This is a genomic window from Stenotrophomonas maltophilia R551-3, assembly GCF_000020665.1.
In the GTDB taxonomy this organism is placed as follows: Bacteria; Pseudomonadota; Gammaproteobacteria; order Xanthomonadales; family Xanthomonadaceae; genus Stenotrophomonas; species Stenotrophomonas maltophilia_L.
Window position 1 is genome coordinate 2,964,626 of the sequence record NC_011071.1, and the last position, 56,291, is coordinate 3,020,916.

54 protein-coding genes (2 of these 54 running past the window's edge) are annotated in these 56,291 nt (G+C 66.3%); 28 read left to right on the top strand and 26 right to left on the bottom strand.

Annotated elements, in window-relative coordinates:
* Positions 1-356: the beginning of a fumarate hydratase gene (locus SMAL_RS13495; RefSeq protein WP_006377486.1), read on the bottom strand. The gene continues 1,162 nt to the left of window position 1, outside the view; 356 of the gene's 1,518 nt are visible here — the first part of the coding sequence; it begins with the start codon at positions 354-356; the stop codon falls past the left edge of the window.
* A gap of 179 nt (positions 357-535) precedes the next feature.
* Here SMAL_RS13495 and SMAL_RS13500 point away from each other — a divergent pair, with 179 nt between their 5' ends.
* The 4 genes from SMAL_RS13500 (at position 536) to SMAL_RS13515 (ending at position 4,891) form a co-directional block, all read left to right on the top strand.
* Positions 536-1,432 carry an RNA polymerase sigma-70 factor gene (locus tag SMAL_RS13500; RefSeq protein WP_012511594.1) on the top strand — a complete coding sequence of 299 codons (897 nt, stop codon included), beginning with the start codon at positions 536-538 and terminating at the stop codon, positions 1,430-1,432.
* 36 nt (positions 1,433-1,468) lie between these two features.
* Entirely contained in the window at positions 1,469-1,918 is a 450-nt protein-coding gene (locus tag SMAL_RS13505; RefSeq protein WP_012511595.1) for a carboxymuconolactone decarboxylase family protein, read from the top strand.
* Positions 1,919-2,160: 242 nt separating this feature from the next.
* Positions 2,161-4,032 carry an ABC transporter ATP-binding protein gene (locus tag SMAL_RS13510; RefSeq protein ID WP_006377523.1) on the top strand — a complete coding sequence of 624 codons (1,872 nt, stop codon included), beginning with the start codon at positions 2,161-2,163 and terminating at the stop codon, positions 4,030-4,032.
* A 79-nt stretch (positions 4,033-4,111) separates the two neighbouring features.
* Positions 4,112-4,891 carry a ferredoxin--NADP reductase gene (locus SMAL_RS13515; RefSeq protein ID WP_012511596.1) on the top strand — a complete coding sequence of 260 codons (780 nt, stop codon included), beginning with the start codon at positions 4,112-4,114 and terminating at the stop codon, positions 4,889-4,891.
* Positions 4,892-4,969: 78 nt separating this feature from the next.
* On the opposite strand, the gene SMAL_RS13520 is transcribed toward SMAL_RS13515, so the two are convergent.
* The gene (locus SMAL_RS13520; RefSeq protein WP_012511597.1) at positions 4,970-5,449 is read right to left on the bottom strand and encodes a glutathione peroxidase; all 480 of its coding nucleotides are present in this window, start codon (positions 5,447-5,449) and stop codon (positions 4,970-4,972) included.
* A 130-nt stretch (positions 5,450-5,579) separates the two neighbouring features.
* Here SMAL_RS13520 and SMAL_RS13525 point away from each other — a divergent pair, with 130 nt between their 5' ends.
* Positions 5,580-7,748, top strand: coding sequence for a M3 family metallopeptidase (locus SMAL_RS13525; RefSeq protein ID WP_041864560.1), 2,169 nt, complete (start codon positions 5,580-5,582; stop codon positions 7,746-7,748).
* A 91-nt stretch (positions 7,749-7,839) separates the two neighbouring features.
* Here SMAL_RS13525 and cfa read toward each other — a convergent pair whose 3' ends face one another.
* The 3 genes from cfa to SMAL_RS13540 are packed head-to-tail and all read right to left on the bottom strand — an operon-like array spanning position 7,840 to position 10,196.
* Positions 7,840-8,955, bottom strand: a complete 1,116-nt coding sequence (gene cfa / locus SMAL_RS13530) for a cyclopropane fatty acyl phospholipid synthase (protein WP_012511599.1) — start codon at positions 8,953-8,955, stop codon at positions 7,840-7,842.
* A gap of 19 nt (positions 8,956-8,974) precedes the next feature.
* On the bottom strand, positions 8,975-9,856 hold the full coding sequence (locus SMAL_RS13535; RefSeq protein WP_012511600.1) for a DUF3298 and DUF4163 domain-containing protein: 882 nt from the start codon (positions 9,854-9,856) through the stop codon (positions 8,975-8,977).
* Positions 9,857-9,893: 37 nt separating this feature from the next.
* Entirely contained in the window at positions 9,894-10,196 is a 303-nt protein-coding gene (locus tag SMAL_RS13540) for a GNAT family N-acetyltransferase (protein ID WP_006377679.1), read from the bottom strand.
* A gap of 209 nt (positions 10,197-10,405) precedes the next feature.
* Here SMAL_RS13540 and SMAL_RS21125 point away from each other — a divergent pair, with 209 nt between their 5' ends.
* Entirely contained in the window at positions 10,406-10,567 is a 162-nt protein-coding gene (locus SMAL_RS21125) for a hypothetical protein (RefSeq protein ID WP_012511601.1), read from the top strand.
* Between the two features lie 55 nt (positions 10,568-10,622).
* On the opposite strand, the gene SMAL_RS13550 is transcribed toward SMAL_RS21125, so the two are convergent.
* Positions 10,623-11,249 carry a rhomboid family intramembrane serine protease gene (locus tag SMAL_RS13550; RefSeq protein WP_012511602.1) on the bottom strand — a complete coding sequence of 209 codons (627 nt, stop codon included), beginning with the start codon at positions 11,247-11,249 and terminating at the stop codon, positions 10,623-10,625.
* A gap of 7 nt (positions 11,250-11,256) precedes the next feature.
* Positions 11,257-12,822 (bottom strand): POT-type proton-dependent oligopeptide transporter, encoded by a 1,566-nt coding sequence (locus SMAL_RS13555; protein WP_012511603.1) that lies wholly within the window; start codon positions 12,820-12,822, stop codon positions 11,257-11,259.
* 162 nt (positions 12,823-12,984) lie between these two features.
* Here SMAL_RS13555 and SMAL_RS13560 point away from each other — a divergent pair, with 162 nt between their 5' ends.
* On the top strand, positions 12,985-13,821 hold the full coding sequence (locus tag SMAL_RS13560; RefSeq protein WP_012511604.1) for an endonuclease/exonuclease/phosphatase family protein: 837 nt from the start codon (positions 12,985-12,987) through the stop codon (positions 13,819-13,821).
* A gap of 164 nt (positions 13,822-13,985) precedes the next feature.
* On the opposite strand, the gene SMAL_RS13565 is transcribed toward SMAL_RS13560, so the two are convergent.
* Positions 13,986-14,597, bottom strand: coding sequence for a superoxide dismutase (locus SMAL_RS13565; RefSeq protein WP_012511605.1), 612 nt, complete (start codon positions 14,595-14,597; stop codon positions 13,986-13,988).
* 219 nt (positions 14,598-14,816) lie between these two features.
* On the opposite strand from SMAL_RS13565, the gene SMAL_RS13570 reads away from it, so the two are divergent.
* The gene (locus SMAL_RS13570; protein ID WP_006377728.1) at positions 14,817-15,266 is read left to right on the top strand and encodes a guanyl-specific ribonuclease; all 450 of its coding nucleotides are present in this window, start codon (positions 14,817-14,819) and stop codon (positions 15,264-15,266) included.
* Positions 15,266-15,679 carry a barstar family protein gene (locus SMAL_RS13575; protein WP_012511606.1) on the top strand — a complete coding sequence of 138 codons (414 nt, stop codon included), beginning with the start codon at positions 15,266-15,268 and terminating at the stop codon, positions 15,677-15,679. Before SMAL_RS13570 ends, SMAL_RS13575 begins: the two co-directional genes overlap by 1 nt.
* A gap of 143 nt (positions 15,680-15,822) precedes the next feature.
* Here SMAL_RS13575 and SMAL_RS13580 read toward each other — a convergent pair whose 3' ends face one another.
* Together SMAL_RS13580 and SMAL_RS13585 are read right to left on the bottom strand one after the other, a co-directional pair.
* Positions 15,823-17,589, bottom strand: coding sequence for a hypothetical protein (locus SMAL_RS13580; protein WP_012511607.1), 1,767 nt, complete (start codon positions 17,587-17,589; stop codon positions 15,823-15,825).
* Between the two features lie 10 nt (positions 17,590-17,599).
* The gene (locus SMAL_RS13585; RefSeq protein WP_006377738.1) at positions 17,600-18,199 is read right to left on the bottom strand and encodes an NfuA family Fe-S biogenesis protein; all 600 of its coding nucleotides are present in this window, start codon (positions 18,197-18,199) and stop codon (positions 17,600-17,602) included.
* Between the two features lie 90 nt (positions 18,200-18,289).
* Between SMAL_RS13585 and SMAL_RS13590 the strand changes: the two genes are divergently transcribed.
* The 3 genes from SMAL_RS13590 to zupT all read left to right on the top strand — a co-directional run bounded on the left by SMAL_RS13590 (position 18,290) and on the right by zupT (position 19,960).
* Complete coding sequence (locus SMAL_RS13590; RefSeq protein WP_006377739.1) at positions 18,290-18,640, top strand: 4a-hydroxytetrahydrobiopterin dehydratase; 351 nt, start codon at positions 18,290-18,292, stop codon at positions 18,638-18,640.
* A complete protein-coding gene (locus SMAL_RS13595; protein ID WP_012511608.1) occupies positions 18,637-19,053 on the top strand; it encodes an energy transducer TonB in 417 nt (138 codons plus the stop codon). Before SMAL_RS13590 ends, SMAL_RS13595 begins: the two co-directional genes overlap by 4 nt.
* 97 nt (positions 19,054-19,150) lie before the next feature.
* The gene (gene zupT / locus SMAL_RS13600) at positions 19,151-19,960 is read left to right on the top strand and encodes a zinc transporter ZupT (protein ID WP_006377819.1); all 810 of its coding nucleotides are present in this window, start codon (positions 19,151-19,153) and stop codon (positions 19,958-19,960) included.
* A gap of 91 nt (positions 19,961-20,051) precedes the next feature.
* Here zupT and SMAL_RS13605 read toward each other — a convergent pair whose 3' ends face one another.
* Positions 20,052-21,026 carry an RluA family pseudouridine synthase gene (locus SMAL_RS13605; protein WP_012511609.1) on the bottom strand — a complete coding sequence of 325 codons (975 nt, stop codon included), beginning with the start codon at positions 21,024-21,026 and terminating at the stop codon, positions 20,052-20,054.
* Between the two features lie 407 nt (positions 21,027-21,433).
* Here SMAL_RS13605 and rne point away from each other — a divergent pair, with 407 nt between their 5' ends.
* Entirely contained in the window at positions 21,434-24,709 is a 3,276-nt protein-coding gene (rne, locus tag SMAL_RS13610; protein ID WP_012511610.1) for a ribonuclease E, read from the top strand.
* Positions 24,710-24,851: 142 nt separating this feature from the next.
* On the opposite strand, the gene SMAL_RS13615 is transcribed toward rne, so the two are convergent.
* The 10 genes from SMAL_RS13615 to SMAL_RS13660 form a co-directional block, all read right to left on the bottom strand.
* Entirely contained in the window at positions 24,852-25,745 is an 894-nt protein-coding gene (locus SMAL_RS13615) for an endonuclease/exonuclease/phosphatase family protein (protein WP_006378058.1), read from the bottom strand.
* A 2-nt stretch (positions 25,746-25,747) separates the two neighbouring features.
* A complete protein-coding gene (locus SMAL_RS13620; protein WP_012511611.1) occupies positions 25,748-28,915 on the bottom strand; it encodes a discoidin domain-containing protein in 3,168 nt (1,055 codons plus the stop codon).
* Positions 28,912-29,748 carry a carbohydrate ABC transporter permease gene (locus SMAL_RS13625; protein ID WP_006378064.1) on the bottom strand — a complete coding sequence of 279 codons (837 nt, stop codon included), beginning with the start codon at positions 29,746-29,748 and terminating at the stop codon, positions 28,912-28,914. Before SMAL_RS13625 ends, SMAL_RS13620 begins: the two co-directional genes overlap by 4 nt.
* Positions 29,745-30,626, bottom strand: a complete 882-nt coding sequence (locus SMAL_RS13630) for a carbohydrate ABC transporter permease (protein WP_012511612.1) — start codon at positions 30,624-30,626, stop codon at positions 29,745-29,747. The genes SMAL_RS13625 and SMAL_RS13630 overlap by 4 nt, the downstream gene beginning before the upstream one ends.
* The gene (locus tag SMAL_RS13635) at positions 30,623-31,963 is read right to left on the bottom strand and encodes a sugar ABC transporter substrate-binding protein (protein ID WP_012511613.1); all 1,341 of its coding nucleotides are present in this window, start codon (positions 31,961-31,963) and stop codon (positions 30,623-30,625) included. Before SMAL_RS13635 ends, SMAL_RS13630 begins: the two co-directional genes overlap by 4 nt.
* A 4-nt stretch (positions 31,964-31,967) precedes the next feature.
* A complete protein-coding gene (locus SMAL_RS13640) occupies positions 31,968-33,572 on the bottom strand; it encodes a glucoamylase family protein (RefSeq protein WP_010486724.1) in 1,605 nt (534 codons plus the stop codon).
* A 252-nt stretch (positions 33,573-33,824) separates the two neighbouring features.
* Complete coding sequence (locus tag SMAL_RS13645; protein ID WP_012511614.1) at positions 33,825-36,905, bottom strand: TonB-dependent receptor; 3,081 nt, start codon at positions 36,903-36,905, stop codon at positions 33,825-33,827.
* 77 nt (positions 36,906-36,982) lie between these two features.
* Positions 36,983-38,020, bottom strand: coding sequence for a LacI family DNA-binding transcriptional regulator (locus SMAL_RS13650; RefSeq protein ID WP_006378125.1), 1,038 nt, complete (start codon positions 38,018-38,020; stop codon positions 36,983-36,985).
* A gap of 148 nt (positions 38,021-38,168) precedes the next feature.
* Entirely contained in the window at positions 38,169-38,444 is a 276-nt protein-coding gene (locus SMAL_RS13655) for a BolA family protein (RefSeq protein ID WP_006378127.1), read from the bottom strand.
* Positions 38,441-38,740 (bottom strand): YciI family protein, encoded by a 300-nt coding sequence (locus tag SMAL_RS13660; RefSeq protein WP_012511616.1) that lies wholly within the window; start codon positions 38,738-38,740, stop codon positions 38,441-38,443. The genes SMAL_RS13655 and SMAL_RS13660 overlap by 4 nt, the downstream gene beginning before the upstream one ends.
* A 361-nt stretch (positions 38,741-39,101) precedes the next feature.
* Here SMAL_RS13660 and SMAL_RS13670 point away from each other — a divergent pair, with 361 nt between their 5' ends.
* From SMAL_RS13670 to SMAL_RS13680, 3 genes are read left to right on the top strand one after another with little or no spacing between them, the layout of a single operon-like run.
* Entirely contained in the window at positions 39,102-40,007 is a 906-nt protein-coding gene (locus tag SMAL_RS13670; protein ID WP_006378131.1) for a segregation and condensation protein A, read from the top strand.
* Positions 40,008-40,020: 13 nt separating this feature from the next.
* Positions 40,021-40,896: an SMC-Scp complex subunit ScpB gene (gene scpB, locus SMAL_RS13675; RefSeq protein WP_012511617.1), complete on the top strand. Its 876-nt coding sequence runs from the start codon at positions 40,021-40,023 to the stop codon at positions 40,894-40,896.
* Positions 40,889-42,538, top strand: a complete 1,650-nt coding sequence (locus SMAL_RS13680; RefSeq protein ID WP_012511618.1) for a pseudouridine synthase — start codon at positions 40,889-40,891, stop codon at positions 42,536-42,538. The genes scpB and SMAL_RS13680 overlap by 8 nt, the downstream gene beginning before the upstream one ends.
* 116 nt (positions 42,539-42,654) lie before the next feature.
* On the opposite strand, the gene SMAL_RS13685 is transcribed toward SMAL_RS13680, so the two are convergent.
* Positions 42,655-43,443, bottom strand: a complete 789-nt coding sequence (locus SMAL_RS13685) for an AraC family transcriptional regulator (RefSeq protein ID WP_041864562.1) — start codon at positions 43,441-43,443, stop codon at positions 42,655-42,657.
* Positions 43,444-43,533: 90 nt separating this feature from the next.
* Between SMAL_RS13685 and SMAL_RS13690 the strand changes: the two genes are divergently transcribed.
* Positions 43,534-44,688 (top strand): MFS transporter, encoded by a 1,155-nt coding sequence (locus tag SMAL_RS13690; RefSeq protein WP_012511620.1) that lies wholly within the window; start codon positions 43,534-43,536, stop codon positions 44,686-44,688.
* Between the two features lie 78 nt (positions 44,689-44,766).
* On the opposite strand, the gene SMAL_RS13695 is transcribed toward SMAL_RS13690, so the two are convergent.
* Positions 44,767-45,174 (bottom strand): hypothetical protein, encoded by a 408-nt coding sequence (locus SMAL_RS13695; protein ID WP_012511621.1) that lies wholly within the window; start codon positions 45,172-45,174, stop codon positions 44,767-44,769.
* A 353-nt stretch (positions 45,175-45,527) separates the two neighbouring features.
* On the opposite strand from SMAL_RS13695, the gene SMAL_RS13700 reads away from it, so the two are divergent.
* Complete coding sequence (locus SMAL_RS13700) at positions 45,528-45,821, top strand: hypothetical protein (RefSeq protein ID WP_012511622.1); 294 nt, start codon at positions 45,528-45,530, stop codon at positions 45,819-45,821.
* Here SMAL_RS13700 and SMAL_RS13705 read toward each other — a convergent pair.
* The 3 genes from SMAL_RS13705 to SMAL_RS13715 form a co-directional block, all read right to left on the bottom strand.
* Positions 45,808-46,242, bottom strand: coding sequence for a hypothetical protein (locus SMAL_RS13705; protein ID WP_012511623.1), 435 nt, complete (start codon positions 46,240-46,242; stop codon positions 45,808-45,810). The two genes, SMAL_RS13700 and SMAL_RS13705, sit on opposite strands and share 14 nt — an antisense overlap.
* A 101-nt stretch (positions 46,243-46,343) precedes the next feature.
* The gene (locus SMAL_RS13710) at positions 46,344-47,150 is read right to left on the bottom strand and encodes an amidohydrolase (RefSeq protein ID WP_012511624.1); all 807 of its coding nucleotides are present in this window, start codon (positions 47,148-47,150) and stop codon (positions 46,344-46,346) included.
* 13 nt (positions 47,151-47,163) lie between these two features.
* Positions 47,164-48,312 (bottom strand): pyridoxal phosphate-dependent aminotransferase, encoded by a 1,149-nt coding sequence (locus SMAL_RS13715; protein WP_005410338.1) that lies wholly within the window; start codon positions 48,310-48,312, stop codon positions 47,164-47,166.
* 186 nt (positions 48,313-48,498) lie between these two features.
* Here SMAL_RS13715 and ccmA point away from each other — a divergent pair, with 186 nt between their 5' ends.
* From ccmA to metX, 10 genes are all read left to right on the top strand, one after another.
* Positions 48,499-49,128 (top strand): heme ABC exporter ATP-binding protein CcmA, encoded by a 630-nt coding sequence (gene ccmA / locus SMAL_RS13720; protein WP_006378249.1) that lies wholly within the window; start codon positions 48,499-48,501, stop codon positions 49,126-49,128.
* Complete coding sequence (gene ccmB / locus SMAL_RS13725) at positions 49,125-49,820, top strand: heme exporter protein CcmB (RefSeq protein ID WP_006378252.1); 696 nt, start codon at positions 49,125-49,127, stop codon at positions 49,818-49,820. The genes ccmA and ccmB overlap by 4 nt, the downstream gene beginning before the upstream one ends.
* Before the next feature lie 43 nt (positions 49,821-49,863).
* Entirely contained in the window at positions 49,864-50,634 is a 771-nt protein-coding gene (gene ccmC / locus SMAL_RS13730) for a heme ABC transporter permease CcmC (protein WP_006378253.1), read from the top strand.
* Positions 50,631-50,819, top strand: coding sequence for a heme exporter protein CcmD (locus SMAL_RS13735; protein ID WP_006378255.1), 189 nt, complete (start codon positions 50,631-50,633; stop codon positions 50,817-50,819). The genes ccmC and SMAL_RS13735 overlap by 4 nt, the downstream gene beginning before the upstream one ends.
* On the top strand, positions 50,816-51,277 hold the full coding sequence (gene ccmE, locus SMAL_RS13740; protein ID WP_006378257.1) for a cytochrome c maturation protein CcmE: 462 nt from the start codon (positions 50,816-50,818) through the stop codon (positions 51,275-51,277). The genes SMAL_RS13735 and ccmE overlap by 4 nt, the downstream gene beginning before the upstream one ends.
* A complete protein-coding gene (locus SMAL_RS13745) occupies positions 51,278-53,197 on the top strand; it encodes a heme lyase CcmF/NrfE family subunit (RefSeq protein WP_012511625.1) in 1,920 nt (639 codons plus the stop codon).
* Positions 53,198-53,205: 8 nt separating this feature from the next.
* On the top strand, positions 53,206-53,823 hold the full coding sequence (locus tag SMAL_RS13750; RefSeq protein WP_006378261.1) for a DsbE family thiol:disulfide interchange protein: 618 nt from the start codon (positions 53,206-53,208) through the stop codon (positions 53,821-53,823).
* 4 nt (positions 53,824-53,827) lie between these two features.
* Positions 53,828-54,277, top strand: a complete 450-nt coding sequence (locus SMAL_RS13755) for a cytochrome c-type biogenesis protein (protein WP_012511626.1) — start codon at positions 53,828-53,830, stop codon at positions 54,275-54,277.
* The gene (locus SMAL_RS13760) at positions 54,271-55,260 is read left to right on the top strand and encodes a tetratricopeptide repeat protein (RefSeq protein ID WP_041864563.1); all 990 of its coding nucleotides are present in this window, start codon (positions 54,271-54,273) and stop codon (positions 55,258-55,260) included. Before SMAL_RS13755 ends, SMAL_RS13760 begins: the two co-directional genes overlap by 7 nt.
* Positions 55,261-55,422: 162 nt before the next feature.
* Positions 55,423-56,291, top strand: partial view of a homoserine O-acetyltransferase MetX gene (metX, locus tag SMAL_RS13765; RefSeq protein WP_012511628.1) — the 5' portion only. Its footprint extends 244 nt past the window's final position; 869 of the gene's 1,113 nt are visible here — the first part of the coding sequence; its start codon is at positions 55,423-55,425; its stop codon lies beyond the right edge, outside the window.

Here is a 56,291-nt window from a genome sequence, read left to right on the forward strand (position 1 = left end):
GCCGGATCAGCCAGCACCGAGGCGCGCAGCTTGTTGTCCGGGTGCATGTAGGCGCGGCGCACGCCTTCATTGGCCATGTCTTCCACGCCCATGGTGGCGTCATCCCAACGCACGTCCATGCCGATTTCCAGGAACACGGTGACGATGCCGGTGTCCTGGCAGATCGGACGGTGGCCTTCGGCGCACATGCGCGAATTGATCAGGATCTGCGCCATCGCTTCCTTCGCTGCCGGCGACTCCTCGCGCTCGTAGGCGGCGGCAAGGTTCTTGATGTAGTCGACCGGGTGGTAGTACGAGATGTACTGCAGCGCGTCGGCGATGGACTGGATGAGGTCTTCCTGCTTGATCGATGTCACGACTTGCTCGCTTGCTGGAGGCTGGCGGGGTAATCCCCCATTTTACCCCCTCCCCGGCCGCGGGTAGAGTCGGTGGGGTCAGATCCCTTTCCCCTGGAAAGGGATCTGACCCCAATCCCGCTGAGATCCGGCCTGTAACCCTCTGTCACGCCGCGCCCCGCTGGCGCGTCCTTGCCCACATGAACGCCGAAACCGCTTTCCAGACCCACCGCCCGCGCCTGATGGCGCTGGCCTACCGCCTGCTCGGCAGCCGCGCCGACGCCGAAGACGTGGTCCAGGATGCCTGGCTGCGCTGGTCCAGGGCGGACCCGACCAGCGTCCGCGATCCCGAGGCGTGGCTGGTCACCACCACCACCCGGCTCGGCCTGGACCGGCTGCGCGCGGCCAAGCGCGAGCGCGTGCACTACGTCGGCCCATGGCTGGCCGAGCCGCTGGCGGTCAGCCTGGAGCCGGATCCGGCGCCCGGCCCGGCGCAGCTGCATGCGCTGGCCGACGACATCTCGGTCGCCTTCCTGACCCTGCTCGAACAGCTCGGCCCCGAGGAGCGCGCCGCCTTCCTGCTGAAGGAAGCCTTCGACCACGACTACCGCGAAATCGCCGAGCTGATCGGCCACAGCGAAGCCAACTGCCGCCAGCTGGTGCACCGTGCCCGGCAGCGCCTGCAGTCTGGGCGGCCACGCTTCAATGCCGATGCCAGCCAGCACCGGCAGCTGCTGGCACGCTTCATGGACGCCTCCCAACGCGGAGACAGCGAGGGGATCCAGGCCCTGCTGCACGCCAATGCGCAGCTGGTTTCCGATGGCGGCGGCGTGGTTACCGCCGCGGTCCGCCCGCTGCTCGGCGCCGAACGCATCGGCCGCCTGTTCTGGGCCATCGCGCGCCGCGGTGCGGTGCATCCGGCGCAGCTGGGCTACGTCAACGGCGAGCCGGCGATCCTGCGCTTCATCGGTGATCGCCTGCACTCGGTCACCACCATCGAGGTGGTCGCTGGCCGCATCGCCAACGTGTACAGCGTGCTGAATCCGGAAAAGTTGCCGGGGGTTGTCACGCGCGGCGACACTGCGGCGTCCTGGTAGTGAAAGGCGGCCATCGTGGCCGCCGTGGAGCCGAAAATGTCCGACCACGCCTCTCCCCGCGTCCCTTACACCCGCTTGGCAGCCGAGGCCTTCAAGGGCCTGCTGGCCACCAGCCAGGCCGTACATGACAGCTCGATCGATCCGACCCTGATGGAACTGGTGTTCCTGCGCGTGTCGCAGCTCAACGGCTGCGGCTACTGCATGGACATGCATGCCACCACGCTGCGCAAGGGCGGCATCGAGCCGCGCAAGCTCGATACCCTGCCGGCCTGGCACGAAAGCCGCTTCTTCGATGCGCGCGAGCGTGCGGCACTGGGCTGGGCCGAGGCACTGACCCGCTTGACCGACGGTGCGCCGTCGCAGGCGGCGTTCGATGCGCTGGCGCCGCACTTCGATGAGAAGGGCATCAGCGACTTGAGCATGGGCATTGCGGTGATCAACGCCTGGAACCGGCTGGGCGCCGGGCTGCTGCCGCCGCTGCCGTAAAGGGAGGCAAGCCGGGCCAGGCAGGTTCTGCAGCTGTTGGTAGGTGTCGACCTTGGTCGACACGGTAGATCCACGCCATGCGTGGATGTGGTGGGTCGGATCCCTTCGCATTACGAAGGGCTCTGACCCGATCCGGGCAGATGAGGTCAGAGCCCTTTGCTCCGCAAAGGGATCTGACCCCGGTGTCGGCCACACGGCTGCACTGACCCCATCTGCACGCGTCGGGCGCGCACAATACGCGCATGCCTGCTACCCCCACCGCCGGCGCTGCCGCCGCGAAGAAGCCCAGCCTGCGACAACGCTTCAAGGCGATGCGCAACCTGCCACCGTTCCTGCGCATGGTCTGGAAGACCAGCCCCACGCTCACCCTGGCCAGCCTTGGCCTGCGCCTGATCCGTGCGCTGCTGCCGGTGGCGATGCTCTACGTCGGCAAGCTGATCATCGACAGCGCCCTGCACCTGAGCCAGCACGACGCTGGCTTCCCGCCGCTGGGCGAGGCACTGTCCAGCGGCATACTGAATCCGCTGCTGGGCCTGCTGGCGCTGGAATTCGGCCTGGCCATCGCCTCGGATCTGCTCGGCCGGCTGGTCAGCTACGCCGATGCCCTGCTCTCGGAGCTGTTCGCCAACGTCACCAGCATCCGGCTGATGGAGCACGCTGCGACGCTGGATCTGGAGGATTTCGAAGACCCGGACCTGCAGGACAAGCTGGACCGAGCACGGCGCCAGACCATGGGCCGGATGAACCTGATGAGCCAGTTGTTCGGCCAGGTACAGGACGCGATCACCGTGGCCAGCCTCGCCATCGGCCTGCTGGTCTATGCGCCGTGGCTGATCCTGCTGCTGGTGCTGGCGCTGGTGCCGGCCTTCATCGGTGAATCGCACTTCAATGCGGCCGGCTACAGCCTCAACTTCCAGTGGACGCCGGAGCGCCGCCAGCTCGACTACCTGCGCCAGCTGGGTGCCAGCGTGGAAACGGCCAAGGAAGTGAAGATCTACAACCTGCATCGCTTCCTGGTGGAACGCTATCGCAGGTTGTCTGTAGCACTCTTCCAGGCCAACCGTGCACTGGCACGGCGGCGTGCGTTCTGGGGCACGCTGCTGGCTGCGCTGGGCACGCTGGGCTACTACACCGCGTACGCCTACATCGCGTGGCGCACGGTGCGCGGCGACTTCTCGATCGGTGACCTGACCTTCCTCGCCGGCAGCTTCCTGCGCCTGCGCCAGCTGCTGGAAGGCCTGCTGATCGGTTTCTCGCAGGTGGCCAGCCAGGCGCTGTACCTGGATGACCTGTTCTCGTTCTTCCAGATCCAGCCGGAAATCCATTCGCGCGAGGGCGCGGTACGCGTGCCGCAGCCGATCCGCCAGGGCTTCGTGTTCGAGAACGTCGGCTTCCGCTACCCCGACGCCGAACAGTGGGCGGTACGCCACCTCGATTTCCAGCTGCAGGCCGGCGAAGTGCTGGCCCTGGTCGGCGAGAACGGCGCCGGCAAGACCACCCTGGTCAAGCTGCTGGCGCGGCTGTACGAACCGGACGAGGGCCGCATCCTGCTCGATGGCCGCGATCTGCGCGACTACGACCTGGACGACCTGCGCGCCAACCTCGGGGTGATCTTCCAGGACTTCGTGCGCTACAACCTCAGCGCCGGCGAGAACATCGGCGTCGGCCAGGTCGAGGCGATGGACGATCAGGCACGCATCGCCGACGCCGCGCGGCGCGGCATGGCCGAGGAAGTGATCGACGACCTGCCCGGCGGCTACAACCAGCTGATTGGTCGCCGCTTCAAGCAGGGCGTGGACCTGTCCGGTGGCCAATGGCAGAAGATCGCCATCGCCCGTGCATGGATGCGCAATGCGCAGGTGATGATCCTGGATGAGCCAACGGCGGCGCTGGATGCGCGAAGTGAGTTCGAGGTGTTCCAGCGGTTCAGGGAACTGGCGGATAATCGCACCGCAGTGCTGATTTCCCACCGCTTTTCCTCGGTACGCATGGCTGATCGCATCCTGGTGCTGGCCGATGGCCGGATCGAGGCCAGCGGCACCCACGAGCAGCTGATGGCCGAGGGCGGTCGTTATGCCGAGCTGTTCGAGCTGCAGGCGGCCGGTTACCGCTGAGAACGCCTCTCGTTCCGCCTAATGAGAACCTGTCTCATTTGAGATAGAATCACCCCGACGACTTCCGATAGATACGCCCATGTCCTCCGCTTTTGGCGCCGAAACGGTGCTTGAGGTCCGTCATTGGACCGATGCCTACTTCAGCTTCACCCTCACCCGCGACAGCGGTTTCCGCTTCGAGAACGGCCAGTTCGTGATGATCGGCCTGGAAACCGAGGCGCGGCCGCTGCTGCGTGCGTATTCCATCGCCAGCGCCAACTGGGAAGAGCATCTGGAGTTCTTCAGCATCAAGGTGCAGGACGGCCCGTTGACCTCGCGCCTGCAGCACATCAAGCCGGGTGACAAGGTGCTGGTCGGCAAGAAGCCCACCGGCACCCTGCTGATCAGCGATCTGCACCCCGGCAAGAACCTGTATCTGCTGGGCACCGGCACCGGCATGGCGCCGTGGCTGTCGGTCATCAAGGACCCGGAAACCTACGAGCGCTTCGAGAAGGTGATCCTCTGCCACGGCGTGCGCTACGAGAAGGATCTGGCCTACCGCGACTATTTCGAGAAGGAACTGCGCGAGCATGAGTTCCTGGGCGAGATGATCGGCGACAAGCTGCTGTACTACCCGGCCGTCACCCGCGAGCCGTTCGCCAACCAGGGCCGCCTGACCCAGCTGATGGCAAGCGGCGAGATGCAGCGCACCCTCGGCCTGCCGGAGCTGAGCCCGGAGAACGACCGCGCGATGATCTGCGGCAGCCCGCAGATGCTGGCCGACCTGCGCAGCGTGCTCGATGCCCGTGGCTTCCAGGTCTCGCCGCGTATCGGCCAGCCGGGCCACTACGTGTTCGAGCGCGCGTTCGTCGAGAAGTAAGCAAAAAAGGGGACGGAGGGGATTAAGTCGTTTGTGCACAAACGACTTAATCCCCTCCGTCCCCTTTTTGGGTTCATCTCACAGCAGCGCTTCGATCTCGCCGCGCAGCTGCTCCGGCCTGGTGGTGGGCGCATGCCGCGACACCACCTGCCCCTGGCGGTCGACCAGGAACTTGCTGAAATTCCACTTGATGCGGGCACTGCCCAGCAGGCCGCGCTTCTCGCGTGACAGCCACGCCCACAACGGGTCAGCCCCCTCGCCGTTGACCTCGATCTTCTCCGACAGCGGGAAGCTGACCGGGTAGTCCAGCGAACAGAACTGTCGGATCTGTGCCGCGTCGCCCGGTTCCTGTGCACCGAACTGGTTGCACGGGAAGCCGATCACCACCAGGCCGCGCTCGCGATACTCCTGCCACAACTGTTCCAGCCCGGTGTACTGCGGGGTGAAGCCACAACGGCTGGCGACATTGACCAGCAGCAATGGGTGCCCCTGGTACCGGGCCAGGGCCTGGGGCTGGCCGTCGAGGTCGCGGAAGCTGAAATCGTAGGCGGTGGTCATGGCAGCGGGCCGTGGGCGGTGAATGCATGGTACCCGCGCCCGGCCCAGGCAACATGCCTTTTGACACAAGTGCCGGCGCGCCGGGCCGGGTTACCCTCGGGCCCTTGTTTGCCTTACCGGAGTTCCTACCTTGACCACTCGCCTTGCCCTTGCCGTGGCCATGTCCCTCGGCCTTGCCCTGCCCGCCTTCTCGGCCGGCGCCGCCACCCCGGCTGCCATCATCCATGCCCAGCAGGCCAATCCGTTCTTCGCCGAAAGCCCGCTGCCGCTGCATTTCCCGCAGTTCGACAAGATCAAGGACAGCGACTTCGCCCCGGCCTTCGACGCCGGCATGGCGCAGCAGCTGAAGGAAGTGGAGGCGATCGCCAACAACAAGGCCAAGCCGACCTTCGACAACACCATCATCGCCCTGGAAAAGAGCGGTGACATCCTCGACCGTGCGACCACCGTGTTCTTCAGCCTGGTCGGCGCCGACACCAACGACACCCGGAAGAAGCTGCAGGCCGACTACTCGGCGAAGTTCGCCGCGCACAGCGATGCGATAGCGCTGAACGGCAAGCTGTTCGCCCGCATCCAGGCGCTGTATGACAGCCGCACCACCCTGGGCCTGGACGCCGAAGGCGTGCGCCTGGTCGAGAAGTACTACGACAACTACGTGCGCGCCGGCGCCAAGCTGTCCGAGGCTGACAAGACCAAGCTGAAGGAAATGAACGCCGAACTGGCCAACCTGGGCACCAAGTTCAGCCAGAACGTGCAGTCGGAAGTGAACGCTTCGGCGATCACCGTTGACGACGTCAAGGAGCTGGACGGCCTGTCCAAGGAGCAGATCGCTGCCGCCGCCGAAGCCGCCAAGGCTCGTGGCCTGGAAGGCAAGTACGTGATCACCCTGCTCAACACCACCGGCCAGCCGCCGCTGACCAACCTGGCCAACCGCGCCCTGCGCCAGAAGATCTACGAAGCCTCGACCACCCGCGGCAGCCGCGGCGGTGAGTTCGACAACACCGCGCTGGTCTCGCGCATCATGCAGCTGCGCGCCGACAAGGCCAAGCTGATGGGCTTCCCGAACTTTGCCGCCTACAACCTGACCAACCAGACCGCCAAGACCCCCGAAGCGGTCAATGCGATGCTGGGCAAGCTGGCCCCGGCCGCCGTGGCCAATGCCAAGCGCGAAGCCGCCGACCTGCAGGCGATGATCGACAAGGAACAGAAGGCCGCGCGCAAGCCGACCTTCCAGCTGGAACCGTGGGACTGGGCCTTCTACAGCGAGAAGGTGCGCCAGGCCAAGTACAACTTCGACGAGTCGCAGCTGAAGCCGTACTTCGAGATGAAGAACGTGCTGGAGAACGGCGTGTTCTACGCCGCCGGCCAGGAATTCGGCCTGACCTTCAAGCAGCGCACCGACCTGCCGGTCTACCACGATGACGTCACCGTCTACGACGTGTTCGACGCTGACGGCAGCCAGCTGGCGATCTTCATCTTCGACCCGTATGCACGCGCCTCCAAGCGCGGCGGTGCGTGGATGAACTCCTACGTCTCGCAGTCCAAGCTGACCGGCTTCAAGCCGGTGGTCGCCAACCACCTGAACATCCCGAAGCCGCCGGCCGGCCAGCCGACCCTGCTGACCTGGGATGAGGTGAACACCACCTTCCACGAGTTCGGCCACGCCCTGCACGGCATGTTCTCCAACGTGAAGTACCCGTACTTCTCGGGCACTTCGGTGCCGCGTGACTTCGTCGAGTTCCCCTCGCAGGTCAACGAAATGTGGTCGGATAATCCGGTCATCCTGAAGAACTACGCCAAGCACTACCAGAATGGTTCGGCGATGCCGCAGGCACTGCTGGACAAGGTGCTGGCCGCTGCCAAGTTCAACCAGGGCTTTGCCACCACCGAGTACCTGGGTGCGGCCATGCTTGATCAGCGCTGGCACCAGATCGGCGCCGACCAGGTGCCGGCCGCCAAGGACGTGATGGCCTTCGAGCGCGCCGCGCTGGAGAAGGACGGCATCTACTACGCGCCGGTCCCGCCCCGCTACAAGACCCCGTACTTCAGCCACATCATGGGCGGCTACTCGGCCGGCTACTACGCCTACATCTGGTCGGAAGTGCTCGACGCCAACACCCAGAAGTGGTTCAAGGACAACGGCGGCCTGAGCCGCAAGAACGGCGACCACTTCCGCGCCACCCTGCTGTCCAAGGGCGGCAGCGTGGATGCCATGCAGCTGTTCCGCGATTTCGCCGGCCACGAGCCGCAGATCGAACCGCTGCTGGAAAAGCGTGGCCTGACCGGCGCCGGCAACTGATCGCCCGCGCGGTAGCCTGAAACGAAAACCGCCCGGGAGACCGGGCGGTTTTTTGTTGGGGCATCCACGCATGGCGTGGATCTACTGGCTGTCAACGCGGCGCCACGTACCCACCCGGCACGCCCTCCGGCGACAGCACCAGCTGCCACAGCTGCGCGTGCCGGCAACGGAAGGTGGCCATCGACCCGGCCAGGTAGAAGCGCCACATGCGGCGGAAATGCTCGTCGTAACGTTCGTCCAGCCGCGGCCACGCTGCTTCCACGTTCCGCCGCCAGGCCTGCAGGGTCAGGTCGTAGTCGGTGCCGAAGTTGTGCCAGTCCTCCAGCACGAAACGGCCTTCGAACGCCTTTGTGATCTGCACCGCCGATGGCAGCATCGAGTTGGGGAAGATGTATCGCGCGATCCAAGGATCGGTGCGATGCCGCGAAATGTTGGTGCCGATGCTGTGCAACAGCAGCAGGCCGCGTGACGACAGGCAGCGCCTGGCCACCTCGAAGAAGCTGGCGTAGTTCTTGTCGCCGACGTGTTCGAACATGCCGATCGAGAAAATCGCATCGAACGGCTCGTCCAGTTCACGGTAGTCCTGCAGGCGGATCTCGATCGGCAGGCCGGCGCATAGTTCGCGCGCGAACTCGGCCTGTTCCTGCGAAATGGTCACGCCGACACCGCTGACGCCGTAGCGCTCGGCGGCAAACTTCAGCGCTTCGCCCCAGCCGCAACCGATATCCAGCACACGCTGGCCCGGGCGCAGGCCCAGCTTGCGGCAGACCAGGTCGAGCTTGGCTTCCTGCGCAGCGTCGAGATCGCCGGCATTGCGCCAGTAGCCACAGCTATAGACCAGGCGCTGGCCCAGCATGGCCTGGTAGAGATCATTGCCGAGGTCGTAGTGGCGGCGGCCCACCTCGTAGCTGCCCTGTCCCACCTGCAGGTTGAACAGGCGCGCTTTCAGTGCATCGGCCACTTCGCGCCAACCGTGCACCCGTTCGTCCAGGTGCGCCTGCATCAGGTGGACAAGGAAGTCGTCCAGGACGTTGGCATCCCACCAACCGTCCATGTAGCTCTCGCCGAGGCCAAGCGAGCCGTGCGCCATGACCCGCGCGAAGAAGCGCGGGTCATGCACCTGGATATCCTGTGGCTGGGTACCGCCGATGCGGACCCCGGCTTCCTGCAGCAGGCCGGCAACCCGCTCCTGCAACCCTGTATCCACGCCACCTCCTCGACTGCGGTCAACCGCGTGCGAACAGCTCCACGTAGTCCTTGGCCACGTGCGGCAACAGCACCGCCGCCGGTACATCGGCGGTCTGGGTGCCGTCCGAGTATGGACCCACCTGGTACGGCGGGAAAACAAAGCGCAGCGCGGTGATCTGCCCCTTGTCGTCGGTGAGCGGCTGGAACTGGCTGAAATTGTCGGCCTGCGGGCCGGTGCCGTCGGCAATCATGCGCGATGCGTTGCGCAGCGATTCCTGCAGCTGGGCCGGGTCCATGTCCTCACCACTGAGGCGGGTCGCCACGCGTTCGCGCAGCTGGTCGGCGACGAAGTCACTGATCGCCTTCCAGCCCTTGGCATCGGCCACCAGCTTTTCGGCGCTGAGCATCTGCTGGTGCTGCGGCAGCCACACGAAGCGCGCCACCAGCGGCTCACCGTGGGCGCCACCGGTATAACGGCTGCCATCGGCACTGACCACCACCAGCTGCGGGGTTTCCAGCAGCTTCTCGAAGCTCAGCGACAGCTCGTAGGGCATGGTCGGCTTGTCGTTGCCCAGCCCGTCCAGCGCCTGCTGCAGATCGCTGCGTGCATTGGTGGCGTAGCCTTGCAGCGCGCGCGCCAGGCCCGGGTAACGGTCGATGCCGGCCGGATAGCTGATGCCCACCACTTCGCGCTCGTTGTTCTCGATCACATCGCGCAGGTCCAGCGGCGCTTCCGCAGCCGGCGTTTCACCTGCCGCAGTGGCCTCGGCGGCAGGCGCCGCGTCGGTCGCCGCTGCCGGCTCGCTTTCACGCTGGCAACCGGCCAGCAACAGCACGCCCACCACGCCGGCCAGCACGCTGCCGTGCAGTGGCCGGTTGTTTCCAATCTTCATCGGGATCCCCTGTTCATGTTTGTACATCATCGCCTGCCATGGCTGAAGCGTGACCCGCTGGCGTTCAGCCAACGAGCAGGTCGTGATACTCCTCGTGCCGCTGCAGGAAGGCCTCGGCGTACGAACACGCCGGCACTACCTTGTACTTCTGTTCGCGGGCGAAACGCAGCGCGACGCGGGTCAACTCACCGGCAATGCCACGGCCGGCGATCGGCTCGGGGACTTCGGTGTGGGTGATGACCATGCGCCTGCGCTTGATCTGGTAGTCGAGCACCGCCAGCTGTCCTCGCACGCGGGCGGTGAAGCGGTGGCTGGCCAGATCATGTTCGACCTCGTAGGCCAGACCGGGGGGCGTGACCGAAGCCATGGAGCTGTCTCCTGCGACGACTGCGTGGATGGTGCGCAGCCGGGCGCCATGATCGCGTGAAGCCTGAACAGGGGCAAGTCCGATCCATTCACGTCAGTTCCCGACCCTCAAGCTGGAGGGCGGGCGGCCGCTATCGCATGTGGAGGGGTACGGCCAGGCTGGCACGACCCTTGCGACCGTTGACCATGCGCACCACCGTGGAGGCTCCCATGCACCCCAGCGATACCCATTCCGATACCGACCGTGCCCTGCTGGAGGGCCTGCTGCAACTGGCGGTGGAAGGGCAGACCGAAGACCAGGATTTCCAGCGCATCGGCGAGGAGGTATTCGCTCGCCTGCAGGACACCTACGGCCAGCAGACCCGCGCCTGAACAGGAGCGGGGGCCAACCCGGGGCCGGATCCAGCGGACCCGACCCCAGCCACCTTCAACCGCCGCCGAGGCGGAAGGTCGGGTTGGAAAGTTCGCGCAGGAAGTGAGTGAAGATGCTCGGCTGCATGGCCAGCATGAAGATCACGCCGAATGCCGCGCCGGCCAGGTGCGCACTGTGGTTGATGCGGTCGCCGCCACGCTTGTCCATCCAGATGCTGTAGCCGACGTAGAACGCGGCATACACGATGGCCGGTGCCGGGATGAAGAACACCAGGATGATCGACCACGGCTTGATCAGGATGAAGGCGAACAACACCGCCGACACCGCACCCGACGCACCCAGGCTCAGGTAGTTCGGGTTCTTCTGGTTCTTCAGGTAGCTGGGCAGGATCGAAACCACCAGCGCACCGATGTAGAACGCCGGGTAGGTCAGGTAGCTGCCGGTCAGCTGCACCATCACGCTCTCGATGAAGCCCCCGAAGAAGAACAGGGTGATCATGTTGAAGATCAGGTGCGACCAGTCGGCATGGATGAAGCCATAGGTCACCAGGCGGTCGTACTGGCGGTGGCGGTCCACTGCCGGCGGCCACAGGATCAGGCGGTCGGCCAGCTTGCGGTTGTTGAACGCCATCCACGACAGGATGGCGGTGACGGCGATCAACAGCAGATTGACGGGGGTCATGTCAGGCTCAGGCGCTACGGTAGTTGTCGACCATACGATAGCGTTTCGCGTACCAACCGAAAGCCAACGCCGCGATGAAAGCGAAACCGGCGAAGAAGAACATCAGGAACGCCGCCTCGCTCAGCCCGGTTCCGGCAATCTGGTGGGTCACCGTGTCGTTGCGCACCGCGGCGTTGGACAGAAGTACCCACAGGTTGCCGATGGTGGTGGTCAGGTTCCAGAAGCTCATTACCACGCCCTTCATGGCCTGCGGCGCCTGGCTGTAGGCAAACTCCAGGCCGGTGGCCGAGACCAGCACCTCACCGAAGGTCAGCAGCGCATACGGCAGCATCTGCCAGAAGATCGACATCGCATTGCCGCCATCCATCACCACCTGGATGCCACCCACCACGATCCAGGCCAGGCCGCTGAAGGCGATACCGGCGGTCATGCGGCGCAGCGCGGTCGGTTCGAAACCGAAGCGGCGCAGGGCCGGGTACAGCACCAGGTTGTTGAATGGAATCAGGATCATCACCAGCAGCGGGTTCAGCGCCTGCATCTGCGAGGCGGTGAACCAGCTCGGCATCTGCATCTGCTGGCCCTGCAGGACCCAGGTCGAGGCCTTCTGGTCGAACAGCGAGAAGAACGGCGTGGTCAGCGCGAAGATCACCAGCACGCGCAGCACCGAACGCACGCCTTCCACGGCTTCGGCCGGATGCTGGCCGCGGGCGCGGTCCAGCTGCAGCCAGGTGCCGCCACCGATGCCAGCGAGGATGGCGACCAGCGCCAGGCACAGGCAGATCACGATGCCGAGCGAACCGACCAGGCCGAACGAGGCTGCCGCCAGTACCAGGCCGAGCACGGCGATCACCAGGCCCGGACGGCCCTGGCCGGCGACGCGCGCGGTCAGGGCGGTACGCACCACGTTGGCGAACGAATGCGGGTCCTTCGGCGGCAGCGGCACCAGCACGTAGCGCTTGCGGCCCAGCCAGAACACGAAGGTGGCGATGAACATCAGGATGCCCGGGATGCCGAACGCCCACTGCGGGCCCCAGTTCTTCAGCACCAGCGGGATCAGCAGCGAGGCAAACAGCGAGCCGAAGTTGATGATCCAGTAGAAGGCGTCGAAAACGATCTTGGCCAGGTGCTTGTTGCTCTGGTCGAACTGGTCGCCCATGAACGAGGCCACCAGCGGCTTGATGCCGCCGGCACCGAGCGCGATCAGGCCCAGGCCGAGGAAGAAGCCTTCGCGGCTGTTCTCGAACAACGCCAGGCACAGGTGACCGGCGCAGTAGACCAGGCTGAACCAGAGGATGGTGTGGTACTTGCCGAAGAACTTGTCAGCCAGCCAGCCACCGAGCAGCGGGAAGAAATACACGCCGATCATGAAGCTGTGCATGATGTCCTTGGCTTCACCGGCACGGCCTTCCGCAGTGATTTCCTGCAGCAGCAGCGAGGTGATCAGGAACTGCACCAGGATGTTGCGCATCCCATAGAAACTGAACCGCTCGCAGGCCTCATTGCCGATGATGTACGGGATCTGGCGCGGCATCTTTCCCTGGCCGGCGATGGGGGCAACTGCGTCGTGGCTCATCCTGTAAGGCATTCCTGCAAAGCGAAAGGCGCAAGATTACCGGAACCCGGGCTTGCGAAGCACGCTGCAGGGCTGCATGACAACGGTGCCAATCCGTGGCAGACACAACATCCCCTGCCGGAAGTCACGGAACCTGCACGACAAAAGCGTAAACTTATCGTTATGCGCCCCCCCGCCCTCGCCCGCCTCCTGCTCGCTTGCCTTGCGCTGCTGCTGGCGTGGCAGGCCCAGGCGCGACCACAGGCGCCGGGTGCCGCCACCGGCGAAAGCGGGCCACGGCAGTTGACCGTGGCCGCGCTGGAACTGCCCAGCCGCGACGATGCACAGTGGAAGCTGCGCCGTGAGCAGGTCGCCCAGCTCTTGACCGAGCTGCAGCCGGACGTGATCTCGGTGCAGCAGGTGCTGCAGCAGCAGGGCCGCAATCCGGCCTGCTGGCTGGCCAGCCGGCTCCGCTACAGCTGCGACTTCGTCACCGCCGATCCGCCCAGCCAGCCGCTGCGGCATGGCAACGCGATGCTGACCCGGCTGCCGGTCAGCGAGGACGGCGTGACCCTGCTGCACCCGCCCGGCACGTTCAGCGCGGCTGGCATGATGCGGCTGAAGCTGGGCGCGTCGCTGCTCAACGTCTACGTGGCGCGCCTGCGCCCGGACCCGGACGAGGCCATCGCCCGCCAGCACCAGACCAGCGACCTGATGACCTGGATCAGCGCCACCGCCGAGGGCATGCCCAGCCTGATCGCTGGCGACTTCTCGGCCAACACGGTGGAACTGGTGCGCAGCACGCCCGGCTTCCAGCCGGCCCGGCGCAATCCCGGCGCACCGGCGGCCAGTGGCGGCGGCGCAAGTGGCCATGGCCTGGACGTGCTGTTCCAGGTCAAGCACTTCGGCGGCATCCGCCAGCAGCCGATCCTGTTGCCGGCCGACGGCGACCTGCCCGGCCTGCGCCTGGGCGTGATGGCGACCCTGCGCCTGCAGGGGGATACGGCCACGACGGAATGACCGTGACGCTGCGCTCGCCGGGTATGCCCTGCGCTACCCGGCAAGCGGCGCACAACGGTAGCGCCGGGCCATGCCCGGCGAGCGCAGCGGTAAACACATAAAAAGGCCGGGGTCTCCCCCGGCCTTCTGTTGAAGCCGCCGGGCATGGCCCGGCGCTACCGTTCTCAGGCAATCGCTTCCTGGTAACGGCGCTCGACTTCGTTCCAGTCGATGACGTTGAAGAACGCGCCGATGTATTCCGGACGACGGTTCTGGTACTTCAGGTAGTACGCGTGTTCCCACACGTCCAGGCCAAGGATGGGGGTGTTGCCTTCCATCAGCGGGCTGTCCTGGTTGCCGGTGCTCTCAACCACGACCTTCTTGTCCGGAGTCACGCTCAGCCAGGCCCAGCCGCTGCCGAAACGGGTCAGCGCCGCCTTGGTGAAGGCGTCCTTGAACTTGTCGAAGCCGCCCAGGTCCTTGTCGATGGCCTTGGCCACGTCGCCCACCGGGTTGCCGCCAGCATTCGGAGCCATCACGGTCCAGAACAGCGAGTGGTTGGCATGGCCGCCACCGTTGTTGCGCACCGGACCCTGCAGGTTCTCCGGCAGCGACTTCAGCTTCCTCACCAGTTCTTCGACCGGCAGGTCAGCGTACTCGGTGCCTTCCAGCGCCGCGTTGACGTTGTTGATGTAGGTCTGGTGATGCTTGGTGTGATGGATTTCCATCGTCGCCGCATCGATATGCGGTTCCAGCGCGTCGTAGGCGTAGGACAGCTTGGGCAGGGTATAGGCCATGATGCATCTCCTGATTGCGAGGGCACCCGACGGTGTCGGGCGTTGCGCGGTGAATGATGGGGACAGAGCGCCAGATTACCAAGGGGGATGTAAAGGAAATTGCGTCCTGCCGGTGAGCATGACGGCAATTGTTACGCAGCGGTGACGCATCGCCTTCCTCATGCACCGTGCAGCGCACAGGCGCTACAGTGCGTGCACCACCCTCGCCCGCCACTGCCCATGCGCAACCCCCGGCTGCTGATCACCGCCATCGCCCTGCTCGTGCTCGGCCTGGTCGTCAACCATTTCATGCAGCGGCCTCCGGCGCCGCAGTTCGCACCGGACCTGCAGAGTGCGCCTGCGGCACGTGCAACGGCTGCACGAAGCAGCAATGACAACGGCCTGCCGGCCTTCCTGCCCGCCGAGGCACGCCAGACCATCGCCCTGATCCAGCGCGGCGGCCCGTTCCCGCATCGCCAGGACGGCAGCACCTTCGGCAACCGCGAACAGCAACTGCCGCAGCGCCCGCGCGGCTACTACCGCGAATACACTGTTGACACCCCCGGTGCGCGTACCCGCGGCACGCGCCGCATCGTCACCGGTGGCGATCCGCCGGAGGCGTGGTACTACACCGACGACCACTACGCATCGTTCCGCAGCTTCACCGTACCGGCCCCGGGAGCGCAGTAATGAGCCACGACGATTTCGGCCTCGGCCTGCATGACATCAACAATGCCGGCGTCTATGCCATCGACAGCGACGACATCAGCGCACTGGCTGCAGCGATGCGCGATGCCGGCCTGAAGGTGATCCGCATCGACCTGGATGGCGTGGCCGACAAGCGCACCCTGCTGGCCCGTCTGGCTGCGCAGCTGGATTTCCCGGCGGGATTCGGCGGCAACTGGGATGCGCTGTCGGACAATCTGCGCGACCTGCAGTGGCTGCCGGCCAACGGCTATGCGCTGTTCCTGGCCGATGTCGACGCATTCCGTGCGACCACGCAGAAGGATTTCGATACCCTGCTGGACGTGATGGACGAAGCCAGCCGCGACTGGGTCGGCCGTGACGTGCCGTTCTGGGTGTTCCTGTCGCAGAGCGCGTGAGGTCAATTCCCCGGTAGATGCCGACCTTGGTCGGCATGCGCTGATGCCCTGGTAGATGCCGACCTTGGTCGGCGTTTCTGTGCCAACCAGGGTTGGCACCTACCAAAGCGCGAGCCGGCCAGCGTGTGGGGCGCGGCCCCTTCCTAGCGACTGCCGTTATCTTCCTGCAGCTCTTTCTTGAACGGGATGTCCGGCGGCGGTCGCGCCACGGCCGGCTGGTCCTGCATGTTCGGGTTGGTCAGGCCGCAGCCGCCGCCCGCCTGCAGGATCGAGATCACGCAGGAGATCTTCGAATTCGTACCCGGCAATGGAATCTCCATCGCCTTGATGCCCTTGCGCACCCATTCGGCCAGCAGCGATTCCTGCGGCACCCAGTACTTGTCGAACGAAGTGGGCGTGTAGTCATAAGGTGGACGCTTCAACCACTTCCCGGACTCGGCGATGCGCTCCTTGCTCCAGCCATCGTTGGCGCCACCGGGCGCACCGCGCTCGGCACGACCCTCGCCCTCCTGGCCCGGCACGCGGACGCTGCCATCGGCATTGAACAGGCCACTGCCCTTGCCCGCGGTGCTGGCCTGGCGGGCGCCATTGTCGGCGCCGTCATGGTTGCGGCTTGACGCGCCCCAGTCATCACCCTTGGCGGGCGTGGCCCAGTTGCCCGGATTGGGCGCCGGGCGCGCTCCAGCCTGAGCCGGGGTCGTGCTGGATGCAGCAGGCCGCGCAGTACTGCTGCTCGCCTGCGTCGCGTTGCCATTGGCTGCCGGCGCGGGCGTTGCCGCGGGTGCATTCCCACTGGAAGACGATGGGGCTGCCGCCGGTGCCGAGGCTACTTCGCGCTCGCGCACCTTTACGTCACGACCCGCCGGCGCATGCATCGCCGGTTCACGACCGGCGACGGTTGCCATCCGCACCTGCGGATCGACCACCGCCTGCACTTCACGCTCGCGCACCTGCACGTCGCGCTGCGGCACGCGCACCTGCACGTCGGCCGTGCGCAGCGGCTGCGGCGCAACCGGCGCGTCGACCGCACTGACTTCGCGCTCCTGCACCTGGATCTCGCGCAACTGCGGCGACCGCACCGCAACCTCAGGCGCCTGCACCGGCGTGGACGTCGGCGGTGCCTGCACCGGCTGCACGCTGCGCTCGCGCACCGTGGGCGTGGTATCGCGCGGCACGATGCTGACCTCGGTGCGCGGCACGCTGACCGGTGGCACCACGAAATCGGTGCTGGCCTGGGCTACTTCGGTGGCCTGCACCGGCGACGGCGGCGGCGCGGCAACCGGTGCGGGTTCGGCTTCGGCCGGCGGCGGCGGCACGCTGGCTGTCGGTGCTGGAGCCGGTGCGGGCGCAGGCGATGACGCGGCCGCAGGACGCGGCTCAGGCGCAGTCGCTGTCCCTGCTTCCTGGCCGACGGCAACCTGGCCGGCCGGTGCCGCCGCAGCAGCTTGGGCACCCGGCTGATCGCCGCCGCCTTCCTGGCTCGCGCGACCCACGAACTCCACCTGCACACGCTCGCCTTCGGCACCCTCCTGCTCCGGCTCGCTGGTGCGGATCACGGCAACCCACAGCAACAGTACGAAGAACAGCAGGTGCAGCAGCGCACTGGCCAGTGCCGAGATCCAACGCATCCAGCGCTGGTCGCGCGGCGCCGCATCCCAGTCCTGCCAGAACAAGCGGCGCAGCGCCTGCCAGGGGGACAACGCAGGCAACCGGCCAGGCGGGCCAGGCAGCGGGCGCGGCAGCAGTACCGCAATGACATCGCGGGCGTGCAATGGTCGCGGCAGCGGGCCCAGCGAGCGCAGCCACAGCGCCCAGCCATACGGCAGGCGCGTGGTTTTTTCGAGGACGGCGCTTGGCTGCTGGCGCGCCAGCAGAACATCGATGAGTTGCTCGGCCCGGGTCAGAGGCACGCGTCAGCGATCAGGCGGCGTTGCCGCGAGGAATATACGGCGCGTGGCCACTGTCGTGGTCGGTCGCGTCACGCACAGCGGTGACGCCCGGCACGCGGCCCATCAGGGTCTTCTCGATACCCTGCTTGAGGGTCACATCGGCCATGCCACAGCCCTGGCAACCACCACCGAAGCGCAGCAGCACTACGCCTTCAGCCGAGACTTCCTGCACCGCTACCTTGCCGCCATGCGACGCCAGCTGCGGGTTGATTTCGTTTTCCACCACCCAGTGCACGCGCTCCACCAGCGAGGCGGCATCACCGGGCGCTTCGCCCTTGATGCGCGGTGCCTTGATGGTCAGCTGCTGGGCGCCCGCGGTACCGGCGACGATGTCGATCTCGGCACCGTCAAGCCAACCCACGCTGGCTGCATCGACGTAGAGGGTGAAGCCATCGCAGTCCACCGCCCACTCGTCACCAAGCAGGTCGCTCGGCTCGGCGAACTCCAGCCGGGCATCGGCGCGCGGGGTACCGGGATCGACCGCGCTCAGGCGCACGCCCATGCCGGGCGCGCCCTCGCGTTCGATCAGCTTGCGGAAATGGGTCTGGGCAGTGTCGGAGATCTGGATCATCAGGCTATTCTAGCCAAGTAAGCGTCAGCCGCTCATTCGGTTTATACACCGTCCGGCGCATTGTTCAGTCAACACGAGGTGGAGATTCCCATGGCCGACCTGATTCCGCTGGCCCAGGCCCGTTGCGTGCCGCGCAAAGGCAGCGACCACAAGCTCGGCGAAGCCCGCCTGGCCGAACTGTTGCCGCAGGTTCCCGGCTGGGAGCTGAGCGAGGGAGGCCAGGCGCTGCTGCGCACCTTCCGCTTCAAGAACTACTACGCCACCATGGCCTTCGTGAACGCGCTGGCCTGGATTGCCCACCACGAGGACCATCACCCGGACCTGGGCGTGCACTACGACCGCGCGGTCGTGCGCTTTTCCACCCACGACGTGGGCGGCCTGAGCGAAAACGACTTCATCTGCGCGGCCAAGACTTCGGCCCTGACGGAGCAACTGCCATGAACGTACGCCTGCTGAGCCTGTCCCTGATCGCTGCGACCGGCCTGGCCGGTTGTGGCGCGTCCGAACCGGCGGCCCCGCCACCGCCGCCGCCGACAGAAGTGGCTGCGGTTAAGACGCCGCCGCCGCAGTACCCGCTGGAACTGGCCTGCATGGGCGTGGGGGGTACCAGCACCTTCAAGGTGACCATCGGCACCGACGGCAAGCCCAGCGAGGTCGCCCTACTGACCGGCGCCGGCAACCCGCAGCTGGACGAACTGGCCAAGACCGCGGTACAGGGCTGGCAGTTCAACGCCGCCACCCGCAATGGCCAGCCGGTGCCCGCCACCATCCAGGTGCCGGTCAGCTTCAACCCGCCGCAGCCGAAGCCGGACCAGTGCTTCGCGGTCGAAGAACGCCTGCGCCGCGGCGGCTGATCGCCCGCACCCGACGAGGCCAGCCGACGCCCGCCTCGCCCTTGCCGCCCCGGCCCTGTCCGGGGCGGTTGTCTGTTGACCAGGATCGCGTCGGTACATGCTGCACATTCCCCCCGAAAATGTCTGGATCGCGCTGGCGGTCACCCTCGCGGCCGGCCTCGCCACCGCCATCGGCAGCCTGCTGGTGCTGTTCTCGCGCCGACCCAATCCGCGCCTGCTGGCGTTCGGCCTGGCCTTCGCCGGCGGCGCGATGGTCTATGTGTCGCTGTCGGAGATCCTCAACAAGTCCATTGCGTCGTTCGCGCTGGCCTATGGCGAGCGCACCGGCTTCACCTACGGCACCCTGGCCTTCCTGCTGGGCGTGATCGTGATCGTGCTGATCGACCACTTCATCCCCAACCCGCATGACAGCCTGGACAAACAGGACCCGGCGTTCCGCGAGAACAGCCGCGAGTACCTGAAGCGTGTCGCCCTGCTGACCTCGATCGCGATCACCGCGCACAATTTCCCGGAAGGACTGGCAACGTTCTTCGCGACGCTGGAGAGCCCGTCGGTGGGCATGCCGCTGGCCTTCGCCATCGCCATCCACAACATTCCCGAGGGCATCGCCATTGCGGTGCCGGTGTACTTCGCCACCCAGAACAAGTTCTACGCGTTCAGTGCCAGCCTTCTGTCCGGCCTGGCCGAACCGGTGGGTGCGGCGCTTGGCTACTGGCTGCTGTCCGGATCACTGTCGCACGCCACCTTCGGCTGGGTGTTCGGGCTGATCGCCGGCGTGATGGTATTCCTGGCGCTGGATGAGCTGCTGCCGGCGGCCAAGCGCTATGCCAAGGGCCACGAGACGGTGTACGGGCTGGTGGCAGGCATGGGCACGCTGGCGATCAGCCTGGTGCTGTTCAAGTGGTGAGCGGCCCCGCAAGCCGCATCCACGCATGGCGTGGATCTACCGGCCCCAGGTAGCGCCAGGCCATGCCTGACGGCAGTGACCGGCACCACCTTCAGCGAAGCCGGTCCAACGCCTCGACCAGCTCATCCGCCAGCGGCGCGTTCAGCACGTAAGGGGTCTTGCCCGCGTCCAGCGCGAACTCCAGCGAGGCTGCGTGCAGGAACAGGCGTTTCAGCCCGATCTGCTCACGAAGCCGCTTGTTCACTGCCGGATCGCCGTATTTATCGTCACCGGCCACCGGATGCCCCAGATGCTGGGCGTGCACGCGGATCTGGTGGGTGCGACCGGTTTCGATGCGCACCTCGCAGTACGAATGACCACCGCGACGCTCCAGCACGCGGAAGTGGCTGATCGATTCCTTGCCGATCGCATTGACCTGCACATGGCGCTCGCCGCCCTGGCGCAGGCCCACGTGCAGCGGCGCGTCGACCGTCATCACACCGTCGGGCATGCGCCCGGCCAGCAGGGTCAGGTAGCGCTTGCGGATACCGGCACCATGGTCTTCACGCAGCAGTGCCTGCAGCTCGCTCAGTGCCGAGCGCTTCTTGGCCACAATCAGCAGGCCCGAGGTGTCGCGATCCAACCGATGGACCAGCTCCAGGGTCTGCCCCGGGCGCAGGGCGCGCAGGGTCTCAATGGCGCCGAAGCTGATGCCGCTGCCGCCGTGGCTGGCCACACCGGTCGGCTTGTTCAGGGCCAGCAGGCGGGCATCCTCGAAGACGATGGCCTGCTCCAGGCGGCGCATGAACGCCTCCGGCGGACCGGCCTTGTCTCCTTCCTCACTGAGACGGACCGGCGGCACCCGCACCTCATCGCCCGCTTCCAGCTTGCGTTCGGCCTTGGCACGGCCGCCATTCACCCGTACCTGGCCGCTGCGCACCAGCTTGTAGACCAGGCTGCGTGGGGCGCCCTTCAGTTGGCCGAGCAGGAAATTGTCCAGGCGCTGGCCGGCACGGTCGGCGGGAACGGTGATCATGCGCACGGAAGGCTTGTCGCCAGCGGGCTTGGTAGGGTCTTGGGCGGTCATCAGGCTGTTTATTCTGTTACACTCGGGGGGCGATATAAGGGATTGATTTCGTTGGAAGTTACTCAGGGCCAGAAGCCCAGCTTCCGACGAATCCGGCACAGTGCGCGACCACCGCCCGCGGGGCGGCCATGTTAGCGGCTCACCGGCCTTCCCGGCCATCGCCGGATGTCTGACACACAACCGTGCTGAACATGTCCCGCGTGGCGCTCCAGCCTGGCTGACAGCTGCCTGCGGCCTGTAACACCCCAAAACCCATAAGAGTGAAGCGCTCCCGCGGCCTGCCGTGGTGTCGTAGCGCTGGAAACCCAAGCCGCCCTCCCCGCGCTTGCGCGAATGGGCGGCGAACCGTGTCCAGAGGCGAAACCCCATGGCGTTCCGCGCGGTAGCCGCTTGCGAGGAACGCAACAATGAAGCGAATGCTGATCAACGCCACGCAGGCTGAAGAGCTGCGTGTTGCCATCGTGGATGGCCAGTCGTTGTATGACATCGACATCGAACAGCCGTCGAAGGAACAGAAGAAGTCCAACATCTACAAGGGCCGGATCTTCCGCATCGAGCCCTCGCTGGAAGCAGCCTTCGTTGAATACGGTGGTGGCCGCCACGGCTTCCTGCCGCTGAAGGAAATCTCCCGCGACTACTTCCAGGCCGGTGTCGACCACAACAAGGCCGGCATCCGCGAGCTGCTGAGGGAAGGCCAGGAAATCGTCGTCCAGGTGGACAAGGAAGAGCGTGGCAACAAGGGCGCTGCCCTGACCACGTTCATCTCCCTGGCCGGCCGCTACATGGTGCTGATGCCGAACTCGCCCAGCGCGGGCGGTGTCTCCCGTCGCATCGAAGGCGAAGACCGGGCCGCCCTGAAGGACGCCCTGGACAAGCTGAACATCCCCGACGACATGGGCGTGATCATCCGCACCGCCGGCGTCGGCCGCGATGCCGAAGAGCTGCAGTGGGATCTGGATTACCTGCTGAACGTCTGGCGCGCCATCGCCGAAGCGGCGCTGAGCAAGCCGGCCCCGTTCCTGATCTACCAGGAATCGCGCCTGATCGTGCGCGCCCTCCGTGACTACCTGCGTGCCGACATCGGCGAGATCCTGGTGGACACCGAGGAGATGTACGAGCACGCCAAGGAGTTCATGCAGCAGGTGATGCCGCAGACCCTGCGCAAGCTCAAGCATTACAAGGACGACATCCCGCTGTTCAACCGCTTCCAGATCGAATCGCAGATCGAGGGCGCCTACGAGCGCAACGTACGCCTGCCGTCGGGTGGTTCGATCGTGGTCGACCAGACCGAAGCGCTGACCGCCGTCGACGTGAACTCCTCGCGCGCCACCAAGGGCAGCGACATCGAGGACACCGCCTTCCAGACCAACCTGGAAGCGGCCGAGGAAGTGGCCCGCCAGCTGCGCCTGCGCGACCTGGGTGGCCTGGTGGTCATCGATTTCATCGACATGGCCTCCAACAAGCACCAGCGTGAGGTCGAGAACCGCCTCGCCAACGCGCTGAAGTACGACCGTGCACGCGTGCAGGTCGGCCGCATCTCGCGCTTCGGCCTGCTGGAAATGAGCCGCCAGCGCCTGCGCCCGAGCCTGGGCGAGTCGAGCCAGATCGTCTGCCCGCGTTGCGACGGCCACGGCCGCATGCGCAGCGTCGAGTCGCTGTCGCTGTCGATCATCCGCGTCGCCGAAGAGCACGCGATGAAGGAGAACACCGGGCAGGTGCTGGTGCAGGCCCCGGTGGAGATCGCCAATTACCTGTTGAACGAGAAGCGCAGCGCTCTGCGCGAGATCGAGCAGCGCCATGAGGCGCCGATCGTGATCGTCGCCGATGAGCAGCTGCACACCCCGCACTACGCCGTCACCCGCCTGCGCGACAACGAGCTGGGTGAGGAAAGTGGCAGGCCGAGTTACCAGCGCGGCACCCCGCGCAAGCTGCCGGTGCACGCGCTGACCAAGGGCCAGCTGAACATCCCGCCGCCGATGGTGACCCAGGTCAAGCACAACTCCCCCGCCCCGGTGCGTGAGGAAGTTGAGCCGGCTGCAGCCCCGGCTCCGGCACCAGTGGCCGCGGTCGCTCCGGCCGCAGCCGCCAGTGGTGGCGTCGTCGGCTGGCTGAAGCGCATCTTTGGCGGCGAGCCGGCACCGGCGCCCGCACCGGCTCCGGCCGCACGCCAGCCGCAACAGGACGGTGGCCGCCGTGACCGCAACAAGGATCGCAACAAGGACCGCAAGGACCGTCGCGATGACAGCCGCGGCAACGGCAATGCGCAGCAGCAGAAGGACGGCGGCAACCGCAAGGACCGCGGTGAGCAGCGCAAGGACGGCCGCCAGGGTGGCAACGGCGCCAATCCTGGCACTGGCAATGCCCAGCAGCCGCAGCAGCAGGGCAAGCAGAAGGATCAGCAGAAGGACGGCCAGCAGCAGCCGCAGCAGAACAAGCCGCGCAACGAACCGCAGGCCCAGAACCCGCAGCAGCAGCCGAAGCTGAAGCAACCCCGACAGCCGCGTCCGCAGCAGGACGGCGACAAGCCGGCCGAAAAGCCGCAGCGCAATGCCGCCGAAGCCTCTACCGAAGTGGTCACCGCTGCCGCTGCAGTGACCGCGACGGCGGTCGTCGCCAATACCGTGACCGCGCAGGAAGCCACTGCACCGGTTGCGCCGGTTGCCGCTGCCGCACCGGTGGACGCCGCACCGGTGGTCGAGACCGCCATGGCCGCAGGCACCGAGGCTGAAGCCGCTGTCGTGACCGGTGAAGAGGCCACTGCCGAGGCCACGGGCGACCAGACTGGCGAAGGCGCGAGCCGTCGTCGTCGTGGCCGTCGTGGTGGCCGCCGTCGCCGCCGCGGTGGCGCCGAGAACGCGACCGGCAATGACGCCCTGGGCGACGACCAGGACGACGGTGACGAAGGCGATGACGCCGACGGCACCGAACCGAACGTGGGCAACACCAGCGAAGCCGCTCCGGTCGCCGTCAGCCAGCCGGTCCGTTCGCAGCCGGAGTTCGATTTCGACGACGAGGCCGAACCGGCCGCCGTCGAAGCAGAGAAGCCGGCCCGTGCCGCCGCAGCCGTCGTGGCCGCGCCGGTCGCGGTGGTAAGCAGCGCCGTGGTCGAAGCCGCCGTTCCGGCCGTCGCCGAGACCGCAGCCCCGGTTGAGACCATTGCCAAGTCCGAAACGGCGTCCTCGCCGGTGCAGACCAGCATGCTCGACGCCATCGACGCAGCGACCCCGGTACAGCCGGTCGCCGTTGCCGCCCCGGCGGCAGAAGTGAAGCCGGTCGTGGAAGACGTCGCTCCGGTGATCGAAGCGAAGCCGGTGGTGGTTGAAGCCGCTCCAGTGGTTGAGTCGAAGCCGGTGGTGGTTGAGGCGGCTCCGGTCGTGGAATCGAAGCCGGACGTTGTTGAAGCCGCCCCGGTGGCTGAAGCGAAGCCGGTCGCGGTTGAAGCTGCCCCGGCGGTTGAAGCGCCGCAGGTCGTCGAGACCGCGCCGATCGCTGAACAGCCGGTCGCTGCGGTAGTGGTGGAAGCCGCGCCGGTGGAAGCCGCTGCACCGGTCGCCGAGGCGGTGGTGACGCCGTCGATCGACCCGGTCGCCGATGGCCACGCCGATGCGGCCGCCCAGGCTGCTGAAGCCAAGACCGACGAAGAAGACGAAGAGGCTGCCAAGCGCACGCCGCCGGCAAACTGATCGATCTTTGATCGCGTGAAAACAAAACGGCGGGGATCGATGATCCCCGCCGTTTTTGTTTGTGCGTTGGGTAGAGGCCGACCCTGGTCGGCGCTGCTGGTTCGTGCCAACCAAGGTTGGCACCTACCGAAGTGTGTCTGCGTCAGGGGCTCGGTGCGAACTGCAGGCGGGTCCACACACCGTAGTGGTCCGAGGCCCAGCGGCCGCTGTCGTCGGGCTGGTCGAACAGGATCTTCGCCTCGCGCGCCACCATTTCATCCTGCTGGAAGAAGATGTGGTCGATCCGCGATGGCGCCTGGTAATAGTGGCGGTTGAGTGTACTGACCCCGGCCAGGTCGGTGTTGACATGCACGCTGCCGTAGCTGTCGCCATAGCGGCTGCGCAGTTCGCTCAGATCGCCGGCATCCACCAGCGCGTTGAAATCGCCTGCGATCACCACCGGTGCCGCAGCGGAAGTGGCCGTGATGAAGCGCAGCAGATCCTCCACCTGGGTGCGACGGATGCGTTGCCCGCTTTCATCGCTGCGCTCATTGAGATGGGTGGCATAGACGTTCACTGGCCTGCCATCGACGTCGATGCGCAGATGGGCGACGGTGCGGTAGTCATCCAGCGGCAGCAGCAGGTGATCGTTCCGGGCCAGCACCGGGCGCCGGGTCAGCAGCGCATTACCATAGCGCTTCGGGGCCCCGACCGGATCGGTGGAAACGAACAGATACGTGTAGCCGAGCTGGCTGGCCAACCACTGCGCCTGGTTGCGCAGGGTACGGCGCTGGATCACCTCCTGCAGGGCAATCGCATCGGGCTGCAGGCGCTTGAGTTCGGCAACGATGCTGCGCCGGCGGCTCGGCCAGTCCTCGCGATCATGATGCAGATTGAAGGTGACCATGCTCATGCTCATGCCCGGCGCATGGGCGGCATCGGCCTGCAACGTGTTTGCCGACGTTGCCGCCGCCATCGCGAGGCCAGACAATGCCAACGCGACGGCCAGCCCAAGGGCACGCACGACCGTGCGCGCCCTCGTCCCCTGTTGCTTCATTGTTACTGTCCCTTGCGTTCGGCGCGGCGTACCGCGCTTGGCACTTCAATCTCGACCCGTGCCGGCAACTGGTGCACGTGCAGTTCCTTGTTGACCCACTCGACCGTTTCGCCGTTGATGGTCGCCTCGCCCGGATCACCCGCGTATGGCCACGGCAGCACCACGCCGCCGACCGGCGGCACCAGGCCCGGTTGCACCTCCAGCACCAGCTGCTTGTCGCTGCGCTGCAGGCGATAGTTCAGCTGGCCCTGCGGCGTGCGCAGGCCCTGCACGGCAATGCCCTCGCCCTGCAGCCACGCGCTCGGCACGCCCGCGGCCAGCACCAGCGCGTCGTCCATGTCGCGGTGGTAAGCAAACATGTCCAGCGCCGAGCGCACGAAGTCCGAGGCCACCCAGGCATGCGGCAGGTCGCCGACGAAGAACGGCTTGCGCGGCGTACGCGAGACCACTTCGGCCCACTGGTTCCAGGCCTGCGGTGCGCGATCCTTGAAGAAGAACTCGGTGGCCTGCCAGGCACGGTCGCGCCAGCCCAGGCGCACGAACGCGGCCACGTTGCGCCACTCGTACGGGGTGTAGTCCTTCCACTCGCGCTTGCCGTCGCGACGGGCAACGAACTCGTTCCAGTAGCGTTCGAAGGTCGCCTCCAGCGCCTGCTGCGGCAACCTGCCCTGTTCGCCGCCCGGGGCCAGTGCGATGGTGGTCGACGTCGCGTCGAAGTCACCCAGCTCGGCCGAACCCGGGAGATAGTCGATGTTGTGCTGCTGCATCGCCGACAGCAGCGACGCCTGCAGGTCATCGCGGAACTGGTCGCGCGATTCGGCAATCTGCATCGCCTCAACCTTGCCCAGCTGGGTGGCCAGCTGCGCCGCATCCTTGTAGCCGCGCAGCGCCCAGAAGTTGTCCCAGTACGAGTGCATCGGCTTGGCCGAATAACCCTCGTGGCTGATCGACGCCGGCATCATCCCGTAGAAGGCAGGATTGCGCGCGCGGCTCTCCTCGGTGCGCTCGCTGGCGCGCAGCTGCTCCATGTAGCCGTAGGCGCCCTGCACATGCGGCCACATCAGCTCGGTGAAAGTACTGTCGCCGGTGTAGCGCCCGTACTCGGCGATGCTGTAGATCAGCTCGCCATGGCTGTCGTTCTCCGGCACCGGATCGCTGCCGCGTGCATCGACGCAGCACGGCACCTTGCCGTTCTCGAACTGGTAGGGCGCGTACCAATTGATGTAGTCGCGCACCGCATCGCTGCGGCCCATGCGCAGCAGGCCTTCGGAAATCATCGCGCCGTCTCGGATCCAGCTGCGCGCATATGACCGCGTGCCCGGCTGCAGGCGCGGGCCAACACGCGAGATCAGCATGTGCGCGACTGCAGTACGCAGGGTATCGACCAACGCCTGGCCGGCGGCCGGCACCTGCAGCGACACCACACCCAGCTTCTGTCGCCACTGTTCGGCCACCTGCGCCTGTGCCTTGGCCACGTCCAGGGCCTGCGGTGCCCAACCACCGGTCTGCGGCAGCACCACCGCCACTTCGCGGCTCTGGCCGGGCTCCAGCTTGATCGTGTACAGCAACGCTCCGGAGGCCATGCCGGTGCTGTCCTTCACCGTCGTGGTGGCCGGATACTTCCCCTCCGCCAGATGCATCGCATCCAGCTTGCCGTCGAAGGTGCTGGCGAAGCGTGCGTCCGGCACCTGCAGCGGATAGATGCGCGGCTCGCCATTGATCCGCACCAGCTGCTCGCCGACATCCAGCGCATCGATACGGCTGAAGCCACCGACGGTGTTGAGGAACTGTGTCGGCGGGTTGACCTGCCAGGGACGGATCGCCAGCGCCAGGGTGTACTCGTGCGCGACCTTGTCCGGGTTGCTGAGGCGATAGCGGCCGATCAGCTGCGCGCGCTCGGGAGTGCCCTGCACGAAGCTGGTCACCGCCAGGCCGGCCTTCTCATGCACCCAATCGACGTTGGCGATCGGCAGGTAGTGGTCCTGCAGCGATTGGGTGATGGCAACCTTGGACCAGTCCAGCAGCTTGCCATCGAGGCGGATGAACGGTTCGATGCTGAAGCTGCCCTTGGCCGGCTCCAGTGCGCCGTCCTCGCTGATCAGCGCCTGCTCCTGGCCACCATCGAGGCCCAGCAGGGTCCAGTACGGCTGCTCGCCCACGTAGGCACGCGGCAGCGACCCGCGCGGCAGGTCGGCGGCCACCGAAGACAGGAATGCGTTCGGGGTCGCGGCGAAGGCCAACGGCTTGAGCGCGATATCACGGATACCGTAACGCCAGTTCGGGCCATCCTGCAGGTCGAAGCGCACGTAGCGTGCATCGGTATCCGGCAGCGCCAGCCAATCACGGCCACCGGCACCACTGGTCACCTCACGCACGGTGCGCCAGTCACGGCCATCCTCGGACGTGCGCACGGTGTAGCGGCGGGCCTCCAGGCTCGGCAACCAGTCGATCACCGCGCCACCAATCTCGCGGCTTCTGTGCAGGTCCAGGCTGATGGTCTGCTGCTTGACCCCGCCACTGATCCAGAAGGTATCGCTCTTGCCGTCGATCATGCGGTCCTGCAGCGCCATCGCGGTATCGGCGATCACCGACGGCACCAGCGCTGACTCATCCTGCGGTGGCAGGCCCTGCAGGGTCAGTTTGTCGAAGCACACCGTGCCGCGCCCACCGACCTTGCTGTAGATGGTGAACTCGACCGCGGCGCTACGCGCCATCTCCTTTTCGGGCGACGGGCCCCAGGCCTTGTCGATCTGGCGGCGGCGGTACTCCACCGGCGTCCAGGCTTTGTTGAAGCTGTACCCCGGCCGGTTGACCCACCAGACGTTGTCGCCGCTGGCGTCGATCAGCTTGAACTGCAGGTCGTTGCCCGGCGAGTCACCGCGCAGCTGGAAGCCGAAGCGATAGTTGACCGGGTATTCGATGTTCAGCGCGCGACGGATGCCGACATAGCCGGAGACATCGTGGAAGTCATAGTCCAGGCACAGTGCGCGGCCACCACCGGCGCCGCTGACCGGTCGCAGCGATCCGCTGACCTGGTCGGACAGCACCAGCTTCCAAGCTGCGATGTCGTCGAAGTCGTCCAGCACCTTCGGTGCCGGCAGCGCCGGTGGTGCGGCGATCGCCAGGGAGGTCCACAACAGGCCCAGTCCAACGGCGATCGCTCGCTTCATCCTTTGACGCTCCCCAGCAACAGACCTTGGATGTAGTACCGCTGCAGCACCAGGAACAGCGCCAGCACCGGAACCACGGTGACCACCGCGCCGGCCATCATCATTTCCACGTCCATGATGTGCTCGCGCGAGAGGGTGGCCAGCGCCACCGGCAAAGTGTAGTGCTCCTGATCGGTCAACACGATCAACGGCCACATGAAATCGTTCCATGCGCCCATGAAGGTGAAGATGGCCAGGGTCACCAGCACCGGCTTGAGCATCGGCAGCACGATCTGGAAGAAGATGCGCAGCTCCCCTGCCCCATCTATGCGCGCCGCTTCCAGCAGTTCGTCCGGGATCGAACGCGCGTACTGGCGGACCAGGAAGATGCCGAACACGCTGGCCAGCGCCGGCACGATCACGCCGCCGAAGCTGTTGACCAGGCCCAGCTGCTTCATCAGCAGGAACAGCGGCAGCATCGCCACCTGTGCCGGGATCACCAGTGCGGCCATCAACACCTGGAACAGGCGTTCGCGGCCGACGAAGTTCAGCTTGGCGAACGCATAGCCGGCCATGGTGTTGAGCAGCAGCGAGCCGAGGGTGATGCCCACCGACACCAGCAGGCTGTTGGCGAAGTTGCCGCCCATGCCGGTGCGCGCAAACAACTCATGGTAGTTGCGCGTGGTGATGCTGGACGGCAGCAGCGGCGGCGGGAAATGGGTCGCCTCGCCCTGCGGCATGAACGAAACCGAGAGCATCCACAGCAGCGGCGCCAGGCTGACCAGGGCCAGCACCAGCAACGCACCGTTGATCAACCACGGGTACCAGCGCGACTGGCCGATTTCACGACTCATACCAACTGCCTCTTGCGGCCGAAACGCAGCATCACGGTGGTCACCGCCAGGATGATCAGGAACAACAGGAACGCCACTGCAGAGGCGCGTCCCAGGTTCCACCACTTGAAGCCTTCCTCGAACATGAAATACAGCACGCTGACGGTGCTCTGCAGCGGGTCGCCACGGGTCATCACGTAGGGTTCGGCGAACAGCTGGAAGTAGCCCGACACTGTAATCACGCCAACCACCAGCAGCACCGGGCCAAGCATCGGCAGGGTGATATGCAGGAACTGCTTCCAGCGCGAAGCGCCGTCGATGCGTGCGGCCTCGTACAGGTCATGCGGGATCGCCTGCAGGCCGGCCAGGAAGATCACCATGTTGTAGCCGAAGTTCTTCCACACCGCGAACAGCATGATGGTCGGCATCGCCCAGTTGGGATCACCCAGCCAATCGATCGGACTGATGCCCAGGTGGCCCAGGCCGTAGTTCACCAGACCGTAGCTGGTATGGAACAGGTAGCGCCAGATCACTGCCACCGCCACCAGCGTGGTCACCACCGGCGCGAACAGCGCGGTGCGGAACAGCGCCTTGAAGCGCGCGGCCGGTGCATTCAGCAGCATCGCCGCGCCCAGCGACACGCCGATCGACAACGGCACACCGATCAGCACGAAGTAGGTGGTGTTCCACAGCGACTTCCAGAACATCGGCGTCTGCAGAAGATCGACATAGTTGCCCAGGCCGACGAAGCGCAGGTTGTTGCTGTCGGCCAGTGCGTACAGGTCGAAATCGGTCACGCTCAGCGCCAGTGCAGAGGCCACCGGCAGGCCGAAGAACATGCCCAGCACGATCAACGAGGGGCCGGCGAAGACCCAGCCGGCCAGCGAAGTACGTTTCATTGCGCGCTCCCGGCGGCCACGGCGCTGCTCGAACGCGGCGACGGCGCACGTTGCTGCAGGCGTTGTTGTTCATGCATCCAGCGACGCTTGGCCAGCACCTTGTCCACGCGCTGGTCCAGTTCTTCCACGGCCTTGTCCTGCGGCAGCCCGCCGCGCACCACCTTCTCGGTGACGATGCGCATTTCCTGCACGATGCGCTCCCATTCAAGCACCTTCGGCGTCGGCTTGACCCGCTCCAGCTGGTCACGGAACGCAGCGGCCAGCGGATCGTTGGCCAGCGACGGCGCGTTCCAGGTACTGCGGCGCGGCGGCAGGTCGCCGATGATCGAATGGAAGCGCGCCTGGATTTCCGGTCGCGACAGGAACTCGATCAGCTTCCAGGAGGCTTCCTTCTGCTGCGACTTGCGGAAGATCACCAGGCTGGTGCCACCGGCGATGCCCGCGCCCGGGCCGTCCGGACCCGGCAGCGCGGCGGTGCCCCACTGCCCTTCCAGCTCCTTCGGCTGCAGCTTCTTGAACTCGCGGATATTCCAGGGGCCGGAAATGTAGAACACGTTGAAGCCACGGAAGAACTCGTCCCAGACGTTGGAGATCTGCGTCTCGGACATCTTCGGCGCCCAGCCCTGCTCGAACATGTTGGCGTAGAAGCCCAGTGTGCGACGGAAGCCGGGGCTGGAGAAATTGCCACGGGTGTCGTCGTCGCGCAGCAGCGGATCCGGCTGCTGCAGCGCCAGCGACAGTTGCTGCTCGAACTCGTTGATCGGCATCAGCACCGCATAGCGGTTCGGGCCCTGCATGCGCTTGATCGCCGCCATCTGCTCGTTCCACTCCTGCCAGGTGCGCGGCGGGTGGTCATAGCCGGCCTTGGCCAGCAGGTCCTTGCGGTAGTAGATCAGGCGGGTATCGACATACCACGGCACGCCGACCAGCTCGCCGTGGATCACGTTGGTATCCCAGATGCCCTGGAAGTAGTCCTTCGGGTCGACCACGGCCGAGCGCTGCACGAATGGCTGCAGCGGCGTCAGCGCGTCGAGTTCGGCGAACTCCGGCACCCAGGTGTTGCCGAGTTGGCACACGTCCGGCAGGCCGTCGGCGGCGAACGCGGTCAGCAGCTTCTCGTGCGCGGCCGTCCACGGGATGTTCTGCACATCCACCTTGATGCCAGGATTCTCGGCTTCAAACTCGTGGATCAGCTCGCTGACCACCTCGGCTTCGCGGCCCATTGCCCAGAAGCGCACGGTAGTGGTGCCCGGCTCGGTGCGGGCGCAGCCGGCCACGGCCAATACGGCCAGGGCAGGCAGCGCCCAGCGGCGCAGGCGGTCGATCCAGTTCGGCATCGGGTTACTTGCCCTGGCCTGTGGTGCGGTTGGCATTGTTCTTCTGTTCCTGCGCGGCAGCCGCGCGTGATTCGGCGATACCCACCGCGCGTGCCGCCGCGGCCTTTTCGTCTTTCTGCAGTTCCAGCGGCTGGAAGGAGCCTTCCGGTGCCAGCCAGCCACCACTGAACCCGGCCCGCTCCAGGCCCTTGCGGATGTACGGGTTCTTCTTCATCACTTCCCAGACAAAGTCATCGCGGTAGTTGGCGATCATGGTCAGGATCGGGCCCTGGTCGATGGCGATGTAGTCGCTGGCGACCCAGCCACGATCCGGCACCAGGCGACCGGTCTTGATCGGGATGTCGTAGTTGAAGCTAGGGTTGAACGAATCCAGGAAGCCGTAGCTGGAATAGATGTAATCGCCAAAGCGCTTGTGCATCTCCAGCGTGGCCGGGATCACCTGTTCCGGGGCGAACACCACCGAGGCGATCGCGGCGGTGGGGGCAATGGTGCCGTCATCGAAATTCTCGCGCAGGCCGGCGCCGCGCGAGGAGTAATGGCGGAACTGGCGCTGCTCGCCGCGGTAGTCTTGGGTGGTGTTCTGCGGTCCGTCACTGGCAGTCAGGCCCCACACGTTCTCGCCATATTCCTTCCACTGCATCGGGTTGGCGATGGCGTACTCGCGCTGGGCCAGCGCGGCCGAACGGCTGTTGAGGAAATAGGTGCTGCCGCGCTCGCGCATGTACGCGTCCTGGATGTCGCGGAAGTCGATCCAGACGTGGCTGTACTGGTGGCCGAACAGCGGGCCGAACGACAGGTATTCCTGGCCCTGGTACACGCCCCAGTCGTTGTCGTAGGTGCGTGTCCACACGGTCCACGCATCCGGGCTGACCGGGTGCGTTGGCGAACCCAGGGCGAGGATGTAGACCATCATCGCCTCGTTGTAGCCCATCCAGTCATGGTCGATGAAGCCACTCTCCGGGAACCAGCCCATCGAGATCAGCGGCGCACGCTGCTGCAGCCACGGCCAGTCGACCTTCTTGTACAGGGTGTCGGCGATCTGCCGGATTTCCTTCTCGCGCGGATCGTCGCCGTCGTAGTACGACTGTGCGAACAGCACGCCCATCATCAGCAGCGCGGTATCCACCGAGGACAGTTCAACCCAGCTGTCGTAACGACGGCCTTCCTGCATGTCCAGGAAGTGGTAGTAGAAACCCTTGTAGCCGGCCTTGCCGGTGCGCTGCGGGCCCATCGGCACATCGCGGAAGAACTTCAGCGTAGTCAGCGTGCGGTCGATGGCCTGGTTGCGGCTGACCCAGCCGTTCTCGATGCCGATCGGATAGGCGGTCAGCGCGAAGCCGACCGAGGCGATGCTGGCGAACGGCCGCGACGGATAGCGGTCCGGGGTCAGGCCGTTGATTTCATTGGTGGTGTCCCAGAAGAACTGGAAGGTACGGCGCTCGATGTCATCGAACAGCGGCGGCAGGACCGGCTTCATCGGCCGCGGCGGCGCGTCGGCCTCGATCAGGATCACCGGCGGCCGCGGCTTGGCAGGCTCCTGCTGGGCCGGCTGGCAGGCAGCAACGGCCAGGCTCAACGCCGCGGCGGACAACAGATGGCGTGCCTGCATGGCGCGGTTCCTCCGGTGGTCTGATCGATGGGAAAGCATACCGTCCAATGATCTGAAATCGTTTACAAGATGCGTTCTTAAAAAACCACGAAAAACGTGGTTTGACACCGCGATCATTGCCCACGCCGCTGCCCCCTGTCCGGCAGCGGCGTGGGCAATGGACCGGCGCGGGGCCGGCCATTGCCGTTTTTTCATCCTGCCGATGCCGCCGGCGGACCGGCGGCGTCGGGGTATTGCTTCAGGCGGATCCGCTTAGAAGCGGAAGCCCACCTCAGCCTTGACCTGGCGCGGCGTACCGATGATGTCGCCGGTCTCGTTGTAGCTGACCAGCAGCTTGCCGTCGCTCTTCACGTAGTTCAGCTTGGAGAAGTTGTCGAAGTTGAGCACGTTGATGATGTCGATACGGGCATACAGCTCGGTATCGCCGGCCAGCTTGAAAGTCTTGGTCGCCTGCAGATCCAGCGAGCGGTAGCCGAAGATCTTGCCGCCGAGCAGGAAGTGGCCGTTGCCCGACGGTGTGCCTGCAGCCGGGGTCGGCATGCAGTTCGAATTGCCGGCCTGGGCGATGCAGGACCAGTCGTTGCCCGGGGTCGGCGTGGCCAGGGTCAGCTTGCCACCAAAGGTGATGCCCCAGAAGCCGTCATACGAGCCGGTGACCACCAGGCGGTGGCGCGGCGCGCCGTTGGACTTGATGGTCGGGTATTCACCGATGGTGCCGCGATCGAACGAATAGTGCTCGTTGATGTTGCGGTTGTGGCGGGCATTGGTCCAGGTGTAGGCGATCGAGGTGCCCCAGCCGCTTTCCTTGCTGTACGGCTTCTGCGCCGACAGCAGGATCTGGGTGGAGCGGGTCTTGATGCCCTGCTGGCCGATGATCAGGCTGCCGAAGCCCGGGATGCTGCAGCCCCACGGCTGACCGTAGGTCGGCTCGTCAGCGCCGCACAGCATCTGGTTGTCGAAGAAATTGCCGTTGTTGAAGCGGTTGCCCAGCGTGTAGGCGAAGCCGTCGTAGGTCAGCGTGCGTGAAATCGTGGCATCGGTCAGCCACTCGCCGATCTGGTTGCTCATGCCGAGGCTGAACTGGTCGGAGTACGGCACCTTCATGTTGTTGTTCAGCAGATCGACTTCCATGCCTTCATTGCTGGTGGAACCCAGCAGTGCCTGCACGTTCTCGATGCCGTTCATCAGGTTCGGGTTCCAGTCAAAGCACGGGGTCTGTCCGTACATGCAGCTGCCGGTGGCCGGGTTGCGGAAGAACACGGTCGGCTGCGGCAATGCCAGCTTGGTGGTTTCCAGTGCCAGGTTGTCGAACAGGTCGCGATCATAGGACCGGCCGGCGCCACCATGGAACACGTGCTGCTCATCGGCGTTGACGTCATACGAGAAGCCCAGGCGCGGCTGCCAGGCATTCTTGAAATTCTTGCGATTGTGACCGGTGCTGATGTAGTCGTTGACGTTCAAACCACTGAGCGCCAGCGTCTGCGCATAGGTCTGGCCCGCAGGCGCATGCCTGTCCTGCGAGAACAATGCGTTCACAACCTCCGGCGGGGTCACGAAATCGGTATAGACCGGGTTCTTTTCGTAGTCCCAGCGCAGGCCGATGTTCAGCTGCAGGTGATCATTGACCTGCCAGTCGTCCTGGATGAACAAGCCGATCTGCTTGACCTTGGCGCGCACCTCGGACTGCACGCCGGTGACACCAGTACTGGCCTTGGTGAACTGCGCCTTGTAAGGGGTGCCGGAGGAGAAGGCAGGGTTGTCGATGGTGTAGAAGAACTGCGGATTGATCTGCGCGGCATCGGACGCGTACAGATCGATCTGCTTGTACTTGGCGCCCATCTTGATGGTGTGGTCGCCGGCCCACTGGAGGCCGTCCAGGGTCAGGTTATCCTCGATCGCCCAGCCCTTCTGGCCCTTCACCTGAGAGGCGAACGCATCGGCTGCGCCGATCTGGACGAGGGTCTTTTCCTGCGGGGTGTTCCGGTTCTTGTCACCAAAGTCCGGCGCTGTGTAGACGATACCGTTGCCGTAGGTCAGCGGCAGCGGATTGTTGAACGCCTCCTCATGGGTGACCATCAGCTCGTTGTAGAACCGCTCGCCGCTGTGGTTCCAGCGCAGGGCATAGCGGCGGTCGGTGTTGTCCACCACCTTGCCGTGCACCTTGGCGGTCTGGTCACTGAACTGCTGCTGGGTTTCGTCGCGATCCTGGAAGGTCAGCTCGATACGATCGTTATCGGTCGGCTCGAAGTCGATCTTGGCGAAGATCAGGTCCTGCTGGAACGGCTGGCTGGCCGGGCCGAGACCTGCGAGACCATCGGCGGGCAGATTGGCGGCCGCCGAGCTCACCGCACCGTCCGGCGCGATGGTCACCGGCAGATCGAAGCGCTTGGCTTCATAGGTGACGAAGAAATGGGCCTTGTCCTTGATGATCGGGCCACCCAGCGCGAAGCCATATTCCTTCTCGGCCGATTCTTCCTTGCTCTTGCCCGGCTGGCGTTCGGCCGGGGTCATCGCGCGCATGCTGTCGTTGGTGTAACGGTAGAAGGTTTCACCCTTGAACTCGTTGGTACCGGACTTGGTAGCGGCGGTGATCGCTGCACTGGACACCTGGCCGTACTCGGCCTTGTAGTTGCCGGTGATGACCTTGTATTCACCGATGGCCAGCTGCGGGAACGGATTGCCTGCGCTTCCGGACTGGCCGGAGATGCCGCCGCCCTTGACGTAGCTCTTCTGGCCCACACCATCGATGTAGACGTTGGTGCCGTCGGAATTGGTGGCGCCGCCGCGCAGCGAGGTGTTGCCCTTGGCATCGCGGGTGAAGATCATGCCCGGCACCGCGTCGGCGAACTCCAGGAAGTTGCGCGACACCTGCGGGGTGGTCTGGATCTGCTGCAGGCTGACGGTCTTGCCGACTTCAGAGGTGCGCACTTCCTGCAGCAGGGTCGGCGCAACAACGTTGACGGTGTCCAGGTTGGTGGCTGCGGTCGTGCCGGGAGTACTGCTGGCGGCGTCGGCAAAGTTCAGCGTCGCGGTCGAAGCCACGGTGACGGTGACCTTCTGGGTCTGGCCATTGGCGACCACGTTGTAGGTGCCGGGATCCAGGCCCATCAGCGAGTAGCTGCCATCGGCACGCACAGTGCCGCGGCGGACGGTGCCGGTGGCCACGTTGGTGGCGGTGACTTCAGAACCGGCCTGGGCGCCGGAAACCTGGCCGCGCAGGCTGGCATTGGCCGACTGCGCCATGACGTTCGGAGCGGCGGCCAGCATCAGGCAGCTGACCAGTGCGGTGCTCAGCAGCCGGCGTGCCGGCGTGCGGAAGGTGGTGTGCATCATCAACTCAATCTCCGGGTGGCGGTGACCGCTCGCGCGGTCCCTGCGATCAATCAAAAAAAGAAGGAACGCCTCTGGCTTCAATGGCCCGATGGCGGAGTGGTGGAATCGCGAACTATCAAGCGGGGAACCAGGGTCTGCTTGTCCCCTGTCCCGTCCGTGGAGGTGCCGTCCATCAACTGCAGCAGGCGCGTCATGGCCCGGTCGCCGAGCTCGGCGATGCTGACCTGCATGGTGGTCAGCGACGGGTGCACGAAACGCGCCAGCGGAATGTCATCGAAACCCGCCAGCGCGACATCGGACGGGACCTGGACGCCGGCCTGCGTGAACGCATACAGGCAGCCCAGGGCCATCATGTCGTTGGCGGCGAACACGGCATCGGGCAGCGCTCCGGCTGCCAGCAACTCCTGACCGGCGCGATGGCCGGAAGCTTCGTCGAAATCACCGGGCAACTCGATGCCTTCGGCGCCACTGCCAAAAGCCGCCAGCGCGTCACGGAAGCCGCGCAGGCGCTCGCGCGCGTCGAAGTTGAGGTCCGGGCCAGAAATGAAAGCGATGCGACGGTGGCCGGCGTCAAGCAGATGGCGGGTCATCGCCATCGCACCGGCATGGTCGTCGATGCTCAGCACCGGGTGGTCCTGCCCGGGCAGATAGGTGTTGATCAACACCGTCGGCAACGACTGCGGCAGGTTGTCGGTCAGGAAACCGGGGCTCTCGGCATAGGGCGAGAGCACCAGCAGGCCGTCGACGCGGCCGCGCATGGCGCGCAGGGCCGCGCCCTGCTGTTCCTGGTCACCATGGTAGCTGGACACCAGCAGGTGCTGGCGGCGGTTGCGGGCCACGCCGTCGATGCCGCGCATCAGTTCGGAGAAGAATTCGCCGTACAGGTCAGGCAGCACCACGCCCACCGTATTGGTGCGGCGGCTGCTCAGGCTGCGGGCGGCGGCGTGCGGGGTGTAACGCAGCCGTGCGGCCACCTCCAGCACAAGCTGGCGGACCGGTTCGGCGACATTTTCATGCCCGTTGAGCGCGCGGGAAACCGTGGCCACGGAGACCCGGGCTTCGCGTGCGACGTCTTTGATTGTGATAGCTGCCTTGTTCACGAAGCCGCCCTCCACGGCTTGGACCTACCAGCATTGGCGCGGAATGTAAGCGTTTCCATCTGGGCTTGTAAACAGTCCGTTAGGCGAATGTCCCGAAATGGACATGGAAATCTGTCTGTGCCGGCCCCTGCGGGGACCGGCCAGGACAGCGTGGGACAAGGCCTCAGCCCTGTTCTGACGGGGTCAGCGCACGGATGGACAGCGCGTGGATATCGGTCTCCATCATCGCCCCCAGCGCGGTGTAGACCGCGCGGTGACGGGCCAGCGGGCCCAGTCCGGCGAAGCGATCGCTGACCACATGCACGTTGAAATGGCCGCGACCGTCGCGGGCACCGGCATGGCCGGCATGGCGATGGCTGTCGTCCTCGATTTCGAGCACGCTCGGGGTCAACGCCTGCTGCAGCGCATCACGAATCCGCTCGATCCGTTCCGCGTTCACGGCAGCACCTTGCGGAACGGTCGCACCTGCACATGGGTGTAGACACCTGCCGCCACGTACGGGTCGGCATCGGCCCAGGCCTGCGCCTGCGGCAACGAATCGAACTGGGCAATCACCACCGAGCCACTGAATCCGGCCGGGCCCGGGTCTTCGCTGTCCACCGCCGGGCACGGCCCGGCCAACAGCAGGCGACCCTCGTCGCGCAGCGCGTGCAGGCGCGCCAGGTGTTCCGGCCGGGCCTGCAGCCGTTGTGCCAGGACATCCTGGCCGTCATACCCTTCAATCACATACCACACCGGCATTTCCTCGCTTGCGTTGTCGGTGCGCTGATTCTAGCCAATGCGGCCCTTGGCCCGGCCGCGGCTGGACACTGGCGCGGCAAAGGCTTACCCTAGACTCCATTGCGCGTGGCTGGATGCAGCAGCCCGTCGGTTTTTGCGGCCAACGCAGCCCCCGACGACCGTCCCGCTGTTTCAAAGGGGCCACGTAGACGACCTCCCCGTAGTCCCGTCGCTGCCGATTCCTGCGGCGCGTCCTGCTGTTTGATATGTGTGGAAGCGCGCCGAACCCGGCGTGCCTGGTGCCCTGGGGCTCCGTGGCGTTGGCCCGGTGAACCCGGTGCCGCGACTGGTCCGTTGCAATCCTGATGTCCATTAGATGACTTCCGAACTCGCGCTCGACGCGAACCCGCCAACCCGGCCGCCCGCCCCCCAGCAGCAGGAAATGCCGCTGGCCGTGGTGCATGGGCAACCGGTCCTGCAGATTCCGCAGGACCTGTACATCCCGCCGGATGCGCTGGAAGTCATCCTGGATGCCTTTGAAGGCCCGCTGGACCTGCTGCTGTACCTGATCCGCCGGCAGAACCTGGACGTGCTGGACATTCCCGTCGCCGAGATCACCCGGCAGTACGTGGAATACATCACCGTGATGCGCGAGCTCCGTTTCGAGCTGGCCGCCGAGTACCTGGTGATGGCCGCGATCCTGGCCGAGGTGAAGTCGCGCATGCTGCTGCCGCGCCCGGTCAGCGAGGAAGGCGATGAGGCCGACCCGCGTGCCGAGCTGGTACGCCGGCTGCAGGAGTACGAACGTTTCAAGCGGGCTGCCGAGGACATCGACGCCCTGCCCCGCCAGGACCGCGATACCAGCCTGGCCCATGCCTTCATGCCCGAACGGGCGACGGTGAAACTGCCGCCGCCGGTCGACCTGAAGGAAATGCTGATGGCCCTGCACGACGTGCTCAAGCGCGCCGAGCTGTTCACCGGTCACGCGATCAAACGCGAGGCGCTGAGTGTCCGGCAGCGCATGGGTGAAGTACTCGGCCGGCTTGAAGACGGCAAGTTCTACCGCTTTGAAGGGTTGTTCACCGCCGAAGAAGGCAAGCTGGGCGTGCTGGTCACGTTCCTGGCGGTGCTGGAACTGGCCAAGGAGCAGCTGCTGGACATCATCCAGGAAGAACCGCTGGCGCCGATCTACGTGAAGTCATTGGCCGCCGGCAACACCAACGCCCCGCTGCAGTTCAGCAGCGAGTTCGACGACAACGACGCCGCCAATGCCAACGAGTGAGCGCTGACTGCCGATGGATCAACCGCTGATCGACCGCATTGTCGAAGGTGCGCTGCTAGCCTCCAGCCAGCCGCTTACCCTGGCCCAGCTGAAGGACCTGTTCCCGGAAGAGGAACCGGCACCGCCGGGCAGCATCGAACGTGCGCTGGAACGCCTGCGCGACGCCTGCGCAGGCCGCGGCGTGGAACTGGTCGAGGTCGCCTCAGGCTTCCGCTACCAGGTCACCGGCGAAGTGCACGGCTGGATCAGCCGGCTGTGGACCGAACGCAAGACCCGCTACACCCGCGCCACTTTGGAAACCCTGGCGCTGATTGCCTACCGGCAGCCGATCACCCGCGGCGAGATCGAACAGGTGCGCGGCGTGGCGGTCAGCAGCAACATCATCCAGGCGCTGGAAGAACGCGAGTGGATCCGCGTGGTCGGGCACCGCGACGTGCCTGGCAAGCCGGCATTGTTCGGTACCACCAAGGGCTTCCTGGACTACTTCGGCCTGAAGCGACTGGATGAACTGCCGCCGCTGTCGGAACTGAAGGACCTGGGCGAACTGGAGCCGCAGCTGTCGCTGGACCGCGATGCGCCGCCCCGGGCTGGCGCCGAAGGCCCCGATGTTTCGGCCGGTGGTCACGATGACGCCGCCAATGATGACGCCGGCCTGGCCGGCAGTAGCACCCCCGATTCCGCCGATGCAGCCCCTGCCTCGGCCTCCGATGAGCAAGCACCTTCGCCCTTCGATGATGGGCATCCCGATTCCGCGCCGGGCGAGCGCGCGGTGCCAGTGAACGAACGCGAAGACAACGCCGTCGCGATGACGACCGTGGCTGTTGACCAAGCCGATTCCAAACCAGAGGCCGACCCCGAAACCGTCGGCCGGAGCAAAACTGATGAGTGACACCCCCCGCAAGCCCTCGTTGAACAAGCTTTCGCTCAAGCGCGAAGCCACCTCCGAGCAGTTCAAGCTGGAAGAACGCCTGCACAAGGTCCTGGCCCAGGCCGGCCTCGGCTCGCGCCGTGCGCTGGAACAGCGCATCGCCGAAGGCCTGGTCAAGGTCAACGGTGAAGTCGCGCAGACCGGCATGTCGGTCAAGAGCGGCGACAAGATCGAGCTGGACGGCCGTGGCTTCGTCGCCACCGCCCTGGCCGAGCCGTCGCGCGTGCTGGTCTACAACAAGCCGGAAGGCGAAGTGACCACCCGCGAAGACCCCGAAGGCCGCCCGACCGTGTTCGAGTCGCTGCCGCCGCTGAAGGGCGCGCGCTGGATCGCGGTCGGCCGCCTGGACATCAATACCACCGGCCTGCTGCTGGCCACCACCGACGGTGAGCTGGCCAACGCCATGATGCACCCGTCGTTCGAGGTCGAGCGCGAGTACGTGGTGCGCGTGCGTGCCCCGGAAGGCGAAGAGAAGGTCTCCGACGCCATCATCGACCGCCTCGGCCGCGGCGTCGCGCTGGAAGATGGCCCGGCCAAGTTCGACGAGATCGAACGCATTGGCGGCACCGATTCGCACGACTGGTTCCGTGTTGTGGTGAAGGAAGGCCGCAACCGCGAAGTGCGCCGCTTGTGGGAATCCCAGGGTTGCCAGGTCAGCCGCCTGAAGCGCACCCGCTACGGCAAGGTCACCCTGCCGCGCGAACTGGCCCGAGGCCATTCGGTGGAGCTGGGCAGCGCCCAGGTCGAAGCCCTGCGTGCGCAGCTGAAGCTGGAAGAAGGCGCGCCGTCGGCGCTGACCCTGCAGCCGGTGATCGGCCAGCGCCGCGCCGCCAAGACCACCGTGCGCGTGCGCGAAGGTGGCCGTGGCAATGCCTACGTCAACGGCCACAACACTGCCGACGAAGGTCGCGAGCTGCGTCGTTTCGACAATGTCCGCGAAGACCGCGGCCGTGGTCGCGGCGGCAAGGGCGGCGGCTTCAAGGGCGGCCTGACGGTCAGCGGCGAAGCGGCGGCCAAGCAGTCGCAGAAGCCGTTCAAGCAGCGTGCCCAGAAGAACGATCGTTCGCTGCCGGAAGGCAACCCGGCCGCGTTCCGCACCTGGTACGTGCCGGATGGCGTGAGCACCGGCCCGAGCGGCCATCGCAATGCCGGTCCGGGCGCACGTGGCCCGGGTGCCCGTGGTCCGGGCGCAGGCGGCCAGGGCCGTCCGTACGGCAAGCCGAAGGGTCCGGGTGCTGGCGCCGGTGGCGGCCAGGGCCGTGGCGGCTTCGGCGGTGAAGGCCGTGGCGGCGCAGGCGGCCAAGGTCGTCCGGCCGGCGCGGGCAACCGCTCGCAGGGCCAGGGCAACAAGCACCCGTACGGCCATCCGGGCAATGCCCCGAGCTTCCCGTCCGACCACGCCACCCCGGGCTTCAACCCGTATGGCAGCCCGAAGCCGGCGCAGGGCGCCCGTCCGGGCGGTCGCGGTCCGGGCGGTGGCAACAACCGTGGCCCGGGCGGTAACCGTGGTCCCGGCGGCCCGGGTGGCAACCGTGGCCCGGGTGGCCCCGGCGGCAACCGTGGCCCCGGCGGCCCGCGCCGCAGTGGCCCGCGCGGCGGCTGATCGCTGACGCGAGCGACATGAAAAACCCCGGCTCCGGCCGGGGTTTTTCTTTAAAAAGGGGACGGAGGGGATTAATTCGTTTTTGCCACGGTGTGTATCGAAGGGGCGAAAGCGACTTAATCCCCTCCGTCCCCTTTTGCGTGGCGCTGGAAAGCGGCGGGCGTAGTGCCGGTCATGCTGCGGAAGAAGGCAATGAACGGGCTCTCGGCGGAGAAGCCGGTGTCCTGGGCCACATGGGCGACGCGATGGCCGAGCAGCAGCAGCTCCATGGCCCGCATCAGGCGCCATTGCTGGCGCCAGGCCTGATAGCTCATGCCGGTATCGCGTTGCATCAACCGACCGACGGTACGCGCGCTCAGGCCTGTGCGCGCGGCCAGCTCCCCCAGTTCGGGCGGCAGCTGTTCGGCCAGCGGCAGGCAACGTGCAATCCGCGGATCACGCGGTAAAGGCAGGTCCATCGGCGCCACCGGTGCAGCGGCGATTTCCAGCACGCACAACGCCAGTTGGTGGTGCGCACGCGGCGCCTGCCAGTCCTGGTCGAACGGTGCCTGTGCGATCGGCTCCAGCAAGGCCTGCAGCAGCGGGCCTACGCCGATGATCGCCGGCTGCCGGGGCAGCTGGGCCGACAGGGTGGCGTCGAAGTACAACGAACGGTAGTCGACCGCTTGGCGCATCTGCGCGCGATGGCGCAGCCCACCCGGAATCCACGCTGCGCGCGCGGGCGGCAGCAGGCTGATGCGATCACCATAGGTCAGACGCGTACAGCCCTGTCGGGTGTACAGCAGCTGCGCGCGTGCATGCTGGTGCCAACCCGAATCGTGATCCGCCAGTGAGGCCGCGATCCCCAGCACCGGAGCGCTCCAGGCATCGGCGTCGAAGTGCGCGTCCGGCTGCAACCAGGCCATGTCTGATTTCATACATTCGATGACAGGATAGACAGGGTGCGCCATTGCGGACGCGACCACAATGCGCGGCCCCGTTCCTGGAGCGCCCGCATGTCGCGTCGCCTGTTGTTGCTCGCCATTGCACTGCTGATGTTTCCGCAGCTGGCACAGACCCTGTACAGCCCGGCCCTGGCCGATCTAGCCATACGCTTCGCCTTGCCGCCGAGTGCCGCCAGCCAGGCCATGAGCCTGTACCTGTTCGGCTTCGCTGCGGGTGTGCTGCTGTGGGGGCGCCTGGCCGATCGTATCGGTCGTCGCCCCGCCCTTCTCTGTGGCCTCTGCGTTTTCGCAGTGGCTGCATTGGGCGGCCTGATGGCTGGCAGCTTCGGCCAGGTGCTGCTGGCCCAGGCATTGGCCGCAGTCGGCGCCGCCGCCGCTTCGGTGGTCACCCAGACCGTGCTGCGCGACCATCTGCAGGGGCCGGCGTTGGCGCAGGCATTCTCCTGGATCGGCATGGCGTTGGCCCTGAGTCCGGCCATCGGTCTTGCACTGGGCACGCTGCTGGTCGCCGCCAATGGCTATGTCGGCGTACAGTCCGGCCTGCTGCTGATTGCTGCCCTGCTGGCAGTCGCATGCCTGGCAGGGCTGCGCGAAAGCCGCCCTGTACAGATCCCGCACACGCCTATGCTGCCGCTGCTGCGGGAACTGCTGCGCGATCGCTGGATCTGGTCACACGCGTTGCTGGTGATGGCTTTCAACGTCGCGATGTACAGCTGGTATGTACTCGGCCCCTTCGTGTTTGCGCGCCTGCACTGGCCAGCCACCTGGTTCGGCGCCAGCGGCGCGGTGCTGGCGCTGGGTTCGGCATTGGGCGCGTGGGGCAATGGGCGCCTGCTGCGTGCAGGCGTTGCCACAACCACGCGCATCCGCATCGCCGCAGGACTGGTTCTGACGGGAGGCCTGCTGGCCGCGTTGCTGCATGATCACCCGGCCCTGGTCGCGGCGATGGTGCCGGTGGTGACGGGCTTCGGCCTTGCCATTCCCAATGTGCTCGGCCAGGCCCTGCGCGGCTATCCACATTGTCTCGGCAGCGCAGGCGCGCTGTTCGGCCTGCTCTACTACCTGTTGATCGGTGCGGCAATGGCACTGGCCGGTGCAGTGCAGCTGCTGGCACCAACCCTTATCGTGTGTGGCCTGCTGGCCTTGTGGCTGCAACGGGACCGGGCAGTTGACGGCGGAAGGCCTGGTTGTGGATCGCAACGGTGAAGGAGCCGGTCCCGCTGCCATAAGGGCAGCAGAGGCCCCGGGGGTTACGCCCCGGGGCCTGGGTCAGCGGACAATCGATTACTGCACGTTGATCACTTCGTCCATCGGCGCAAGGAAGTTGCCAGGGCTGTTGCGCGACGCCGAGATCACATAGGTCCCGGGTGTTGCGATGGTCGCGGTGCAATGGCGAATCGGCGTGGTGTTGCCACCGTCGTAATTGTCATTGGTACGGCACAGGAACTGACCATTGGCATAGACCGAGAAATTACTCGTTCCATCCACCTGGCCGCCGCCTGTGATGTAGATCTCCGATGGCGAGCCGGCCACACGCGGCAGGGTCCCGATCTCGAACCTGGCCGTCACCGGATGCGGTAACAGGCTAGGACAGGACACAACGATGCCGCTGTCGGACAGGCAGACTTCGGCGTGGGCGATCGCGGGTGTGGCGATGAGGGCCACGAGCAGCACGGACGTTCTGAACTCCATTCCAGCGTCTCCAATGATCCCAGCAGAATCGCTGGGACGTCCCTGTTAGGCATTGCGGGGTTACTGCAAGGTCAAGGAAATGTAAATGCACTGCGTGCCCACAGCATCGGATGGGTCCAGGATCCCCTCTGGGCGGTGCGTTGCACGCCTGTACTGCTGCTCGCACCCATCCCTTCCCGATGGCTTCATGTCGATGCAGGATGCTCACCGCCGCGCGGCACTTTTCCTGCGCGTCTTGACGTTCACAGCTCATGTTAGGAATTGCTGCAAACACGGGGCATTGTGCGCCACGCACGGAATTCACATCAGGGCGCTGGCTATCGTGCGTGCTCTCCCGCACAAGGCAGATGCCCATGATCACCATCACCGCTGAACAGGCCCGCGCCAACGCCGATGCCGCCAAGCGCCCGATCGAACAGTTCTACCGCGACCTCGACAACTCGATCCAGATCGGCTCGGAAAATGGCCGCCGCTATATCGTGTTCGGCTTCAGCCAGGTGATGGCCAGCGAGCAGCTCGTCGAAGATGTGGTCGCACAGCTGCTGAAGAATGGTTTCGGTGTCGAACGGTTGTTGAGCGATTCCGAACAGCACTACATCCGGATCAGCTGGGATGGCGCAGCGCAGCGCCGCCTCAGCGCCGGCTGAGGGTGAACGCGGTGCCCTCCACGCCCAGGTCCCAGCCCTTGCCGGTACCGGACAGGGCCAGCGAGATGTCGCCCTTGGTCATCACCTGCGCGTTGCTGGACTTCACCGCACCGGCGTGCGCACCCACCGAGGCGTAAGTACCCAGTAGTTCGTTGACGCTGACCGCGCCGGTGAAGCTGCCACGCCCGTTGGTGATCTTCGACTTGCCCACGGTCAGGCCGCCCCCCTTCATCTGGATGCGCACCGGCATGCTGGCGCCGTTGATGCAGGTGACAGTGCCATTGCCGGAGGCAGTCTTGTAGATCAGCGACCAGCCGGACAGGTTGTAGTGCAGCTCGCAATCGAGGTTGCCGGCAGCGTGCGCGGCCGGGGCGAGCGATGCGGCAGACAGGGCCAGCAGCAGGGCGAAGGGCTTGTTCATGGCTGGACTTCCCGTTCGGTCGGACTGGCGGCGAATCTAGCAGCGCGCGCGTGCAGGTTGAATGCAGGCGCGCGCTGGTGCGGCAGCGTTCAGGCCGTCGCTCAGGCCTGTTCGTCCAGATGGAAGGCATCGGCATCAAGCATGGCCGGGAAGCGCGCGCGGTGTGCGGCCAGCGCCTCGGCCGAAATGGTGGTGGTGACCACCTGTTCGCGCTCGCGGATCTCCACCTGAGGCTGCCCCAGGAAATCCAGCACCGCGCTGTCACCTGCGTAGTGCAGCTGGTTGCCATCGACGCCGACACGGTTGACCGCAGCAACGAAGCACAGGTTCTCGATCGCCCGCGCACGCAGCAGGGTCCTCCATGCATAGGCGCGTGCCGACGGCCAGTTGGCGACGAAGATCTGCAGGTCGAAATCCAGCTGCTGCGGACGCTCCACGTTGTAGCGGTTGCGGCAGAACACCGGGAAACGCAGGTCGTAGCAGACCTGCGGATTGATCCGCCAGCCTTTCCATTCCACGCTCAGGCGCTCACGGCCGGCCGCATAGCGCTCGTGCTCGCCGCCATAGCGGAACAGGTGGCGCTTGTCGTAGTACTGCAGCTCGCCGTCGGGCGTGGCGAACAGCAGCCGGTTGTAGACGCCTTCGCCATCACGCAGCTGCACGCTGCCGATCACCGCCGCGTCCAGCGCCTTGGCCTGTTCGCGCACCCAGGCCACGGTCGGGCCGTCCATGCCTTCGGCCTGGGCGATGGCTTCATTGGAGAAGCCACTGGTGAAGGTCTCCGGCAGGATCACCAGGTCGGTGCTGCCGGCCAGCGGCGCCAACAACGCACCGTAGTAGGCACGGTTGCCAGCCGGGTCGTGCCAGCGGGTGTCACCCTGGACGAGGGAAATGCGCAGGTCCTGCATGTTCAAGCCTCGCTCAGAGCAGGCGCAGGCGTTCGATCGCCGCGTCCATGGTCGCTTCATTCTTGGCGAAGCACAGGCGCACCAGGCGCTGGCCGGCCGGCGGATTCTCGTAGAACGGCGACAGCGGGATGGCGGTGACGCCCTTCTCGATGGTCAGCCACTTCACGAACTCATGGTCCGGCAGGTCACTGATGGCCGAGTAGTCGACCAGCTGGAAGTAACCGCCCGGCACCGGCAACGCCTTCAGCCGGGTGCCGGCCAGCTGCTCGCGGAAGCGGTCGCGCTTGGCCTGGTAGAACGCGCCCAGCTCCAGGTGGTGTTCGGGTTCGTCGCGGATCATCGCGGCGAAACCATACTGCGCCGGGCCGAAACTGGTGAAGGTGTTGTACTGGTGGACCTTGCGGAATTCGGCGGTCAGCGCCGGCGGCGCGATCGCGTAACCGATCTTCCAGCCGGTGCAGTGGTAGGTCTTGCCGAAGCTGGAGATGACGAACGCGCGCTCACGCAGTTCCGGATAGCGCAGCGCCGATTCATGGCGACGACCGTCGTAGATGATGTGCTCGTACACCTCATCGGAAATCAGGTAGATCTGCGTGCCGCGCAGCAGCTCGGCCAGCGCCTGCATGTCCTGCGCCGACAGCATCGCGCCGGATGGGTTGTGCGGGGTGTTGACGATCAGCATGCGGGTGCGCGGGGTGATCGCTGCACGCACGCGGTCCCAGTCGACCGCGAACGTCTGCGGATCCAGCGACACGTGCACGGCCTTGGCGCCAGCCAGGTCGATCGCCGGCTCATAGCAGTCATAGGCCGGGTCGAGCACGATCACTTCCTCGCCGGCACGCACCACGGCGTGGATGGCGTTGAAGATGGCCTCGGTACCGCCGCTGGTGACAGTGATCTCGCTGTCCGCATCCACCTGCGCGCCGTAGCAGTCCAGCGCTTTCTGCGCGATGGCCTGGCGCAGCGGCGCCACACCCGTCATCGGCGGGTACTGGTTCAGCCCGGCGGCCATCGCCCTGGCGGTCTCGTCGATCAGACGCTGCGGCGCCGAAAAGTCCGGGAAACCCTGGCCCAGGTTGACCGCGCCGTGTTCGGCAGCGAGCTGGGACATCACGGTGAAGATCGTGGTACCGACCTTGGGCAGCTTGGTGTTGGGTTGCATCGGCCTGGGGATATGGGGAGACAGGCCCCTGAGTTTACGCAATCCCTGCTTCGGTAGTGCCGGCCGCTGGCCGGCAATCCGGGACTATCTGCGACGCTTGGTCGCGCCTGCCGGCCAGCGGCCGGCACTACCGTATGCATTCACCGCTACAATTGCCGCCGCACTCCGGCATGAAGACCCTGCCCCTTGAACACCCCTGCATTGCTGGCCGCCAGCGGCCTGAGCTTCTCCCGCAATGACGAGCCGGTGTTCGGCCCGCTGGACTTCCATGTGGACGCCGGCGAGGCGCTGCTGGTGCAGGGCGGCAATGGTGCCGGCAAGACCACCCTGCTGCGCGTGCTGGCGGGCCTGGCCCGGCCTGGCGCCGGCCAGGTGCAGATCGATGGCAGGCCGGCCGGCAATGCCGACCGCGCGCGTTACGTCGCCTACCTCAGCCATCTGCCGGCCTTGAAACCGGACCTGGATACGCTGGAGAACCTGCATTTCCTGTGCGGCCTGCACGGTCGCCGCGCGCGGCAGATGCCGGGCAACGCGCTGGCCATCGTTGGCCTGGCCGGCTACGAGGACACCCTGGTGCGGCATCTGTCGGCCGGACAGAAGCGGCGTCTGGCACTGGCACGCATCTGGCTGTCGCCGGCGCCGTTGTGGCTGCTCGACGAACCCTATGCCAACCTCGACCTGGAGGGCATTACCCTGGTCAACCGGATGATTTCCGCGCATCTGCGTGCCGGCGGCGCTGCACTGGTCACTACCCACGGCGCCTATGCCGCACCGCCGGTGCGTACCCGCCAGCTCGACCTCGGCGGTGCCGCATGATCGCGCCGGGTACCGAACCGGGCCTGTGGCAGACCGCAGGTGCACTGCTCAAGCGCGACCTGCGCCTGCTCTGGCGCCGACGCGGCGATGCGCTGCAGCCGCTGCTGTTCGCGGTGCTGGTGGTGGTGCTGTTCGCGTTGGCCCAAGGGCGCGAGCCGCAACTGCTGTCCGCCACCGCTGGTGCGGTGCTGTGGCTGGCCGTGCTGCTGGCGGGCCAGCTGTCGCTGGATTCACTGTTCCGCTCCGATGCCGAAGACGGCTCGCTGGAACAATGGCTGCTGGCGCCAGTGCCGCTGGCCTGGCTGGTGCTGGTGCGCGTGCTGCTGCACTGGGCCACCACCGCCCTGCCGTTGATCGTGGTCAGCCCGCTGCTGGCCGAAATGCTGCATCTGCCGCATGACCAGTTGCCGATGTTGCTGGCATCGTTGCTGCTGGGAACACCGCTTCTGAGCCTGATCGGTGGCGTGGTCGCGGCACTGACCGTAGGCATCCGGCGCTCTGGTATTCTCGTGGCGTTGCTGTCGTTGCCGCTGTACGTGCCGGTGCTGGTGTTCGGTGCAGGCAGCCTGGCAGCGGCGGGACGCGGACAGGATCCGGTCGGTGCACTGCTGATGCTGGGCGCCGGCCTGCTGGTCGCGCTGGTGCTGGCGCCGTTGGCCACCGCTGCTGCAATACGTATTTCTCTGAGTTGACCGAGCTGAGAGCCAATCCACCCCTGCTGGATAGCCGCCACGCATGAATCCGATTGTCCGCTGGTTCCACCAACTCGGCTCGCCCCCCACGTTCGACCGATTCGCTGCCCGCTGGTCGCGGGTGTTCTACCTCGCTGCGGTGCCGGTGCTGCTGGTCGGCATGTGGCAGGCACTGCTGGTGGTGCCGCCGGAAGCCAAGCAGCTGGACAGCTTCCGCATCCTCTACATCCACGTGCCCAGTGCCTGGATGAGCCTGTTCGTATTCGCGCTGATGGCGCTGTATGCCGCCATCGCCCTGATCTGGCGGATCAAGGTCTGCGAGATCCTGGCCATGGCCTGCGCGCCGATGGGCGCCGGCTTCACCCTGATCACCCTGCTCACCGGCAGCATCTGGGGCAAGGGCACCTGGGGCACCTGGTGGGACTGGGACCCGCGCATGACCAGTGAACTGGTGCTGCTGTTCCTGTACCTGGGCGTGATCGGCCTCTACCACGCCATCGAGGACCGTCGCAGCGCCGCTCGCGCGGCTGGCCTGCTGGCCATCGTCGGTGTCAGCCTGCTGCCGGTGATCCGCTATTCGGTGGACTGGTGGGGCGGCCTGCACCAGCGCCAGTCGATCAACGTGTTCGGTGAATCGGCGATCAGCAGCGCGATGATCGCGCCGCTGTGGTGGATGGTGATCGGCACCAAGTTCTGGTTCGCCGGTTCGGTGCTGGCCAAGGCCCGCGCCGACAATCTCGACCGCGAGGCCGGCAAGGCCTGGGTCGGTGGCCGGGTCGATGCCGCACGCCCGGCCGGGGAGGCCCAGCCATGACCCATCTGCCTTACGTGATCGGCGCCTACGCCGCGTTCGTGCTGGTGCTCGGCGCCGATGCCATCGGTTCGTGGCTGCGCCTGCGAATGGCCCGTCGCCTGGCCCTGGCCCGGCAGCAGCGGCAGCAGACCCGCGCCGGCAAGCAGGAAGCCGCGTCGTCGTTGCCGACGGAGCTGGAACGATGACCCCGGTACAGCGTCGCCGCCTGGTCTGGGTACTGCTGGCCCTGCTCGCCTCCGGGCTGGCCACCGCGCTGGTGGCGATGGCGCTGGAACGCAACATCGCCTACCTGTACACGCCTTCGGAAGTGCTGCGCGGCGATGTCGATGCGCAGTCGCGGTTCCGCCTGGGCGGCATGGTGGTGAAGGGCTCCTTCAACCGCCCGGTCGGTTCGCTGGAAGCACGCTTCGAGGTCACCGACGGCGATGCCCAGCTGGCGGTGACTACGTCGCGGATCCTGCCGGACATGTTTGCCGAAGGCACTGCCGTGGTTGCCAGCGGCCGCCTGCAGGACGGAATCTTCGTCGCCGATGAAGTCCTGGCCAAGCACGATGAAAAGTACGTGCCGAAGGAAGTGGCCGACAAGATGGGCGATGCCCATCGCAAGCATGATGTGCCGGTGACGGCACCCGAGGTGCGCTGAGTGCTGCCCGAACTGGGTCAGATCCTGCTGTTGTGCGCGCTGCTGGCCTCGCTGCTGCAGGCCGGGCTGCCGCTGGCCGGCGCGCAGCGCAACGACACGGCATGGATGGCGGTGGCGCGACCGGCCGCGTTCGCACAGCTGCTGCTGCTTGCCGGTGCCTTCGCGGTGCTCACCGCCGCGTTCGTGCAGCAGGATTTCTCGGTGCGCTACGTGGCCGAGAACTCCAATTCGCTGCTGCCGATGATCTACCGCTATTCGGCGGTCTGGGGCGCGCACGAGGGCTCGCTGCTGATGTGGGCGCTGGTGCTGGCGCTGTGGACCGGTGCGGTGGCGCTGTTCTCGCGGCACCTGCCGGCACCGGTACAAGCGCGCGTACTGGCGGTGATGGGCGTGGTCAGCGTTGGCTTCCTCGCCTTCCTGATCTTCACCTCCAATCCGTTCCTGCGCCTGAACCCGGCGCCGCTGGAGGGTCGTGACCTCAACCCGCTGCTGCAGGACCCCGGGCTGATCATCCACCCGCCGATGCTCTACATCGGTTACGTCGGCTTCGCGGTGCCGTTCGCGTTCGCGGTGGCCGCACTGCTGGAAGGACGCGTCGACGCCCGCTGGCTGCGCTGGACGCGGCCTTGGACCAACGTCGCCTGGGGTTTCCTGACCCTGGGGATCGCGCTGGGCAGCTGGTGGGCTTACTACGAGCTCGGCTGGGGCGGCTGGTGGTTCTGGGACCCGGTGGAGAATGCGAGCTTCATGCCGTGGCTGGTCGGTGCGGCGCTGATCCACTCGCAGGCCGTCACCGAGAAGCGCGGTACCTTCGGCAGCTGGACGTTGCTGCTGGCAATCGCCGCCTTCGCGCTGTCACTGCTGGGTACGTTCCTGGTGCGCTCCGGGGTACTCACCAGCGTGCATTCGTTCGCTGCCGATCCTTCGCGCGGCCTGTTCATCCTGGTGTTCCTGTCGGTGCTGGTCGGCGGCAGCCTGCTGCTGTATGCACTGCGCGCGCCACGTCTGTCGGTGAACGCCGACGATCCGCGCCGTGGCTTCATCGCGACATCGCGCGAAACCCTGCTGCTGGCCAACAACCTGCTGCTGGCCACTGCCTGCGCCATGGTCCTGCTCGGCACACTGTACCCGCTGCTGGCCGATGCGCTGTCGCTGGGCAAGATCTCGGTCGGCCCGCCCTACTTCGGCAGCCTGTTCCTGTTGCTGATGGCGCCGATGATCCTGCTGCTGCCGTTCGGCCCGCTGGTGAAGTGGCAGCGCGACCAGCCTTCGCGTGCATTCGCGTTGCTGGCACCGTGGCTGGGGCTGGCCATGTTGCTCGGCGCGCTGGCCTGGTGGCAGGCACCGCAGAATGGCTGGAAGGCTGGCCTGGGCGTCGCTGCAGCGGCCTGGGTCGGGTTGGGCACCGCCCGCTTCGTCTGGCAGCGCCTGCGCGGCAACGGCCGCTTCACCGCCGAAATGCTTGGCATGATCGTCGCCCATGCCGGCATTGCCGTGTTCCTGGCCGGTGCGCTGCTGGTGGAAGCACTCAACGTGCAGCGCGAAGTAGCGCTGGCACCCGGGCAACAGGTGGTGGTCGGCCGCCATGAAGTGCGCTTCGAAGGCGTGGACCATCGCGAAGGTCCGAATTTCATCGCCGACCGCGGCCATCTGCGCGTGTTCCGCAACGGCCGCGAACTGGCCCTGCTGCATCCGGAGAAGCGCCAGTACGCCAGTGGCGGCCAGGTGATGACCGAGGCCGGCATCGATGCACGCTTCGACGGCGATGTCTACGTGGCATTGGGCGAGCCGCTGGGCAACAATGCATGGGCGGTACGGGTCCACATCAAGCCGTTCGTGCGCTGGATCTGGCTGGGCGCGCTGCTGATGGCCCTGGGCGGATTCATCACCGCCGCCGACCGCCGCTTCCGTCGTCCGTAGGAGTTCCCATGTCCGAGTCCCCCGCCCCGCGCCCCTCCCGCCCGCTGCCGCCGGTAGCCATCGTGATCGGCGTGCTGTTCTTCTTCGGCCTGCTCGGGCTGATGATCTACGGGGTGATGAAATCCGGCGACCCGCAGCGCGACGTGCTGCCGTCGGCCCTGATTGACAAGCCGGCGCCTGCGTTCGCGCTGCCGGTGCTGCACGACCCGGAAATGATCGTGCACAGCGACGAGCTGCGCGGCGCGCCCTACCTGCTGAACGTGTGGGGCAGCTGGTGCGCGGCCTGCCGCGAGGAACATCCGGTGTTGACCCGTTTCGCCGAGAGCAAGCGCGTACGCGTGATCGGCTACAACTGGAAGGACGAACCGACCGATGCCCTGCACTGGCTGGAGCAGCTGGGCAACCCGTTCATGGTCGTGCTCAGCGACATTGAAGGCCGCACCGCGATCGACTGGGGCGTGACCGCTGCACCGGAAACCTTCCTGGTCGATGGCAGCGGCATCGTGCGCTGGAAGTACAGCGGTGCGATGACCCAGCGCGTGGTCGACGAGAAGCTGATCCCGGCCCTGGAGAAGATCGAGAAGGCCCAGGGCAATGCCGGCAACACTCTGCATACGGCGCCCTGAACCGATGCGCTGGCTGCTGGCGCTGCTGCTCCTGATGCTGCCGTTGGCCGCGCTGGCCCAGCAGCCACTGCACGACCCGCAGCCGCTGCAGTTCCGCGATGGCGCCGAGGAACGCCGCTTCCACGACCTGGCCGCGCAGCTGCGCTGCGTGCAGTGCCAGAACCAGTCGCTGGCCGACTCGAACGCGCAGATCGCCCAGGACCTGCGCCGCGAGGTGCTTCAGTTGATGCAGCAGGGCCACGATGACGCACAGATCAAGCAGTTCCTGGTCGCCCGCTATGGCGAGTTCGTGCTCTACCAACCACCCCTGCAGCCGGGCACCTGGTTGTTGTGGGGCGGTCCGCTGCTGGTGCTCGGTGCCGGTGCGCTGGTGGTGGTGGGTATCGTCCGCCGCCGTGGCCGCTCGGTCGGCGCTGCACCAACCGGCAAAGCCGATGAGGGAGATGGCTGGTGAGCCACTGGTTGCCGCTGCTGGCAGGTGTGACCGCTGCGTTGATGGCAGTGCTGGTGCTGTGGCCGCTTCGCCATCACGGCCGCCGCGGTTTCGCGCTGGCGGCACTGGCGCTGGGCGTAACGGGCGCCTGCCTGTACCTGCTGGTGGGAGACCCGCGTGCGGCGCAGGTGCAGCCTGCGCCGTCGGTGGCCACCCTGCGTGACGGCGTGCAGGCCCTGCAGGATGCGTTGCAGCGTGATCCGCAGCGCGCCGACGGCTGGGCGTTGCTGGGACGTTCGCAGGCCGAGCTGGGCAACACGCCGGCTGCGGCGGAGGCCTTCGCACGTGCCGCCGCCCTGGCCCCGGATGACCCCGGCGTGCTGGTGGAAGCGGCGCAGGCACGTGCGCAGGCCGATGCCGGCAAGCAGTTCGATGACACCGCGATGGCCTGGTTGCAGCAGGCTCGTGCGCTGGCGCCCGATGCAGAGCGCGCCAGCTGGCTGCTGGGCATCGCCCTGCGCCAGCGCGGAAAGAACGCCGAGGCTGCCGACGTCTGGAGCGGCCTGCTGCCACGGCTTGAGCCCGGCGCCGCGCAGGCGCTGCAGGCGCAGATCGCCATCGCCCGCGAAGCCGCCGGCCAGGCGCCCGATGCTGCCGCTGCGGCGCCACCGGCGCTACTGCAGGTGCGCGTGCAGCTGCCGGCGCTGAAGAACACCGAGTGGCCCGCCAGCACCCAGGTATTCGTGCTGGCCCGCGCCGTGGGTGGACCGCCGATGCCGGTGGCCGCACGCAAGCTGCCGCTGGCGGGCTTCCCGGCCACGGTCGGGCTGGGCGACGCAGACAGCCCGATGCCGACCGCACCGCTGTCGGCCCATCGCGAAGTGGAAGTGCTGGCGCGCATCTCGCGCAGCGGCAGCGCCAACCGCAGCGAGGACGATCTGCAGAGCACGCCGGTGAAGGTGAGCCTGCCGCATGAAGGCGTGGTTGAGCTGCGGTTCCCGTAGGGCATCACCGCTGCGCTCACCGGGCATGGCCCGGCGCTACCCGGATGTCGCGCAAACGGTAGCGCCGGGCCATGCCCGGCGGAGGGTTGGCCCGCAGCGCACATCCACCACTGGAAACCAGCATGTCGCCAGCTCCACATGCAGCCCCGCTAGAATGCCCGCATGACTGAATTCATCCCGCCCGGCACCTGCTTCCACGCCCTGCCCTCGCCGTTCCCGTTCAAGCGCGGTGGCGCCCTGCACGGTGCACGCGTGGCCTACGAAACCTGGGGAACGCTGGACGCCGATGCCGGCAACGCGATCCTGATCGTCACCGGCCTGTCGCCGGATGCGCATGCCGCCGCCAGCGACGCCAACCCGGCACCGGGCTGGTGGGATGCGATGGTCGGCCCCGGCAAGCCGATCGACACCAACCGCTGGTTCGTGGTGTGCGTGAACTCGCTGGGCAGCTGCAAGGGCTCGACCGGACCGGCTTCGCTCAACCCGGCTACCGGCCAACCCTATCGCCTCGACTTCCCGGAGCTGTCGATCGAAGACGGCGCTCGCGCGGCCATCGAGGTGGTGCATGCGCTGGGTATCGAGCAACTGGCCTGCGTGGTCGGCAATTCGATGGGCGGCATGACCGCGTTGGCCGTGCTGATGCTGCAGCCGGGCATCGCACGCAGCCACATCAACATTTCCGGCAGTGCACAGGCGTTGCCGTTCTCGATCGCGATCCGCTCGTTGCAGCGCGAGGCGATCCGCCTCGACCCGCGCTGGAACGGCGGCCACTACGATGACGATGCGTACCCGGAATCGGGGATGCGCATGGCGCGCAAGCTGGGCGTGATCACCTACCGCTCGGCGCTGGAATGGGATGGCCGCTTCGGCCGCGTGCGGCTGGATTCGGACCAGACCGACGACGACCCGTTCGGCCTGGAATTCCAGGTGGAAAGCTATCTGGAGGGCCACGCACGCCGATTCGTGCGCTTCTTCGATCCGAACTGCTATCTGTACCTGAGCCGCTCGATGGACTGGTTCGACCTGGCCGA

Coding starts and splice junctions, on each gene's coding strand:
- SMAL_RS13505 (WP_012511595.1), top strand. CDS start 1,469: ATGTCCGACCACGCCTCTCCCCGCGTCCCTTACACCCGCTTGGCAGCC.
- SMAL_RS13735 (WP_006378255.1), top strand. CDS start 50,631: ATGACCCATCTGCCTTACGTGATCGGCGCCTACGCCGCGTTCGTGCTG.
- SMAL_RS13595 (WP_012511608.1), top strand. CDS start 18,637: ATGAACGTACGCCTGCTGAGCCTGTCCCTGATCGCTGCGACCGGCCTG.
- SMAL_RS13690 (WP_012511620.1), top strand. CDS start 43,534: ATGTCGCGTCGCCTGTTGTTGCTCGCCATTGCACTGCTGATGTTTCCG.
- SMAL_RS13515 (WP_012511596.1), top strand. CDS start 4,112: ATGTCCTCCGCTTTTGGCGCCGAAACGGTGCTTGAGGTCCGTCATTGG.
- zupT (WP_006377819.1), top strand. CDS start 19,151: ATGCTGCACATTCCCCCCGAAAATGTCTGGATCGCGCTGGCGGTCACC.
- SMAL_RS13565 (WP_012511605.1), bottom strand. CDS start 14,597: ATGGCCTATACCCTGCCCAAGCTGTCCTACGCCTACGACGCGCTGGAA.
- SMAL_RS13550 (WP_012511602.1), bottom strand. CDS start 11,249: ATGACCCCCGTCAATCTGCTGTTGATCGCCGTCACCGCCATCCTGTCG.
- SMAL_RS13510 (WP_006377523.1), top strand. CDS start 2,161: ATGCCTGCTACCCCCACCGCCGGCGCTGCCGCCGCGAAGAAGCCCAGC.
- scpB (WP_012511617.1), top strand. CDS start 40,021: ATGGATCAACCGCTGATCGACCGCATTGTCGAAGGTGCGCTGCTAGCC.
- ccmB (WP_006378252.1), top strand. CDS start 49,125: ATGATCGCGCCGGGTACCGAACCGGGCCTGTGGCAGACCGCAGGTGCA.
- SMAL_RS13555 (WP_012511603.1), bottom strand. CDS start 12,822: ATGAGCCACGACGCAGTTGCCCCCATCGCCGGCCAGGGAAAGATGCCG.
- SMAL_RS13715 (WP_005410338.1), bottom strand. CDS start 48,312: ATGCAACCCAACACCAAGCTGCCCAAGGTCGGTACCACGATCTTCACC.
- SMAL_RS13680 (WP_012511618.1), top strand. CDS start 40,889: ATGAGTGACACCCCCCGCAAGCCCTCGTTGAACAAGCTTTCGCTCAAG.
- SMAL_RS13695 (WP_012511621.1), bottom strand. CDS start 45,174: ATGGAGTTCAGAACGTCCGTGCTGCTCGTGGCCCTCATCGCCACACCC.
- SMAL_RS13540 (WP_006377679.1), bottom strand. CDS start 10,196: ATGGCTTCGGTCACGCCCCCCGGTCTGGCCTACGAGGTCGAACATGAT.
- SMAL_RS13615 (WP_006378058.1), bottom strand. CDS start 25,745: ATGAAGCAACAGGGGACGAGGGCGCGCACGGTCGTGCGTGCCCTTGGG.
- SMAL_RS13500 (WP_012511594.1), top strand. CDS start 536: ATGAACGCCGAAACCGCTTTCCAGACCCACCGCCCGCGCCTGATGGCG.
- rne (WP_012511610.1), top strand. CDS start 21,434: ATGAAGCGAATGCTGATCAACGCCACGCAGGCTGAAGAGCTGCGTGTT.
- SMAL_RS13620 (WP_012511611.1), bottom strand. CDS start 28,915: ATGAAGCGAGCGATCGCCGTTGGACTGGGCCTGTTGTGGACCTCCCTG.
- SMAL_RS21125 (WP_012511601.1), top strand. CDS start 10,406: ATGCACCCCAGCGATACCCATTCCGATACCGACCGTGCCCTGCTGGAG.
- SMAL_RS13560 (WP_012511604.1), top strand. CDS start 12,985: ATGCGCCCCCCCGCCCTCGCCCGCCTCCTGCTCGCTTGCCTTGCGCTG.
- SMAL_RS13700 (WP_012511622.1), top strand. CDS start 45,528: ATGATCACCATCACCGCTGAACAGGCCCGCGCCAACGCCGATGCCGCC.
- SMAL_RS13520 (WP_012511597.1), bottom strand. CDS start 5,449: ATGACCACCGCCTACGATTTCAGCTTCCGCGACCTCGACGGCCAGCCC.
- SMAL_RS13705 (WP_012511623.1), bottom strand. CDS start 46,242: ATGAACAAGCCCTTCGCCCTGCTGCTGGCCCTGTCTGCCGCATCGCTC.
- SMAL_RS13640 (WP_010486724.1), bottom strand. CDS start 33,572: ATGCAGGCACGCCATCTGTTGTCCGCCGCGGCGTTGAGCCTGGCCGTT.
- SMAL_RS13685 (WP_041864562.1), bottom strand. CDS start 43,443: ATGGCCTGGTTGCAGCCGGACGCGCACTTCGACGCCGATGCCTGGAGC.
- ccmC (WP_006378253.1), top strand. CDS start 49,864: ATGAATCCGATTGTCCGCTGGTTCCACCAACTCGGCTCGCCCCCCACG.
- SMAL_RS13645 (WP_012511614.1), bottom strand. CDS start 36,905: ATGATGCACACCACCTTCCGCACGCCGGCACGCCGGCTGCTGAGCACC.
- SMAL_RS13575 (WP_012511606.1), top strand. CDS start 15,266: ATGAGCCACGACGATTTCGGCCTCGGCCTGCATGACATCAACAATGCC.
- SMAL_RS13670 (WP_006378131.1), top strand. CDS start 39,102: ATGACTTCCGAACTCGCGCTCGACGCGAACCCGCCAACCCGGCCGCCC.
- SMAL_RS13535 (WP_012511600.1), bottom strand. CDS start 9,856: ATGTACAAACATGAACAGGGGATCCCGATGAAGATTGGAAACAACCGG.
- SMAL_RS13585 (WP_006377738.1), bottom strand. CDS start 18,199: ATGATCCAGATCTCCGACACTGCCCAGACCCATTTCCGCAAGCTGATC.
- SMAL_RS13755 (WP_012511626.1), top strand. CDS start 53,828: ATGCGCTGGCTGCTGGCGCTGCTGCTCCTGATGCTGCCGTTGGCCGCG.
- SMAL_RS13630 (WP_012511612.1), bottom strand. CDS start 30,626: ATGAAACGTACTTCGCTGGCCGGCTGGGTCTTCGCCGGCCCCTCGTTG.
- SMAL_RS13590 (WP_006377739.1), top strand. CDS start 18,290: ATGGCCGACCTGATTCCGCTGGCCCAGGCCCGTTGCGTGCCGCGCAAA.
- SMAL_RS13750 (WP_006378261.1), top strand. CDS start 53,206: ATGTCCGAGTCCCCCGCCCCGCGCCCCTCCCGCCCGCTGCCGCCGGTA.
- SMAL_RS13570 (WP_006377728.1), top strand. CDS start 14,817: ATGCGCAACCCCCGGCTGCTGATCACCGCCATCGCCCTGCTCGTGCTC.
- SMAL_RS13710 (WP_012511624.1), bottom strand. CDS start 47,150: ATGCAGGACCTGCGCATTTCCCTCGTCCAGGGTGACACCCGCTGGCAC.
- ccmE (WP_006378257.1), top strand. CDS start 50,816: ATGACCCCGGTACAGCGTCGCCGCCTGGTCTGGGTACTGCTGGCCCTG.
- SMAL_RS13605 (WP_012511609.1), bottom strand. CDS start 21,026: ATGACCGCCCAAGACCCTACCAAGCCCGCTGGCGACAAGCCTTCCGTG.
- SMAL_RS13625 (WP_006378064.1), bottom strand. CDS start 29,748: ATGAGTCGTGAAATCGGCCAGTCGCGCTGGTACCCGTGGTTGATCAAC.
- SMAL_RS13635 (WP_012511613.1), bottom strand. CDS start 31,963: ATGCCGAACTGGATCGACCGCCTGCGCCGCTGGGCGCTGCCTGCCCTG.